This is a genomic window from Streptomyces sp. NPDC047081 (assembly GCF_040643775.1).
In the GTDB taxonomy this organism is placed as follows: Bacteria; Actinomycetota; Actinomycetes; order Streptomycetales; family Streptomycetaceae; genus Streptomyces.
On record NZ_JBEYUY010000026.1, the window covers coordinates 1 to 55,991 of the forward strand.

The window sequence follows — 55,991 nt, forward strand, 5'->3', positions numbered from 1 at the left end:
GGCGTAGACGGCCACGCTCGCGATGCCGGCGTCCCGACAGGCGCGGGCCACGCGGACAGCGATTTCGCCACGGTTGGCGATGAGCACCTTGCGCACGATTGAGGCTCCCTCCTTGAAACAAGCCGAGTTTAGGGACTGCCGACGAGGCACTTCGACCCATCCCCAATGGTGAGCTTGCCCACACGGAGCGTGATTCGAGGCTTGCTCGACCCGTGAAATCCCTTGTCGCACCTAGGTATGCAGGACTCCTTGCGGCAACCCTAGCCCTCTCATGTGGTCAAGGTCTCTGTGAGAGCGTGCTGCGGGCCACTCCGTTTCTTTGTGGAGTCCCTACGAATGGCCCAATGATTCTTTGCGGTCGGCACAACCCTTGTCCCGGGGTTTACCCGTTAGTAGCGTTCGCGAGGTACCGAAACGTACTTGAGGTAACAACAGCTCGGCTCGAGAGTGGGTGGGGACCGGTGATACGCAGGCCGGTGGCGTGGGTGGTGGCGGTCATCCTGTTCCTGGAGGCGTTCGGCGTCGCCGCGCTGAACTGGTTCCTCGGGATCGTGGTCGACCGTCAGGACATGTCCCTGGCCGGGCTCGACCCGGACATGATGTCGATGTCCTCGAAGATCGGCGGACTCCTCTTCGGCGCCTACTTCGCGCTGTGCGGCGTGGCCGCGCTCTTCGTGGCCCTGCGCAACCGGCCGCCGGCCGGCCTCGGCCGCATCCTGCTGATCAGCGCGGCCGTCGTGCACGGCCTCCTCGGCGCCTTCGCGTGGGGCCTGGTGGGCTGGTCCGCGTTCCTCTTCATGGTGATCGTGCTCGGGCTCATCGTGCTCCTGCTGATGACGTACGACCGCCCGCCGGCGCCGGCCGCGGAGGACCCCGAGGACACCAAGGGCGACGACGGCTCGCCGGTCAGCCCTCCGCCGGCGCCCACAACTCCGTGATGCCGACGCCCAGTCGGGCGAGCAGCTTGCGGACCAGGGGCAGGCTGATGCCGATCACATTGCCGTGGTCGCCGTCGATGCCCTCGATGAACGGCGCGCTGCGGCCGTCCAGCGTGAACGCGCCCGCCACGTAGAGGGGTTCGCCGGAGGCCACGTACGCGGCGATCTCCTCGTCGGTGGGCTCGCCGAAGCGGACGACCGTGGAGGCCGTGGCGGAGGTGTAGCGGCCCGTGCTGGTGTCGTACACGCAGTGGCCGGTCTGGAGCGTGCCCGCGCGGCCGCGCATCGCCTTCCAGCGCGCGGTGGCCTCCTCGGCGTCCGCGGGCTTGCCGAGGGGTTCGCCGTCGAGGTCGAGGACGGAGTCGCAGCCGATGACGATCGCTCCGCGGGCGTCCGGGCGTGCCGCGACGACGGAGGCCTTCGCCTCGGCCAGGGCGAGGGCCAGGTCGGCGGGGGTGGGGGCCGTCACGGCGTCCTCGTCGACGCCGCTGACGATGACCTCCGGTGTTAGACCGGCCTGGCGCAGCAGGTTCAGCCGGGCGGGGGACTGGGAGGCGAGGATGAGGCGGCGGCGGGGGTGGTCGGTCATGTGGTTCAGCGTAGTCCGATGACAATCATCGCCAGGACCATCGCCAGTGCCATGAGAATGCCGAGTCTGCGCAGCATGTCCTGCATGTTGCGGAGTTCCTCGGGGGGTTCGTTCTCAGGGTCTGACCACAGCATGGCACTAGCGTGCGGCTTGGCCGGCGAGGGCGCCTGAGTAGCCGTACTCAAATCGGCGCCCTCGGTTGTACTACTGTGCGCGGTTCCCCGCGCCCCTGTGATGCCTCAGCTGGGCCAGTAGGTGCGGGTCCATGACGTGGGCCCTGGCTGGGGGAGGCGGTGGGTTGCGATCCTTGCCGGGTCGGACCAGGCGTCCTTGGCTCGCGCGGCTTCCGGCGTTGTCGCTGTTGCCGCTGCCGCGCGGGCCCTGACCACCGCCAGGGCGGCGGCCAGCTCCTCCGGGGTGGGGTTGCCCCGTACGACCTTGATGTTCACCGCGGCTCCTTAGAGGGGGATGTTGCCGTGCTTCTTGGGCGGCAGGGACTCGCGCTTGGTGCGGAGCTGGCGCAGGCCTCGTACGACGTGGCGGCGGGTTTCGGACGGCATGATCACCGAGTCGACGTAGCCGCGCTCGGCCGCGATGTAGGGGTTGAGGAGGGTGTCCTCGTACTCCTGGATCAGGCGGGCGCGGACGACTTCGAGGTCCTCGCCGTTCGCCTCGGCCTCGGCGATGGTGCGGCGGTGCAGGATGTTGACCGCGCCCTGGGCGCCCATGACGGCGATCTGGGCGGTGGGCCAGGCCAGGTTGATGTCGGCGCCGAGGTGCTTGGAGCCCATGACGTCGTAGGCGCCGCCGAAGGCCTTGCGGGTGATGACGGTGATGAGGGGGACGGTGGCCTCGGCGTAGGCGTAGATCAGTTTGGCGCCGCGGCGGATGATGCCGTCGTGCTCCTGGTCGACGCCGGGCAGGAAGCCGGGGACGTCGACGAAGGTGAGCACCGGGATGTTGAAGGCGTCGCAGGTGCGCACGAAGCGGGCGGCCTTCTCGCTGGCCTTGATGTCGAGGCAACCGGCGTACTGCATGGGCTGGTTGGCGACGACGCCGACGGGGTGGCCCTCGACGCGGCCGTAGCCGGTGAGGATGTTCGGCGCGTACAGCGGCTGGGTCTCGAAGAACTCGGCGTCGTCCAGGATGTGCTCGATCACCGTGTGCATGTCGTACGGCTGGTTCGCGCTGTCCGGTACGAGGGTGTCCAGCTCCAGGTCCTCGCCGGTGACGGTGAGGTCCGCCTCCTCCGGGTAGACCGGGGCCTCGGAGAGGTTGTTGGAGGGCAGGTAGCTCAGCAGCTGCTTGATGTACTCGATCGCGTCCTTCTCGTCGCCGGCCATGTGGTGGGCGACGCCGGAGGTCGAGTTGTGGGTACGGGCACCGCCGAGCTCCTCGAAGCCGACGTCCTCGCCGGTGACGGTCTTGATGACGTCCGGGCCGGTGATGAACATGTGGGACGTCTGGTCGACCATGACGGTGAAGTCGGTGATGGCCGGGGAGTACACGGCGCCGCCGGCGCAGGGGCCGACGACCAGGCTGATCTGCGGGATGACGCCGGAGGCGTGGGTGTTGCGGCGGAAGATCTCGCCGTAGGCACCGAGGGAGGCGACACCCTCCTGGATCCGCGCGCCACCCGAATCATTGATGCCGATGACCGGACAGCCGGTCTTCAGCGCGAAGTCCATCACCTTGACGATCTTCTGGCCGTAGACCTCGCCGAGGGCGCCGCCGAAGACGGTGAAGTCCTGCGAGAAGACGGCGACGGGCCGCCCGTCGACCGTGCCGTACCCGGTGACGACGCCGTCGCCGTACGGCCGGTTCTTCTCCAGCCCGAAGTTGGTGGACCGGTGCCGGGCGAACTCGTCCAGCTCGACGAAGGAACCCTCGTCCAGGAGGAGCTCGATCCGCTCACGGGCCGTCAACTTGCCCTTGGCGTGCTGCTTTTCGACGGCGCGTGCCGAGCCGGCGTGCGTCGCCTCGTCGATGCGACGCTGGAGATCCGCGAGCTTGCCCGCGGTGGTGTGAATGTCGATCGCTTCCGGCTCGGACATCGGTCTCGCGGCTCCCTGCCTGCTCAAAAGGGGGGACGGTTACTCATCCGTAGAGTAGTGGGGCGCCCACGGATCAGCAGGGTTCTGAGACCAACGCCACCGGAGGTCTGAGAGGAAGACCACCCCTGACGTCGGGGTCCGCGCCGGTGTGCCACCTCGAAGGCTACGTGGGTGTCCGTCGGGACAGAAAGCGGGTGGCGATCTTTCGGAGGCGGGTGCGGTGGACGGACGGTTGTCGCGGAGCGGTCTGGTGGAGGCTCTCGCGGAGAACCTCGCGTCGTTGAGACCGGATCATGTGATCCGGATCGGGCTCGACGGCTTTCACCGGTGGTGACCGCCGGTATCGCACCGCCGTATTCGACTACCGGACCGATGCGGCCGTTCAGGAGCCGGCTCGGGTCGCGCCAGACGGAGCGGTGCTGCTGTTCGACGGGGTGTTCCTGCTCCGGCCGGAGCTACGGGCATGTTGGGACGTGAGTATCTTCGTCGACGTCGGCGAGGAGGAGACGCTGCGGCGGGCGCTGGTGCGTGACGTGGATGTGCTCGGTGGGGCCGACGTCGTCCGTGAACGCTATGAGCGGCGCTACCTGCCCGGGCAACGGCTCTATCGCACGACGGCCGAACCTGAAATGGCCGCCGACGTGGTGATCGACAACAACGACCCTGCCCGGCCTCGGGTAAGGAATTGGCTGCTCTGATCTGCGGCAGGGCCGGGGAATGCGAACAACCGTCCTGGTGATCGCCGGAATTGATGATCACGTGGGAAGTGTCGGTCGCGCGTACGGCTGTCGTACTACGGTCCGGCGGCATGAAGGTCGTGGTCCAGGTGAAGCTGCTGCCGACGCTTGAGCAGGCGTCGGCGCTGGAGGCGACGCTGCGTGTCTGCAACCGGGCCGCCGCCTATGCCTCGCAGGTGGCCTTCGACAAGGGGCTGAAGGATCGCAACGGTCTGCAGAAGGAGGTGTACGGGGACCTGAAGGCGACGTTCGGGCTGTCGGCGCAGCCAGCGGTGCGGGTGGTGAAGAAGGCCGTCGATGCCTACACGGCGCTGAAGGCCGGCCTGCGGGCCGGGAAGCTGGGTGTGCCGACGTCCAGGCGATATCGCAAGGCGGTCGGCTCGGCGATCGTGTTCAGGCCGGAGGCGGCGCAGCCGTTCGACGACCGCTGCCTGTCCTGGCAGTACGACGCGCGCACGGTGTCGATCTGGACAGTGGACGGGCGGATGAAGGGCGTCCGATTCGCCTGCTCGCCCGAGCAGTTCAAGACGCTGGTGGAGTGCCGCAAGGGCGAGAGCGACCTCGTCCGACGCGGTGGCAAGTGGTACCTCGTTGCCACCTGCGATGTCTCGGAGCCCGATGTGTACGAACCCGTCGACTGGATCGGGGTCGACCGCGGCATCGTCAACCTGGCCACGACCAGCGACGGCAGCAACTATCAGGGACGGCGCCTCGGGCGATACCGACGCTGGCAAGCCCGTAAGCGTGCCGAACTCCAGGCCAAGCAGACTCGATCGGCCACCCGCCGCCTGGCCCGTCGCGCGAAGAAGGAGAAGCGTCATGCCGCGCAGGTGAACCACAAGATCAGCAGAGAGATCGTGTCCGTTGCGCAACGCACCGGTCGGGGAATCGCTGTCGAGGATCTCGGTGGCATCCGCGAGCGGGTACGGCTTCGCCGCGACCAGCGGGGCACGTTCTCCTCCTGGCCCTTCCATCAACTGGGCGAGCACCTCGCCTACAAGGCCAAGCGCGCCGGGGTGCCGTTCTTGGAGGTGGACGCGCGCCATACCTCGCAGCGTTGTCCGCGCTGCGGGCACACCGAGCGGGCCAACCGGTCCGACCGGGACCATTTCCGTTGTCGTCGGTGTGGGCTCGCCGGCCCGGCTGACGTCGTCGCCGGGGTCAACGTGCGCGACCGTGCACGCTCGGCGTGGGCATTCGTCACCATGCCCGTCCCGCCACCCGTATAGCCGGGGCCGGGAGATGCGACCCGTGACCGTCCTGCCGTAGGGGACAGTCGGGAGCGCGACGAGGTGTGACCGGCCGAGTGCGGGAGCGCGGTCGGTCACGGCCGAGAAGGTGACACACCTAGGGTGGCTTGCATGACGTCGCGAGATGGTTCTGATGACAGCCGTTGGTCCGATCTGGACCGGCCTCCGCTCAATGTTGTCGCGCTGCGGCGTGGGCTGGTGCGGGAGGGTGGGTTGTGGCGGGACGTGGAGGTGGTGCAGAGCACCGGGTCCACGAACTCCGATCTGGTCGCGCTGGCCGGGGCCGGGAAGGCCCAGGAGGGGGCCGTCCTGGTCGCCGAGGAGCAGACGGCCGGGCGGGGGCGGCTGGATCGGCAGTGGACCGCGCCTGCTCGGTCGGGGCTTTTCTTTTCCGTGTTGCTGAAGCCTGTCGAGGTTCCCGTGGCTCGGTGGGGGTGGCTGCCGTTGCTCACGGGGGTGGCCGTGGCTACCGGGCTGTCGCGGGCCGCGGGTGTGGACACGGCACTCAAGTGGCCCAACGACGTGCTCGTCTCCATCGGTGGGGAAGAGCGCAAGGTCGGCGGGATTCTCGCCGAGCGGGCCGGGGACGACGGGGTGGTGATCGGCGCGGGGATCAACGTCACCCTCAGGGAGGACGAGCTGCCGGTGCCCACCGCGGGGTCGCTGGGGCTCGCGGGCGCGGTGAGCACGGACCGGGATCCGCTGCTGCGGGCCGTGCTGCGGTCGCTGGAGGAGTGGTACGGGCGGTGGCGGGAGGCCGGGGGGGATCCGGGCGTGAGCGGGCTGCAGGAGACGTATGCGGCGGGGTGCGCGACGTTGGGGAGGGAAGTGCGGGCCGAGTTGCCGGGGGATCGGGTGGTTGTGGGGGAGGCGGTCGCGGTTGATGGGGATGGGCGGCTTGTGATTGCTACGGGGGAAGGGGTGCAGGAGCCGGTGGGGGCGGGGGATGTCGTGCACTTGCGGCCGGCGTGAGTCGCGGGGGGACGGGAGGGGGGAGCGGGGAGGGAGGAGGAAGGACGGGGCTGGGGCGGCAGCCCCGGGGCCTCGGCGGCAGTATCCGGTGAGTTACCGTCGGCTCCACGGGAGTGAGCTAGCGCACACCTGCCGTAGAGTTAAGGCCGGTCGATACCTGACCGCGGCAGATCGGAAGGGCAGCAGGCGTGACCGTCGACGACACGGGCTCCGGCGCGGACGCGGACGGCGAGGACCCGCTCGCCCTGCGCCTGGAGCATCTGATCCTCGGCGCCGAGCGGCGCTACACGCCCTTTCAGGCGGCTCGTAGCGCTGGCGTGTCCGTGGAGCTGGCGACGCGTTTCTGGCGGGCGATGGGGTTCGCCGACATCGGGCAGGCCAAGGCGCTGACGGAGGCGGACGTGCTGGCCCTGCGGCGGCTGTCCGGTCTTGTCGAGGCGGGGCTGCTGAGTGAGGCCATGGCCGTGCAGGTCGCCCGGTCGACCGGGCAGACCACTGCGCGGCTTGCCGAGTGGCAGATCGACTCCTTTCTGGAGGGGCTGACCGAGCCGCCCGAGCCGGGCATGACGCGTACCGAGGTGACGTATCCGATCGTCGAGCTGCTCCTGCCCGAGCTGGAGGAGTTCCTTGTCTATGTCTGGCGGCGGCAGCTTGCGGCGTCCGCGGGGCGGGTTGTGCAGGCCGCCGACGACGAGGAGATGGTGGACCGGCGGCTTGCTGTCGGGTTCGCGGATCTTGTGGGGTTCACTCGGCTGACCCGGCGGATGGAGGAGGAGGAGCTCGGGGAGCTCGTCGAGGCCTTCGAGACGACGGCGGCGGATCTTGTGGCGGCGCATGGTGGGCGGCTGATCAAGACGCTCGGGGACGAGGTGTTGTACGCGGCGGATGACGCGGGGGTGGCTGCGGAGATCGCGTTGCGGCTCATCGAGACGATGGCGAATGACGAGACGATGCCGGAGCTGCGGGTGGGGATCGCGTTCGGGACGGTGACGACTCGGATGGGGGACGTGTTCGGTACGACGGTGAATCTCGCGTCTCGGCTTACGTCGATAGCGCCTCGGGATGCTGTCTTGGTCGATACGGCGTTTGCGGAGGAGCTGATTCGTAGCGGGGAGGCGCCGGCGTCGGAGGCGGAGGCGGCTGAGGCGGCGGCTGCGGCGGAGAAGGAGGGGGAGGAGCCGCCGGTGTATCGGTTTGCGTTGCAGCCGATGTGGCAGCGGCCGGTGCGGGGGTTGGGTGTGGTGGAGCCGTGGTTGCTCACTCGGCGGGCGCAGGAGCAGTAGGGCGGCGAGCAGTGCAGTAGGGCGGCGTCTGCCGGGGCGCGCCGGGGGCGGGTGCGTGGGTCGGGGTCGGGGCGGTACGGCGAACCCGCCGCCTACGGTCTTGCCGTTTCTTTGAGAGGCGGGGCCGTCCGAATGCCATGTACGCGGCGGGTTGCGCCGCACCGCCCCGACCCGCTCCCGTGCGTGGGCGGCTGCGGGACGGTGGGGTCGGCCGCGACTCGTTTCGGTGTGTGGGCGGCTGCGGGCCGGTGGGCCCAGCCGTGACTTGTTTCGGTGCGTGGGCGGCTGCTGGGCGGTGGGCCCTGGCCCACCCCGCTGGCTCCGGTGCGTGGGTGGCTGAGGGGTGGTGGGTTCGGCCGCCACTTGTTTCGGTGCGAGGGCGCATGTGGGCTGAGGGGTCGGCTCCGACTTGCTTCGGTGTGTGGGCCGGTCCCGATTCGCTTCGGTGGGTGGGCGGCCGTGGGTGGGGGCCGGTGGTGGTCCGCTCCCGTTTGTGGGCGGCTCGGGGGGCGGGATTGCTCAGCGGGCCAGTGGGCCCACGCACAGGCCGACCAAGGGGACGCACAGGCCGGGGTTGGACGTCTGCGTCGGCTGGGGGGTGGGTGGGGGTGTGGTGCGGTCCACCGGGGGAGGGGAATGCGGGGCGGGGTTGGTCGTCGTGGGTGGGTGTGGGGTGGTTGTGGGGGCTGGAGTGTTCGGGGCCTCCGGGATCGTTGTCGCGTCGGGCTGGTTCAGGGGCGTCGGGGGCGTGGATGTGGTTGGTAGGGGTACGAGGGTCGACCCCGCCGTCGGTGTGCCGCTGATGCCGCCCATCGGTGACGTTGCCGACGGGCTCACGTGGGGGACCGTGCGCACGGTCGCCGCGGTGTTCGTCGAGCGCTCGGCTCCGGTTACGGGGTCCTGCCGGGGCTCCGCCTCCGCGGTGCCGTAACCGCCGTTGCCGGACTCGGGCGCCATCCGTACGAGGCTCAGCACACCCGCGGCCAGCGCGACCCCGCCGGCCGCCAGCATCAGCTTGCGCGGGCGAGGCCTGCGGTGACGGCCCCGGACGCGCGGGCCGAAGAGGCGGAGGCCGGGGGTGGGGGCGGGGTCGGGGGCGGGGGCGGTGGCTTCGGGAGCGCCGGGAGTCCCGGGAGTCCCGGGAGTCCCTCCAGTGCCCCGAGTCTCCCCAGCCCTCGGAGTCCTCCTAGCTCCTGTAATTCCCGGTGTCCCCGTAGTCCCCGTAGTCCCCGTAGTCCCCGGTGTCCCCGATGCGCCGGGAGCCTTCGGTGCGCTCGCAGCCCCGGGAGCCTTCGGTGTCCTCGTAGCTCCCGATACCCCCGCAGCCGCCGCAATCCCCGCAGCCTCCGGTGTCCTCAGAGCCCCCGGTGTTCCCGCACTCCCCGAAGCGGCCGTACTCCCCGAAGCGGCCGCACCCCCCGAAGCCCCCGCAACCCCCGCCGTCCGTGGCTTCGTCGCTGTGTTCGTTGTCATCTCGTCGTCCCTCCCCGATGCGCTCGCGCCCCCGATGCGCCGTGGCGGACGCACGTTATGCGCTCCTGTGGGCGGTCGGTTGGGAGTTGGGTGGGATGTCACTCGAACGGGGTGTCGGGCCGAGGAGTGGGAACCGGGCGGCGTCGGGCTTTTCCTGGCGCGGTGCTGCTGGGATGATCGGGGCGTCGGATGTTAACCCGCGTTAACCGGAGGGTGTCATGAGCGAGGAGCGGTTCGGGGAGTTCGTGCTGGTGCGGAGGCATGCGGACGGGCATGTCGCGGAGCTCGCCCTCGACCGGCCCAAGGCCATGAACGCCGTGTCGACGGACATGGCGCGGTCCATCGCGGGAGCGTGCGCCGCGCTGGGCGCCGACCGGGACGTGCGGGTCGTCGTGCTGACCTCCACGCATGAGCGGGCGTTCTGTGTGGGGGCGGATCTGAAGGAGCGGAACTCCTTCAGCGACGCGGATCTCGTGCGGCAGCGGCCCGTCGCGCGCGGCGCTTACACCGGGGTGCTGGAGCTGCCCGTGCCGACCATCGCCGCGGTGCACGGGTTCGCGCTGGGCGGGGGGTTTGAGCTCGCGTTGTCGTGCGATCTGATCGTGGCCGACGGTACGGCCGTGGTGGGGCTGCCTGAGGTGTCGGTCGGGGTCATTCCGGGGGGTGGGGGTACGCAGCTGCTGCCGCGGCGGGTGGGGGCCGCTCGGGCGGCCGAGCTGATCTTCACCGCCCGGAGGCTGGAGGCCGCCGAGGCTCGGGAACTGGGGCTTGTTGATGAGCTGGTGGGGGAGGGGCTCGATCGGGAGGCTGCATTGGCGCTGGCGGCGCGTATCGCGGCGAATTCGCCGGTGGGGTTGCGGGCCGCCAAGCGTGCGTTGCGGCTGGGGCAGGGGCTCGATCTGCGGGCTGGGCTGGAGGTCGAGGACGCGGCTTGGCGGGCGGTGGCGTTCTCGGGGGATCGGGCGGAGGGGGTGGCGGCTTTCAATGAGAAGCGCGCGCCCCAGTGGCCCGGTGAGTGAGCAGCGACCTGTCCGGCATTCGGGGCCGGTCACCCCAGCGCCGTATCAACATCCACGAATCCCCGCAAACCTCCCTAACCTGGAGTAATGGGTGAGGACAAGCGGCTCGCGGCTGTCGTTGCGTTGGCGCAGGGCATGGCGGCCGCTCACGGCTCCCGCGGGGCCTGGCGGGCGGCTGCTGTCGGGGCGTGCCGCGCGCTCGGGGGGAGTTTTGCCGCGCTGTCCGTGTGGGAGCGGGAGCTCGGGCGGCTCCGGGTGCTGGTCAATGTGGGGGAGCGGGCCGAGGGGGAGGACGAGTTTCCGGATGACGAGTCCTACCCGGTGCATCAGTTTCCGGAGATCACCGAGTTCCTGCATGAGCGGTGGGCCGGCGGGGGTGAGCCCAACGCCTGGGTGGAGACCGCTGAAGGGCCTGCGGCCGGGCGTCGGCCGGGGTATGTCCATCAACGTGTCGCCGCGTTGCGACGGCGGGGGCGCGGCTGCTGTGTCGTCGCGCCCATCGTGCTGAACGGGCGCGCCTGGGGTGAGCTGTACGTCGCCCGGCCCGCCGGGACGCCCGTCTTCGACCGGGCCGACGCCGACTTCGCCACCGTACTGGCCGCCGTCGTCGCCGCCGGGATCGCCCAGGCCGAGCGGCTGGAGGAGGCCCGGCGGCTCGCCTATACCGACGCTCTGACGGGGCTTGCCAATCGCCGGGCCGTGGACGTCAAGCTCGACGAGGCTATTGAGCGGCATCGGGCCGATGGGACGGTGGTCAGTCTTGTTGTCTGTGATCTGAATGGGCTGAAGAGGGTCAATGACACTCGGGGGCATGCCGTGGGGGATCGGCTGCTTGAGCGGTTCGGGTCGGTGTTGTCCTTGTGCGGCGCGATGTTGCCGGGGGCCCTTGCGGCGCGGCTCGGGGGTGATGAGTTCTGCCTGCTGGCGGTGGGACCGAGTGCTGATGAGGTTGTGAAGGCCGCCGATGAGCTGTGTCGGAGGGCTGCCGAGTTGGAGTTGGGGGAGGGGGTGGCCTGCGGGGTTGCCTCGACCGAGGATCCGATTGGGGTCGTACGGTCGGCTCGGCGGTTGTTTCGGCTTGCTGATGCCGCTCAGTACCGGGCCAAGGCCGAGCGTGCGGCCAAGCCCGTCGTGGCCGGGCGGGACGGGCCCGATGATCCCGTGGTGCGGCTGGCCGACGCGCCCTCCGGGGAGGCGGCCGTCGAACGGCGGCGTTTCCGGGGGCGGCGGGTGTAAGGGTCGTATCGGCCACCCGGTAGTGACATCTTCGTCTTCACTGCGTACGCTCCTGAATATGGATATGCACACTGTGGTGGTGGGGACGTCCGGGGTGACCGCGTCCGACGTTCTCGCCGTGGCGCGTGGCGGGGCCCGGGTCGAGCTCTCCGAGGGGGCGGTCGCGGCGCTGGCCGCGGCGCGGGAGATCGTGGACGCGCTGGCCGCCAAGCCCGAGCCCGTCTACGGCGTCAGCACCGGCTTCGGGGCCCTGGCGACCCGGCACATCAGCCAGGAGCTCCGGGCCCAGCTGCAGCGGAACATCGTGCGGTCGCACGCGGCGGGGCTGGGGCCGCGGGTGGAGCGGGAAGTCGTACGGGCTCTGATGTTCCTGCGGCTGAAGACCGTGTGTTCCGGGCATACGGGGGTTCGGCCCGAGGTCGCGCAGACCATGGCCGACGTGCTCAACGCCGGGATCACTCCCGTCGTGCACGAGTTCGGGTCGCTGGGGTGTTCCGGGGACCTCGCGCCGCTTTCCCACTGCGCTCTCACGCTGATGGGGGAGGGCGAGGTCGAGGGCCCGGACGGGGTCGTGCGGGGCGCCGGCGAGCTGCTGGCCGAGGCCGGGATCGAGCCCGTCGAGCTGCGGGAGAAGGAGGGGCTCGCCCTTCTCAACGGCACCGACGGCATGCTCGGGATGCTGGTGATGGCTCTGGCCGATCTGGACATGTTGTACAAGTCCGCTGACGTCACGGCCGCGTTGAGCCTTGAGGCGCTGCTGGGGACCGACAAGGTGCTCGCGCCCGAGCTGCACGCCATCCGGCCGCATCCGGGGCAGGGGGCCAGCGCCGCCAACATGCTTGCCGTACTGAAGGGTTCGGAGCTCACCGGGCATCATCAGGACGATGCGCCCCGGGTTCAGGACGCGTACTCGGTGCGGTGTGCTCCGCAGGTCGCCGGGGCCGGGCGGGACACCATCGCGCATGCGCGGGTGGTGGCCGAGCGGGAGCTCGCCTCCGCCGTCGACAATCCCGTCGTACTGCCCGATGGGCGGGTGGAGTCCAACGGGAACTTCCATGGGGCGCCTGTCGCCTATGTCCTGGACTTTCTCGCCATCGCCGTCGCTGATCTCGCCTCGATCGCCGAGCGGCGGACCGACCGGCTGCTCGACAAGAACCGGAGCCATGGGCTGCCGCCGTTCCTCGCCGACGACGCGGGGGTGGACAGCGGGCTGATGATCGCGCAGTACACGCAGGCCGCGCTGGTGAGCGAGATGAAGCGGCTCGCCGTGCCCGCCTCGGCCGATTCCATTCCCTCGTCCGCCATGCAGGAGGACCACGTCTCCATGGGGTGGTCGGCCGCGCGCAAGCTGCGTACCGCCGTCGACAACCTCTCGCGCGTGGTCGCCGTCGAGCTGTACGCCGCCACCCGGGCCATCCAGCTGCGCGAGGGGCTGACCCCGGCGCCGGCCTCGCAGGCGGTCATCGACGCCGTACGGGCCGCGGGTGTGCAGGGTCCGGGGCCCGACCGGTTCCTGGCGCCCGACCTCGCGGCGGCGGACGCGTTCGTGCGGGGCGGGAATGTCGTGGCCGCGGTGGAGACCGTCACCGGGCCGCTGCGGTAGGCGTCAACCGCCGTCAGAAGCCGAGGCGTTCGCGGCGTACCGAATAGACGATGAAACCGGCACCCAGCGTGAGGAAGAGGGTGCCGCCGACGACGTACGGAGTCGTGTCGATGCTTCCCGTGTCGGCGAGTTCGGTGCCGTCCACGGACGGTGCCGAGGACTCCTGCGTCGCCGGCCTGGCCTGCGTCGTCGCGGTCGCCGAGGGCTGGTCTCTCGCCGGGGTGTCCTGGGTCGCGTTGGCGGACGGGACGAACCACAGGGCGCCCAGCAGGGTGCCTGCGGCGGTGGCGGTCAGCAACGGACGGCGAGCGGATGACACGGAATATCGATCCCCTTGTGGCGCTGGCGAATTGGCCGTGTGGAGCGATGTTAGTGAAAGGCGCGGGTCACGGGAAAGTCACGGGAGGTTTGAGCCTTACGCTCGCGCCATGAGTAATGAAGAGACGTCCCAATTTGTCCGGCTTCGGGTGGAGCTTGTCGTTGAAGTCGAGGACGCGGACGCCGTCACCAAGGCGGCGCTGCGGCGGATCGCCGACGAGCCCGATATGCCGGCCGATGAGCGGGTACACGCCGAGAACGCTGTGACGGAAGACACCGCGGAGGCCCTCGCGCATCTCGTCGACCCGTTCGACCTGGTCAACGAGGTGCCGGGGGTGGAGCTCGCACAGGCCTCCTGGTCGAGCGAGCCGGTCGACTACGACCCCGATTCGCCGGACTGGGACCTGGACGAGGATGATGTCGAAGAAGATGACGAGGAGGACGGCGTCGGCTGAGCGGCTTGGGGAAATCGTGACCCCGGGTGGCAACCGCCGTCCGGGGTTTCGTCGTCTCAGGGGTGCGCACCGACCGACATCGACGTCATTCGCCCCGGCGAACGTGGTGTGCCCCACACATCCCAGGAATGTGGAACGGGCGGGACCGGTCGTAGCGTTGAAGTTCGTTGACGGCTGTAGTTGTGGCAACGATGGAGAAGCGTGTGATGACGAACAGTAAGCGGCGCAGGGGCCTCGCGGCCGCGTCCGCACTGCTCGGCGGGGTTCTGGTGCTCTCGGCCTGTTCCGGCGGCGGCGACGACAAGTCCTCCGGCAGCGGGAACGACACCTCGCAGGCCAAGGCCGACGAGGCGGCGGCCAAGAAGTCCTCCGAGGCCGACATCAAGATCACGCCCAAGGACGGCACGGACAACGCCTCCATCAACAACTCCGCCGCGGTCACCGTCAGCAAGGGCACGCTCACGAGCGTGAAGATGACGACGGCGAGCGGTACGGCGGTCGCGGGCGCGCTGTCCGCCGACAAGACCAGCTGGAAGCCGAGCGCCCAGCTGGAGCGCTCGACCACCTACAAGGTCACCGCCGAGGCCAAGGACTCCAGCGGTCTGGTCGCGCACGAGAACGCCTCGTTCACCACGGTCTCGCCCGCCAACAGCTTCATAGGCAACTTCACGCCCGAGGACGGCTCCACCGTCGGCGTGGGCATGCCGGTGTCGATCAACTTCGACAAGGCGATCACCAACAAGGCCGCGGTCCAGAAGGGCATCACGGTCTCCTCCAGCAGCGGCCAGGAGGTCGTCGGGCACTGGTTCAACGCCAACCGCCTCGACTTCCGCCCCGAGGACTACTGGAAGGAGAACTCCACCGTCACGCTGAAGCTCGCGCTCGACGGCGTCGAGGGTGCCTCCGGTGTCTACGGCGTGCAGCAGAAGACGGTCACCTTCCACATCGGCCGCAACCAGGTCTCCTACGTCGACGCGAAGACCAAGCAGATGAAGGTCACGCAGGACGGCCAGACCATCAAGACCATCCCGATCTCGGCCGGTTCGCCGGAGAACAAGACGTACAACGGCATCATGGTGATGTCCGAGAAGTTCAAGGAGACGCGCATGAACGGCGCGACCGTGGGCTTCACCGACGACGACGGCAAGGGCGAGTACGACATCAAGGACGTGCCGCACGCCATCCGGCTCACCAACTCCGGCACCTTCCTGCACGGCAACTACTGGGGCGCGAAGTCCATCTTCGGCTCGGTGAACACCAGCCACGGCTGTGTGGGCCTGTCGGACACCAAGGGCGCCAACGACACCGGGACGGCGGGCTACTGGATGTACAGCCACTCGATCATCGGTGACGTCGTGGTCGTCTCCAACACCGGCGACAAGACAGTCCAGCCGGACAACGGCCTCAACGGCTGGAACCTCAGCTGGGCCGACTGGAAGGCCGGTTCGGCCGTCTGAGCCACCGGTACCTCACAGCTTTCCGATGCCGCCCCCAGGGGCGGCATCGGTGTTTCTGGGGTCGGCCACAGCCTTCTCATGCATCTCTTATTTCGGCCTTATCCAGTCATCACGCGCCGTCCCTACCTTGCGGCCATGTTCTTCACCTACCTGAGGCGCGAACTGCGCCGCCGCAGAAAGGCGGCCCTCGTCGTCGCCTCCGGGCTCGCGCTGGGAATCGCGCTGGTCATCGTGGTCAGCTCCGTGTCGTCCGGCATGGGCAAGGCCCAGGACAAGGTCCTCCAGTCGCTCTACGGCCTGGGTACGGACATGACGGTCAGCAAGGCCGCGACGCCCACCGCGGGCAGCTCGCAGCAGCCGCGCTTCCAGTTCGACGCGCAGAACAACGACTCGTCGAAGACGCAGAGCAGCGACCGGGTCCGGGTGCAGGGCTTCACCACCCTCGCCTCCTCGACCGTCACCAAGGTCGCCGACCAGAAGGGCGTCGCCACCGCGGTCGGCGGGCTGAGCCTCAACGTGACGAAGATCAGCGGCCAGTTCACCCGCGGCCAGTTCCAGCAGAACCAGCAGAGCGGGAACGGCGGCGGCCAGAACGGTGGCGGGCAGAACGGCGGCGGCAACGGCGCGCCGCAGGGCGAGGTGCAGGGCGGTGGCGCCAACTTCGACGTCAACCAGTACAGCGTCTACGGCACCGACGTCACCAAGTCCGACATCGGCCCGCTGACCTCCTCGAAGATCACCAGCGGCCGCACCTTCAAGACGACCGAGACCAACTCCAAGGTGCTGGTGGCCGACTCGGCGTACGCCAAGGAGAAGAAGTACAAGGTCGGTTCGACCGTCACCATCAACAGCGTCAAGTACAAGATCATCGGCATCGCCACGGCCACCAGCGGTGACTCCGCGGCCAACCTGTACATGCCGCTGAAGCAGGCCCAGACGCTCGCCGACGAGAAGAACAAGGTCACCACGATCTACGTAAAGGCGACCGACTCCAAGCAGATCTCGGCCGTCAAGTCGACCATCCAGAAGAACGTCTCGGGTACGACGGTCACGACCTCCGCCGACCTCGCCGACACCGTCTCCGGCTCCCTCTCCACCGCGTCCTCGCTCGCGACGAACGTCGGCAAGTGGCTGTCCATCGCGGTGCTCGTGGCCGCGTTCCTGGTCGCCGGTCTGCTCACCTCCTCCGCGGTCTCCCGCCGGGTGCGCGAGTTCGGCACGCTGAAGGCGCTGGGCTGGAAGTCCGGCCGGGTGACCCGGCAGGTCGTCGGCGAGGCGATGGTGAACGGGCTGCTCGGCGGTGCGCTGGGCATCGCGCTCGGCCTGGGCGGCGCGTACGTCGTCACCAGCATCAGCCCCACGCTGCAGGCCCAGTTGGGCGGGGGCGGCGGCAACGGTGGTGGCGCCGGTGGCGCCGGTGGCCCCGGTGGGGGCGGCTTCGCCGGCCCGGGCCGGCAGGCGGCGAAGACCCTCGAGGTGGCCCTCACCGCCCCGGTGAACGTGACGACGATCGTCCTGGCGGTGGGCCTGGCGGTTGCGGGTGGCCTGATCGCGGGTGCGTTCGGCGGCTGGCGGGCGTCGCGACTGCGTCCGGCGGACGCGCTGCGGCGTGTCGAGTAGTCGACCCCAACTTCCTTACGCATCCCAGGAGTCACGCCATGTACGAACTCAGAAACGTCACCAAGCGCTACACCCGGGGCAAGGACACCGTCCACGCCCTCGACGGTGTCGACCTGTCCATCGCCGACGGCGACCGGCTCGTCATCCAGGGCCCGACCGGCGGCGGCAAGTCCACGCTGCTGCAGATGCTCGGCGGGCTCGACCGGCCCACCGAGGGCGAAGTCGTCCTGGACGGCACCGACTTGGCGAAGCTCTCCGAGGCCAAGCTGACGCGCGTCCGCAGCGAGAACATCGGCTTCGTGTTCCAGTCCTTCAACCTCATCCCGACGCTCACCGCCCAGGAGAACGTCGAGACCGCCCTCGTACCCCTCGGAGTGAAGACCAAGGAGCGACGCGAGCGGGCGGCCGAGGCACTGACGTCGGTCGGTCTCGGCGAGCGGCTGGGACACCTGCCCGGCGAGATGTCCGGCGGCCAGCAGCAGCGTGTCGCCATCGCGCGGGCCCTGGTGAAGCAGCCGAAGGTGCTGCTCGCCGACGAACCCACCGGAAACCTCGACGAGTCCATGCGCGACGAGATCATGGACGTACTGGAGCGGATGTGGAAGGAGCTGGGCCTGACCTTCATCATGGTCACCCACGACTCCGCAATCGCGAAGAAGGCCCCGCGCCTGGCCACGATCCGCAAGGGCAAGCTGACCGTCAAGGAGAACGCGGGGGCGTAACAACGCGGATCGGTAACGGCTTTCTGATGGGGCTGTCACAGTCCGGAAGGTGCTTCTCTTACCTTCTTCTCATCTCTTGAGGCGTCTGATCACCCCTCGGCATACTGCGTATTCCGGGGGGTGTACGCGTTTGCGTGCTAGACCGCCCCCGGCTTCATCTCCAGGGGGAGACTTGCGCAGACAAGTGAAAAGGGCATGCGCCGCGTCCGTCGCGACCGCGGCGGCCGTGGCCCTGGCGGCGGGCATGACCGGTCCGGCGTCGGCCAAGACGGAGCAGCCGGCGGCTGCTTCACACGCTCAGCTCTCGTCCAAGCACCGCATCACCCTGATCACCGGCGACCGTGTGCTGGTCGACGCGAAGGGCCGGGTCGTCGGCCTGGAGCGGGCGAAGGGGCGCGAGCACATACCCGTCCAGGTCCGCAAGGCCGACGGCCACACCCTCGTGGTGCCGGCCGACGCGGCCCGCCTGGTCGCCACCGGCAAACTCGACCAGCGCCTGTTCGACGTCACGGAGCTCAACAAGGCCGCGACCCGTAAGTCGCAGGCCAAGGGCCTGAAGGTGATTGTCGGTTACGCCGGCGCGGCGACGGGCACCAAGGCCGACGTCCGTGACGCGGGCACTCTGCGTCGCACCCTCAAGTCCCTGAACGCGGACGCCGTCCAGACCCCGGTCAAGGAGACGCCCGAGCTCTGGGACGCCGTCACCAACGGCGGCAGGACCGCCTCCGGCATCGCACACGTCTGGCTGGACGGCACCCGCAAGGCGAGCCTCGACAAGTCCGTCCCGCAGATCGGCGCGCCGAAGGCGTGGGCGGCCGGCTACGACGGCAAGGGCGTCAAGATCGCCGTACTGGACACGGGAGTCGACGCCACCCACCCCGACCTGAAGACCCAGGTCGTCGAGTCCAAGAACTTCTCCACCGCCGCCGACGCCACCGACCACTTCGGTCACGGCACGCACGTCGCGTCCATCGCGGCGGGCACCGGCGCCAAGTCCGGCGGCAAGTACAAGGGTGTCGCACCCGGCGCCAAGATCCTCAACGGCAAGGTCCTCGACGACACCGGCTCCGGTGACGACTCCGGCATCCTCGCCGGCATGGAGTGGGCGGCCGAACAGGGCGCCGACGTCGTCAACCTGAGCCTCGGCGGCCAGGACTCGCCCGGCATCGACCCCCTTGAGGCCGAGGTCAACAAGCTGTCCGAGGAGAAGGGCATCCTCTTCGCGATCGCGGCGGGCAACTCCGGCCCGGAGTCGGTCGGTTCGCCCGGCAGCGCCGAGGACGCGATCACCGTCGGCGCGGTCGACGACAAGGACGTGCTGGCCGACTTCTCCTCGACCGGCCCGACCGTCGACGGTGCCATCAAGCCGGACGTCACCGCCCCCGGCGTCGACATCACCGCGGCGGCCGCCCCGGGCAGCGTCATCGACCAGGAGGTCGGCGAGAACCCGCCCGGCTATCTGACCATTTCCGGTACGTCGATGGCGACGCCGCATGTGGCGGGCGCGGCGGCGATCCTGAAGCAGGAGCACCCGGACTGGAAGTTCAGCGAGCTGAAGGGTGCGCTGACGGGCTCGGCGAAGGGCGGCAAGTACACGCCGTTCGAGCAGGGTTCGGGCCGTATCGCGGTCGACAAGGCGATCAAGCAGACCGTGATCGCCGACCCGGTGTCGGTGAGCTTCGGTGTGCAGCAGTGGCCGCACACCGACGACACCCCGGTCACCAAGCAGCTGACGTACCGCAACCTCGGTACGAAGGACGTCACGCTGAGTCTGGCCGCCACCGCCACCGACCCGAAGGGGCAGGCGGCTCCGGCGGGCTTCTTCAAGCTCGGCGCGACCAAGGTGACGGTTCCGGCCGGCGGCAAGGCCTCGGTGGACGTGACCGTCAACACCAAGCTCGGCGGCACCCTCGACGGCGCGTACTCGGCGTACGTGACGGCGACGGGCGACGGCCAGACCGTGCGGACGGCCGCTGCCGTGCAGCGTGAGGTGGAGTCGTACGACGTCACCATCAAGCACATCGGCAAGGACGGGCAGCCGACCCCGGACTACAACACCATCCTGCTCGGCTACTCGGGTCTCGCCGAGAACCGCGGCTACCAGGTGCCGGTCGCGGCCTCGGGCACGACGACCCTGCGCGTGCCCAAGGGCAAGTACCTGCTGGACGCCTGGATCGCCAAGGACCTCGTCAACTTCCAGGGCGGCATCGACTGGCTGGTCCAGCCGAGCCTGAACGTCACCAAGAACACCACGGTGACCATCGACGCCCGCAAGACCAAGGCGGCCGACATCACGGTGCCGGACGCGGCGGCCGAGCAGCAGCTGGGCATGATCGGCTACGTCTACGACCCGGCGTTCATCGGCATCTCCTTCGGCGCGCAGTCCTTCGCCGACATCCGGATGGCGCCGCTCGGCGGCGAGGTCTCCGGCCTGCACCAGACCTGGAACGGGCAGTGGACCAAGGGCGACAAGGCCGAGTACGACGTGGCCACCACCGGCGACGTCAAGAAGGTGCAGGGCGACAAGGTCCGGCACTTCAAGGCGAGCGAGCTCGCCACGGTGAAGAACAACATCGGGTCCGGCGCCGCGGGCAAGACCGGCGCGCTGCTGCCGGTGGGCGAGTTCCCCGAGGACGTCGTCTTCGGCACCGGCGTCGAGCAGAAGCTGCCGGGCAGCCGCACCCTGTACCTCTCGACCTCCGACAAGATCAAGTGGAGCTGGGACTTCCAGCAGTACAAGGGCCATGACGCGCAGGGCTTCCCGGTCGCGGACGCGTTCTACACGCTGGGCGACTCGCAGCTGTTCAAGGCGGGTCAGAGCTACAAGAAGACCTTCAACACCGCGGTCTTCGGCCCGCACCTGAGCACGTACTACGGGCTCTTCCGGGACGGCAACAGCATCTACGGCTATCTGCCGCTGTTCTCCGACGGGGCCGGGCACGCCGGTTCCTCGGACTTCGGCAAGGTCGTCACCACGCTCTACCGCAACGGCACCAAGGTCGGCTCCAACGACGACCCGCTGTTCGGCGCCAAGGAGTTCGTGGTGCCGTCCGCCGATGCCGCGTACAAGCTGACCACCTCGGTCAAGCGGAGCGCGAACATCGCCGGGGCCTCCACGCAGATCAACGCGAGCTGGGAGTTCCGTTCCAAGAAGCCCGGCACCGGCACCGTGACCACGCTGCCCGCGTCCATCGTCCGCTTCAAGCCCGCCATGGGCCTGGACAACAAGGTCGAGGCCGGCAAGACGGTCAGCATCCCGGTCGTCGTCGAGGGCGCCGCCAAGGGCAGCAACCTCAAGTCGCTTACGGTGACGGTCTCCTACGACTCCGGCAAGACCTGGAAGAAGGTCTCCGTGGTCGGCGGCAAGATCAAGGTGAAGAACCCGGCGAAGGGGAAGTCCATCTCCTTCCACGCCCAGATCACCGACAAGAAGAACAACAAGTCGGCGCTCTCCATCTACAACGCGTACTACGGCAAGTAGCAAGGCTGTCAAGGGAAGTGGGGGATCCGAGTGCGACAGGTCTGTAACGGCTTTCCAGTGGCCGCGTAACAGACGTGAAGTCCGTCTCTCATCCTTCTCTCATCTCTTGAGGCGCGTGATCACCCCCCGGCATACTGCGTATTCCGGGGGGTGCACACGTTCATGTGTGCGAGACCTCCCTCGGCCGGGTGAACGGGGATATTTCACCCGGAACTTCAGCTAGGGGGAGTTTTGCGCAGACAAGTGAAAAGAGCGTGCGCGGGCACGATCGCCGCTGCGGCGGCCGTGGCTCTCGCGGCGGGCATGACCAGCCCGGCGCAGGCGACGGCCGAGAAGACGAGCGTCGCCGTCTCCAAGGCCGCGTCCTCGAAGCTCACCGTCAAGCACCGCATCACGCTGATCACGGGTGACCGCGTCGCGGTCGACGCCAAGGGCCGCGTCGTCGGCATCGAGCCCGCCAAGGGCCGCGAGAACATACCCGTCCAGATCCGCAGGGCCGACGGCCACACCCTGGTCGTACCCTCCGACGTCGCCCGCATGATCGCGACCGGCAAGGTCGACCAGCGGCTGTTCGACGTCACCGAACTGAGCAAGGCGGCGACCCTCAAGTCCCAGGCCAAGGGCCTGAAGGTCATCGTCGGCTACAAGGGCGCCGCCGCGGCCGCGAAGTCCGAGGTCCGCGACGCCGGCACGCTCCGCGAGAACCTGAAGGCGCTCAACGCGGACGCGGTGCAGACGCCGAAGCAGGACGCGCCCGAGCTGTGGGACGCCGTCACCAACGGGGACAAGACCGCCTCCGGCATCGCGCACGTCTGGCTCGACGGCGTCCGCAAGGCGAGCCTCGACAAGTCCGTGCCGCAGATCGGCGCGCCGACCGCGTGGGCCGCCGGCTACACCGGCAAGGGCGTCAAGATCGCCGTCCTGGACACCGGCATCGACGCCACCCACCCGGACCTCCAGGGCCAGGTGATCGGCGAGAAGAACTTCTCCACGGCCGCCGACGCCACCGACCACTTCGGCCACGGCACCCATGTCGCGTCCATCGCGGCCGGTACGGGCGCCAAGTCCGGCGGCAAGTACAAGGGTGTGGCCCCGGACGCCAAGCTGCTCAACGGCAAGGTCCTCGACGACAGCGGCTACGGTGACGACTCCGGCATCCTCGCGGGCATGGAGTGGGCGGCCGAGCAGGGCGCCGACGTCGTCAACCTGAGCCTGGGCGGCGGCGACACCCCGGAGATCGACCCGCTCGAGGCCGAGGTCAACAAGCTGTCGGAGGAGAAGGGCATCCTCTTCGCCATCGCCGCCGGCAACGAGGGCGACTTCGGCGACCAGACCATCGGCTCCCCCGGCAGCGCCGCCGACGCGCTGACCGTCGGCGCGGTCGACGACAACGACAAGCTGGCCTCCTTCTCCAGCCGCGGCCCCGGCCTCGACGGCCAGATCAAGCCCGATGTCACCGCCCCCGGCGTCGACATCACCGCGGCGGCAGCCCCGGGCAGCGTCATCGACCAGGAGGTCGGCGAGAACCCGCCCGGCTACCTGACCATCTCCGGTACGTCGATGGCGACCCCGCACGTCGCGGGCGCCGCGGCGCTGCTCAAGCAGCAGCACCCGGACTGGAAGTTCTCCGAGCTGAAGGGTGCGCTGACCGGTTCCGCGAAGGGCGGCAAGTACACGCCGTTCGAGCAGGGTTCGGGCCGGATCGCGGTCGACAAGGCGATCAAGCAGACGGTCATCGCCGACCCGGTGTCGGTGAGCTTCGGTGTGCAGCAGTGGCCGCACACCGACGACACCCCGGTCACCAAGCAGCTGACGTACCGCAACCTCGGTACGAAGGACGTCACGCTGAAGCTGACGTCGACCGCCACCAACCCGAAGGGCCAGGCGGCACCGTCCGGCTTCTTCAAGCTGGCGGCCACCACGGTCACCGTCCCGGCGGGCGGCAAGGCCTCCGTGGACTTCACCGTCAACACCAAGCTCGGCGGCACGGTCGACGGCGCGTACTCCGCGTACGTGACGGCGACGGGCGACGGCCAGACCGTGCGGACGGCCGCGGCCGTGCAGCGCGAGGTGGAGTCGTACGACGTCACGCTGAAGGCCATCGGCCGGGACGGGAAGCCGACCAAGAACTACAGCGCCCTGCTGGTCGGCGTCTCCGGCCTCGGCAAGGACAAGTTCTACGCCCCGTACGACGAGTCCGGCACCGTCAAGGTGCGCCTGCCCAAGGGCCGTTACGTCCTCGACAGCAGCGTCTTCGTGGACCCGGAGGACGCCACCAAGGGCATCGACTGGCTGGCCCAGCCGAAGCTCGACGTCACCAAGAAGACGACGGTCACGCTGGACGCGCGCACCGCCAAGCCGGTCGACATCACCGTGCCGGACGCGGCCGCCAAGTCCGAGTTCGCGGCGCCGGGTTACGACGTCGAGGTCGGCGACTCCGGCTTCGGCTTCGGCTGGTTCCTGAACACGTACGAGGGCTTCCGCTCGAAGGGCCTCGGCCCGCAGATCACCGACGGTTCGCTGACCCAGTCGTGGGACGGCCACTGGTCCAAGGGCGCGAGCGAGGAGTACGACGCCACCACCGGCGGCGTCGTCAAGCAGCTCGCCACCGGCTACACCAAGCACTGGAAGGCCGCGGACCTGGCCACGGTGAACGTCGGCCTCGGTGCCTCGGCGAGCGGCAAGAAGGGCTCCGTCACCGCGATGGGCTGGCTGCCCGGCGTCAACAGCGCCTCCGGGATCTCCATCCCGCAGACCCTGCCCGGCGTCCGCAAGCTGCACCTGTCCGCCGCCGGCGGGGTGAAGTGGAACCTGGACTTCGAGCAGGACGGCGGCGTCGACGCGGACGGCTTCCCGATCGCCGAGGCGTACTACACGATCGGCGCGCCGCAGACGTTCAAGGGCGGCAAGTCCTACTCGAAGACGTTCAACACGGCCGTCTTCGGCCCGCACCTGAACTCCGAGTTCGGCCTCTACCGCGACGGCAACGACATCTACGGTGTCGTCCCGCTGTTCGCCGACGGCAAGACCCACTCGGGCTCCTCGCTCTTCTCGTCGGTCGTCACGACGCTCTACCGCAACGGCACCAAGGTCGGCTCCAACGACGACCCGCTGTTCGGTGAGAAGGCGTTCAAGGTGCCGTCCGCGGACGCCGCCTACAAGCTGACCACCTCGGTCAAGCGCAGCGTCAAGGTCGCCGCGGCCTCCACCCGCATCGACGCCACCTGGGAGTTCCGCTCCAAGAAGGCCGACCTCGCCAAGCTCCCCGCGTCCACGGCCCGCTTCGACGCGAACACGGACCTGGGCAGCAAGGTCACGGCCGGCCAGACCAAGAGCATCCCGGTCGTCGTCGAGGGTGCCGCCAAGGGCAGCAACCTCAAGTCCCTCGCGGTGTACGTGTCGTACGACAACAAGACCTGGACGAAGGTCTCCGTGGTCGGCGGCAAGATCAAGGTGAAGAACCCGGCGAAGGGGAAGTCCATCTCCTTCCGCGCCAAGATCACCGACAAGAAGAACAACAAGTCCTCGGTCACGATCTACAACGCCTACTACGGCAAGTAGCCCGCGGGCGCGTTGAGCGCTGAGCGAACGGCCCACCGGAGGTGCAGCCTCCGGTGGGCCGTCCGTGTTTGTGTGGGCCCATGACCACCGAGACCGTCGAATACATCCGGTACCGCGTCCCGCAGGACCGCTCGGCGGAGTTCCTGGCCGCCTACACCCGCGCCGCCGCCCAGCTGGCGGCGGCACCGCAGTGCGTCGACTACGAACTGGCGCGCTGCGAGGAGGACTTCGAGCACTTCGTCCTGCGCATCGTCTGGACGTCGACCGAGGACCACGTCGAGGGCTTCCGCAAGTCGGAGCTGTTCCCCGCGTTCTTCGCGGAGATCCGGCCCTACGTCGAGAACATCGAGGAGATGCGGCACTACAAGCCGACGGTGGTGCGGGGGACCGGCTCGTCGGTGCCGTCGCTGTACACCTGGGCGGGCGGCGCGGACGCCTTCTCCCGCCTGACCTCGGCGTTCTACGACAAGGTGCTCAAGGACGACCTGCTGGCCCCGCTCTTCGCGGACCTGGCCCCCGACCACGCCGAGCATGTCGCGCTCTGGCTCGCCGAGGTCTTCGGCGGCCCGCCCGCCTACTCCCTCACCCAGGGCGGCCACGGCCACATGGTCGCCAAGCACTTCGGCAAGCACATCACGGAGCCCCAGCGCCGCCGCTGGGTCAACCTCATCCAGGACGCGGCGGACGAGGCGGGCCTGCCGACGGACGCAGAGTTCCGCTCGGCGTTCCTGGCGTACATCGAGTGGGGCACGAGGCTGGCCGTCCACTTCTCCGCCCCGGACGCCAAGCCGCCGGCCGAGCAGGCGGTGCCGAAGTGGAACTGGGGGGCTATGCCGCCGTATCGGGGCTGACGGAGGTCTTCCCCGAGCGCGTCGCGTCCGCGCCCCAACTGGCCAGCAGGCGCAGGGCGTCCGCCGAGGCGGAGCCCGGTTCGGCGTGGTAGATGACCAGGCCCTGGTCGCAGTTGTCCGGTGGGCGGAAGGACTCGAAGTTGAGGGTCAGCTCGCCGACCAGGGGATGGCGCAGGCGCTTGACGCCGTGGCCCTTCTCCTTGACGTCGTGCGTGGCCCACAGCCGCCGGAACTCCTCGCTCTTCACGGAGAGTTCGCCGACCAGGGCGGACAGCCGGGGGTCGTCGGGGTGGACGCCCGCCGCCATCCGCAGGTAGCTGACCATGTCGCTGGCCTTCTGGTCCCACTCCACGAACAGTTCGCGGTACTCCGGGTTCAGGAACACCAGCCGCGCCCAGTTCCGCTCCTGCACCGGCATCCGCGCCCAGTCGCCGAACACGGCCGCGGCCATGCTGTTCCAGGCGAGGATGTCGCAGTAGCGCCCCGAGATGTACGCCGGCACCCCGTCCAGCGTGTCCAGCAGCTGCCGCAGCGACACCCGCACCTGCTCCGGCCGACTCGGCGCCTTCTTCTTGTTCTGCTTGGGCTTCGCCAGATGGGTGAGATGGTCGTGCTCGGTGTCCGTCAGCCGCAGCGCCCGCGCGATCGCGTCCAGCACCTCCGCCGACACGTTCCGCCCGTTGCCCTGTTCCAGACGCGTGTAGTACGCCACCGAGACGCCCGCCAGCTGCGCCAGCTCCTCGCGCCGCAGGCCCGGCACCCGCCGGTGCCGCCCGAAGTCGGGCAGCCCCACGTCCTCCGGCTTCAGCCGCGCCCGCCGGGTGCGCAGGAACTCGCTCAGCTCGGCACGCCGGTCCAGGGCCCCGCCGGTCCCCTCGACGGCGTCCTGTACGAGGTCGGGCTGTTCGTCCATGTGTCCAGTATTCACGGTCGTACGAACACGAGCCTGCCCCCGCCAGTAGTAGGAACACCGGACGTACGCAGAAGCGTGGGCTGGGTGACCCCTTCGCGGACCGGCAAGCTGGACGTCGTGCCCGGTCGGAAGGCAGCCGGGCGCGCACCTTCCACGAGGAGAACTCCGGCATGACCACCGTCGCCGCTTACGCCGCCCCCGCCGCCAAGGCTCCGCTGGAGCGCACCACCATCGAGCGCCGCCCGGTCGGCGAGTTCGACGTCCTGATCGACATCAAGTTCGCCGGCATCTGCCACTCCGACATCCACCAGGCCCGCGAGGGCTGGGGCGAGGCGATCTTCCCCATGGTCCCGGGCCACGAGATCGCGGGCGTCGTCTCCGAGGTCGGCCCCGGCGTCACCAAGCACGCCGTCGGCGACCGGGTGGGCGTCGGCTGCCTCGTCGACTCCTGCCGCGAGTGCGAGCACTGCAAGGCCGGTCTGGAGCAGTTCTGCTCCGGGGGCGCCGTCGGCACGTACAACGCGGTCGGCAAGGACGGGCAGCCCACCTACGGCGGGTACTCCGAGAAGATCGTCGTCGACGAGAACTTCGTCGTCCGTATCCCCGACGGCCTCTCCCTCGACGTGGCCGCCCCGCTGCTGTGCGCCGGCATCACCACGTACTCCCCGCTCAACCACTGGAACGCCGGCCCCGGCAAGAAGGTCGCCGTCGTCGGGCTCGGCGGCCTCGGTCACATGGCCGTCAAGATCGCGCACGCCATGGGCGCCGAGGTGACCGTCCTCTCCCAGTCGCTGCGCAAGAAGGAGGACGGCCTCAAGCTGGGCGCCGACCACTACCACGCCACCAGTGACCCGAACACCTTCAAGGAGCTGGCCGGCACCTTCGACCTGATCGTGTCGACCGTCTCCGCCCCGATGGACTTCGGCGCACTGCTGTCCCTGGTCAAGGTCGACGGCGCCCTGGTGAACGTCGGCGCCCCCGAGGAGCCGATCTCCCTCAACCTCTTCTCGGTGATCGGCGGCCGCAAGACCCTCGCCGGCTCCCCGATCGGCGGCATCGCCGAGACCCAGGAGATGCTGGACTTCTGCGCCGAGCACGGCATCGGCGCCGAGATCGAGCTGATCCGCGCGGACGAGGTCAACGAGGCGTACGAGCGGGTCGTCGCCAGCGACGTCCGCTACCGCTTCGTCATCGACAACGCGACCATCTGACCGAGTTCCCCCCGCCCTGAGGGCCCTGGAGGCGCACTCCTCCGGGGCCCTCAGCGTGCCGCCGTCCGCCGCCCCAGCAGCCACAGCAGATACGGCCCACCGACGAGCGAGGTGAGCGCGCCGACGGGGATCTCCAGCGGCGGCAGCAGCGTACGGGCGGCCAGATCGGCCCCGACCAGCACGACCGCGCCGGTCAACGCGCTGCAGAACAGCGGCAGTTGAGCGGTACGGGTGATCCGCCGGGCCAGCTGCGGCGAGGTCAGCGCCACGAACCCGATCGGCCCGCCGGCCCCGGTCGCGACGGCGGCGAGCACGACGCCGAGCCCCGTGAGCCCGAGCCGCACACGATCCACCCGCACACCGAGCCCGGCGGCGGTGTCGGCATCGAGCCCGAGCGTCCGCAGCGCCCAACTGGCCCACACCAGCGCGGGCACGGAGGCGAGCAGCACGACGGCCAACGGCTCCGCCTGCTCGTACCCCCGCCCGTTGAGACTCCCGGTGAGCCACAGCTTGACCTGCTCGGCTGCTTCCAGCTCACTGTCGGCGAGATACAGCTGCACGACGGCACCCAGCGCGACCCCGATCCCAACACCGGTGAGCACGAACCGACTTGCCTGCATCCCCTGCCGCCAGGCGAGCACGTACACGAGCATGGCGGCCGCGAGCCCACCGGCGACCGACACGACGGGCATGGCCCCGGGACTGCTCACGACCCCGGTGGCAAGCGCCACCACAGTCGCGGCAGCGGCCCCATGCCCGACCCCGATCACATCAGGACTGGCAAGCGGATTCCGGGTGACGCTCTGCACGAGGGCCCCGGAGAGCCCGAGGGCAGCTCCGACGAGAGCGCCGACGAGGATACGGGGGACGCGGAGTTCGTTGACGACGAGTTCGTGGGGCCCGGTCCCGGTACGGAGGGTGTGCCAGACCTGGCCGGGGGAGACGTAGATCTGGCCCAGAGAGGCGGAGACGACCATGAGGAGGACGAGGAGAGCGAGGAGAAGGGTCCCGGTCAGGGCGGACCGACGGTGAAGGAGCAGGGAGGCACGGGCCGAGGGCCGAAAAACAAGGTGCGACTTCACAGCCGACGGCCGCTGCCACCCCCCAGGGGCGCGGGGCTGTGTTGGATTTGCGGCTACCGCCGCGCGGGCGCGACCAGCCCCAACGAACCCGCACACGCCCGACAACCTTTCCTGGCACCCCCGACGCGTCACGCCCCCGCACCCCTCCGCCGCACCAGCACAACCAACACAGGCACCCCCACCAGCGCCGTCATAACCCCCGCCGGCACCTCCGCAGGAGCCCGCACAACCCGCCCCACCACATCCGCCCCCACCAACAACCCAGCCCCCAGCACGGCAGACAACGGCAGCACCCCCCGATACCCTCCACGCCCACTCCCGACCCGCCGAGCCAGATGCGGCACAGCAAGCCCCACAAACGCGATCGGCCCCGCCGCAGCCACAGCGGCAGCGACCAGCAGCGTCGCCCCCAGCGCAGCCACACCCCGCACCACCGGCACCCGATGCCCAAGCCCCCGAGCCGTCTCATCGCCGAGGGCCAACGCATCCAGCCCGCGAGCACACGCGAACACCAGCCCCGCCCCCACCACCAAAAACGGCAGCATCGATACGACGACCCCCGCGTCCCGCCCGCTCAACGACCCCACCTGCCAGAACCGGAACTGATCCAAGGTCGCCGAACTCGACGTCAGAACAACCGTCGTCCCACCCGCGGTCATCGCCGACAACGCCGTCCCCGCAAGCGCCAGCTTCACCGGCGACGCCCCACCCCGCCCCCGCGAAGCAACCCCGTACACCAGACACGCGGCGACGACGGCCCCGCCGAACCCGTACCAGACGTACCCGCCGAACCCGTCCGCGATCCCGAGCCCGATGGCCAGTACGACCCCCGCCGCAGCGCCCTGGCTCAGCCCCAGGATCCCGGGATCGGCCAGCGGATTCCGGGTCACCGCCTGCAGCGCCGCGCCCGCGACCCCCAGCGCGGCCCCTGCCGTGAGCCCCACCTCGGTCCGCGGCAACCGCAGCGACCGTACGACCAGCGCGTCCGGCGACGCCCCGCCGTGCAGCAGGGCGTCGAGCACGGCGGACGGCGGGACGGGACGCGTACCGACGGCAAGGCTGAGCAGCACCGCGACCCCCACCGCGGCGACGGCCGCCGGCCAGACCAGGCGTCGGCTCACTTGCCGAGGTGCTCGGCGAGCTGTCGTACGACCAGACGTGCGGCGGTGGGACCGGCGTTGAGGTACCAGGGGTCGTCGTCGACCTTGACGGCGTGGCCGGCCTCGACCGCCTTCATGGACTTCCACAGCGGCCCGGCGACCACTCCCCCAGAGGGGGTGCCCCCAGCCGCGTCCGTCTTGTCGGCGTCGCCCTGCACGGAGTAGAAGATCCAGTCCCCGTCGGCCTTGTCGATGCTCTCCGCGCCGATGTCCTCCGAAATGGCCGAGAACCGCTGGGACTTGGGCCGCTCCAGCCCCATGTCCACGGCGATCGACCCGGTGAAGGACGAGACGCCGAACATCCGCGTGCGGTCGGGCGTGAAGCGGAGCATCGAGACGGTCGGGTCGCCCTCGACCGCCGCGCCCTTCTCCTTCGCGTCGGCAACGATGTCATCGAGCAGTTCCCGGGCCGCCTGCCCCTTGCCGACCGCGTCGCCGACGAGCAGCAGGTCCCGCTTCCAGTTGATGCCGTTGCCCGCGGTGATCACGGTCGGCGCGATCTTCGAGAGCTTGGGGTAGAGGTCGCCGAGCGAGTCGTTGGCGAGGATGAGATCGGGCTTGGCGGCGGCGAGGGACTCCAGGTTGGGCGCCTGCCGGGTGCCCGCGTCGGTCATCGCGGCGAGCTTCGACTTGTAGGCGGGGAAGGCGTCCGCGAGGTAGTCGGGGACCAGACCGGCGTTGTCGGCGCGGGTGCCGGCCGTCGGCACGATCCCGAGGGAGAGCAGGTCGTCGAGCTGGCCGGTGCTGAGCACGGCGATCTTCTCGGGCGCGGCCTTGACGGTGGTGCTGCCCTCGAAGTGCTTGACGGTCCGGGGAAAGCTCCCGTCGGTCTCCTCGTCGGAACCCATCCCGTCGGCGAGGGCGCTGGGCGCGGCGGACGGCCCTTCGCTGGCGCCGATGACCTGGTTGCGGGCCCCGTCCGCCTTCGTCTCCCCACCATCCCCGCTGCCGGACGACGAGCAGCCGGTGAGCAGCCCTCCCACGACGGTCGCGGCCAGCACGGCCTTCATTCCCACTGCACGCACAGCACTGCTCCGATCGTTAGCTAAGGCAAGCCTTACCTTAGCCGGTCGTCGGAGTATGTTGGTCATGAGGAGGCCCACACGATGACCGTGCAGCTGAACCACACCATCGTCGCCGCATACGACAAGAACACGTCGGCCCGGTTCCTCGCCGACATCCTGGGCTTGGAAGTGAGCCCGCAGTTCGGCCCCTTCATCCCCGTCGAGATCCCCAACGGCGTGACGCTCGACTACATGGACACGACCGGAGACATCACACCGCAGCACTACGCGTTCCTCGTCTCCGAGGACGACTTCGACACCATCTTCGCCCGCATCCAGCAGGCCGGCCTGACGTACTGGGCCGACCCGTACCACCACCGCACCGGCGAGATCAACCACAACGACGGCGGCCGCGGCACGTACTTCGACGACCCCAACGGCCACAACCTGGAAATCCTGACGAGGCCTTACGGCAGCGGAGACTGACGGGACCGGTCACACACCTCTCCGCCCACCATGACGACATCCATCCTGGTCAGGGGCGGTACGGGCACACGGATTCGTGTACGACGCCCCCGTCCCGCTGTCCTCCCTTCCCTTCCCGGCGAGTTCGCGCAGCGCCCGCGCGGACGGGGAGCCGGGGTCCGCGGTGATCAGGACGACCTCCTGGTCGTCCTCGGGGACGAGGAGGACGTCGCAGTTCAGGCGGAGGGGGCCCACGGCGGGGTGGTCGACGGTCTTGGTGCGGTGGCCGGGTGCGTGCACCGGCCGGCTCTCCCACAGGTGCCCGAACTCCGGGCTGCCGGTGTGCAGTTCGGCCAGTTGGGCGGCGAGCGCGGGGTCGTGCGGATAGCGGTCGGCGGCGCGCCGCAGCCGGGCGACGACGATCCGCCCGAATTCCTCCGTGCTCGAACTGCCGTACATCCGCCCCTCGTTGAGGAAGCGGCGCCGGGCGAGATTGGTGGTGCCGAGTCCGAGGTCGCCGCCGAACAGGCTCTGCGCGAGGGGGTTCCAGGCGACGAGGCCGTATGCCGCGTCGGTGACGATCGCGGCGGTCTCCGGCAGCCGCTCCAGCATCCGCACCACATGCGGCCGCACCTGCCGTACCGGCCCGGCGCCGGGCGGAGTGGCGGACCCGGCGAGGCGGAAGAGGTGATCGCGCTCGGCGGGGCTGAGCCGCAGCGCCCGGGCGAGGCCGTCCAGGATCCGGGCGGACGGTCTCGGTCCGCGGGCCTGTTCCAGCCGTACGTAGTAGTCGACCGACATGTGGGCCAGCTCGGCGAGTTCCTCGCGCCGCAGCCCGGGCGTGCGGCGCCGCGGATCACGGTCCGGCAGGCCGAAATCGTCCGGCCGCAGCCCGGCCCTGCGCTCCCGCAGAAACCGCGCCAACTCCTGCCTGGCCATGCCCTGCCTCCTCACTGCACTGCCTGGTACAGGCCGTCCCTGGCAGCGGGAGGCGCCCAGGACGACCGTGGCTCTCATGAACGAACGAACAGCACTCGTCACCGGTGCCAACAAGGGAATCGGCCTGCATATTGCGAGGCGCCTTGCGGCCGAGGGCTTCACGGTCCTGGTGGGCTCGCGGGACGCGGAGCGCGGGAAGCGGGCGGTGGCGGAGATCGGCGACGCGGCCCGGCCGCTGCTCCTGGACGTGAGGGACGCGGAGAGCATCGCGGTGGCCGCGGCGCAGGTGGACAGCCTGGACGTCCTGGTCAACAACGCCGGCATCAACCCGTCCCTGGCCCCGCCGACGGAGTCGGACGCGGCCGAGTTCCGCCGGGCGTACGAGACGAACGTGGTGGCCGTCCTGGAAGTGACCAACGCCTTCCTCCCGGCCCTGCGCCGCTCCCCGCACCCCCGGATCGTCAACATCTCCAGCGGTACGGCATCCCTGACCTGGAGCACGCACCCCAACCCCCAGTTCACACCGGGCCTCCCGGGCTCCGCCGCCTACCGAGCCTCCAAGACGGCCCTCAACACCCTCACCCTCCTCTACGCCCAGACCCTCGCCGAGGAGGGCTTCAAGATCAATGCCCTGGCCCCGGGCCGCCGCGCCACGGACCTGGTCCCCGGCGCGAAAACCTCCGGCGGCGATCCGGCGGAGGCGGCGGACGGCGCCGTACACCTGGCCCTCCTCCCGGACGACGGCCCGACGGGGCAGTTCTTCTCGTGGGACGGGACAGGGGTGCCGTGGTGAGGGGCGGAGAGGCGTGTCGTCAAAGACCGCACGGATGCGAGGAGAGCCAGCCCCGGTGACGCTCCCGCAGCCGGTCGCGCTCCTCGGGCGTCGTCAGGACGACGTCCGCGCCACCGTCGTACGGGTGGTACAGGCGCCGCAGCCCGGTGTCGGCGAGGAAGACCTCCGCCAAGGTGTCGTCGGCGACGGCCCGCAGCAGGTCGTCGACGAGGCCGGGTGCCCAGGGGCGGAGCTCGGCGTACAGGTGCCGGTAGCCGTGGAAGGCGGGGTCGGGGGCGTCGCAGTCCGGTTCCGTCCACCAGCGCACGGCGGCCGGGTGCAGGGAACGCCGCTCGTGCCAGGGCGGGATCCCGGACGCGTCCGACCAGTCCATGGACACGACGAACACGTCCTGGCCGGCGAAGAGTTCGTCGAGGACGGTGTTGTGGCGGTCCAGCACCGTCGCGTACTCCTCCTCGGACTCCGGATAGCGCTTCGAGCGCGGGAGGCTGTGGAAGCGGACCCAGCGGTCGTGGAGCGCGTCGCGGAAGAGGTGGGCGAGGGGTGGGGTGGACGGGTGGCGGTCGCGCCAGAGTGCCGCCAGTTCGTCGGGTACGACGGCCGGGCCCGCCCCTCGCCGCTCAGCCATCACGCCCGCAGCTCCGTGAGGCCGTCGTACGCGGACATGACGATGTTCAGGCCGCGCTGGTCCTGCGCGGGTTCGCGCATCTGGTTGGTGACGTACGCGACGACCATGCGGGACTCGGGTTCGATCATGACGAGGGAGCCGCCCCAGCCGCCCCAGCCGTACGTGCTGCCGAACAGCCCGTAGCCGAGGCCCCAGCGGATCGGCATGCCCAGGACCAGGTCCTCGCCGTCGAACTGCTCCTCCCAGGCACGGTCGCAGCCTGCCTGGGAGAGGACCCGTGTGCCGCGTACCGTTCCGCCGCAGGCCATCACCGACTGCACCTGGGCCACCGAGCGGGCGTTGCCGTACCCGCTCGCGGCGGGGATCTGGGCGCGGCGCCAGGGCAGGCCGTTGCCGTGCCGGACCCGGAAACCCGTGGCGGCGGAGTGCCGCGCCTCGCCACCGGGCGCGCTCGCCAGGTACTCCTCGTCCTGGCCGGGCGGCGGCACGGTGAGCGCCACGCGGTGGTCGTGCTCGGCGCCCAGCCCGATGTGGAAGTCCGCGCCCAGCGGCCCCGCGACCTCCTCGGCGAAGAACTCGCCCACGCTCCGCCCGCTGATCCGCCGCACCACCTCACCGACCAGGAACCCCTGCGTCATCGAGTGGTACCCGGCCGCACTCCCCGGCTCCCACTTCGGCGCCGCGGCGGCCAGCCGGCCCGTGGCGGTCGCCCAGTCGTACAGCTCCTCCACCGGCCACTCCCAGTCCGGCAGCCCGGCGGTGTGCGACAGCAGATGCCGTACGAGCACCTTCTCCTTGCCCGCCGCGCCGAACTCCGGCCAGTAGCGCACGACTTGAGCGTCCGGATCGAGCTCCCCCCGGTCGGCCAGCACCAGCGCGCACAGCGCGGTCATCGTCTTGGTCACGGAGTACACCCCGACGATCGTGTCCCGCTCCCACGGCACGGTCCGCTCCGCGTCGGCGTAACCGCCCCACACGTCGACGACCGGCTCCCCGTCCACGAACACCGCGACCGACCCGCCGACGTCCCCACCGTCGAGCAACTCCGCGAGCGCGCTGGGCACGGCGGTGAACAGTTCGTCGTACGAGCCCTGAATGTCAGCCATGCCCCACATCTAGCCCGCACGGGAAGATCGACGGCAACTGATTTCCGGCGGCTGATTTCCGGCCCGGTGCCGGGCGTGATGTAACGCTCGGCCATGCTGCGGCCAAGTACGGGTGCAAGGATGACCGACCCCTTTGGAGGAACGGGTGCGCACACCCGACGGCGGTGGCCGACGACAACCGGCGCCACCCAGCGGCGATCCGGCCGGATTCTCGGCGTTCTACCAGGAGAACTTCGAGGCCGTGCTCACGTTCGTGACGCGCCGCACCAGCGACCCCCACGTGGCGGCCGACCTCACGGCCGACGTCTTCGTCGCCGCGCTGGAGGCCGCCGACCACTACGACGCCGGGCGCGGAACACCGATCGCCTGGCTGTACGGCATCGCACGCAATGTCGTGGCCTCGCACGGCCGCGGCACGGTCCGCGAACTCGGGGCGGTGGCCCGGCTGAAGGGACGCCGGCTGCTCGACACGGAGGACATCGCGGCCCTGGAGGAACGGATCGACGCCGAACGGGCGGTCCGTGAACTCGCGGAGCGGCACAGCGCGCTCAGCGAACCGTTGCGCGCGGTGCTCGACCTGGTGGCGGTGGACGGGCTGACGCCCAGGGAAGCCGCCCAGGTCCTCGGCATCAGCCAGGCGACGGTACGGGTTCGCTTGCATCGGGCTCGGCGGGTGCTGCGGGGTGGGGGCGGGGCGGGCGCCGGGTCCGGCGGCGGTGCTGTCGGTCGGGGGGTGCTGCGGGCTGAGTCCGGGTCCGGCGGTGCTCCTGGCCGAGGGGCGCTCGGGTCCGAGGCCGGGGTACGTGGTGCAGCCGACCCGGAGGGGCGTGGTGGCTCCGGTGCCGATGGGATGCACGGCGCTGCCCGCGGGACGCCTGGCAGCCCTGCCGCTCATGGGGTGCCCGGCGCCCTTCAGCAAGACGCACCCGGTGCTCTCCAGCAAGACGCCGACCGTCCGCAACTCCCCGACACCGCCCTGGAGAACGCGTCATGACCACGCCCCCCGCCTCGCCCACCGGCTTCCGGCAGCGCCTCGGCGATCAGCTCTCCGCCCTCGCGGCCGAGAACGCAACGGCGAGCGCAACTGCTACCGCCACTGCTTCCGCGCCCGGCACTGCTCCCAGCACCGTCCCCGTCCCCCTCCCCGTCACCAACGTCCCGCCCCGCCCGGCCCCCCGGCGCCTCCCCTGGGCCGTACGCCACCGGCTGCCCCTGGCCGTCGCCGGCGTGGCCGCGGTCGGTGTCGCACTCGCCACCCTGCCCGCGCACCGTTCCGCCACCCCCGCCCCCGGCCGGGCCACCGGACCCGCCGTCACCTCGCAGCCGCAGAGGATCACGACGGCCGCGTACACCCTGCAACGGGAAGACGACGGCCGGGTCAGGCTGGCGATCACCGATGCCGCGGGCAAGCTGCTCGACACGGCCCGGCTCCAGCGCGACCTCAACAGCCTCGGCGTCCCGGCCCTCGTCTACACCGGCGACCCCAAGTGCACGAAGCCCCCGACCGGCACCGGAGACGACTCACCCCGCGAGACCTGGAGCATCGAACTGGCCAAGGGCGGCAAGCCGGTTCTGTCCGTCCGGCCCGACAGGATCCCCGCCGGACAGCACCTGCTGGTCGCCTTCCCCCTCGCCCGCACCGACCCCGACCACGCCGGTTACGTCATCCAGGCGGGCCGCATCGAGGGCACCCCGCCGACCTGCGTACCGGCCCTGCCGAAGAGCTCCGCCGGGTGACGTGAAGGCGGGCCGGCGGACGCGGCCCCGCCGGCCCGCAGAACCGACATTCAGGGCGACTTTCGACGGCCGGGCAACCTGAGCCGCCCTCTCACCCTGTTCACAGATGGCACACAAGTTCAACTTCCCGTGCCACCAAGACGTGCAGGACTCGTCCCGACCAGACGCGGAAAGAGCACTCATGACCAGACACCACCCCACCGCCTTACGGCGTTCCGCGGTCATCGCCGCAGCCGCCCTCGCCGTAGGCACCGCCGCAACCCTCGCCGCGCCCGGCGCGGGAGCGGCAACCCCGGCGGGCACGCCGAAGCTCCAACTCATCGCCGCCACACCCGCGGTGACGGTCGACCGGTACGAAGGCGAGCCCGGGGTCTACCTGGACCTCGGCACCTACGTGACGGTCGACGGGGGACCGCTGGAGCTGAAGGTGACACGGAAGTCGTACAACGACCCCGTCGTCGCGTCGCAGGTGATCCGCTCCGGTGGCCGGACCGTCACCAAGGCCCTGCCGAAGGGCCTGGTGAAGGACTTCTCGGGTCTGCCGGACTTCCTGAACGTCAGCATCAGCGACGCGTCGGGCACGAAGGTGGCCGACACCACGCAGTCCTTCTGCCCGAACAACCGGGCCGGCCGGATCCGGCCGGACGCCCCGGCCACCTCGAAGTATCCCGAGAGCTGTTCCGATAACCCGTTCGCGCTCGGCGGGATCTGGGGTGTCGAGAAGGGCTGGGCGGCGGCCACCTCCCAGGGCTTCCGCGGGGACAACGCCCTTGACCTGAAGGCCGGCGACTACACCGCGAAGGTGTCGGTGGCGAAGAAGTACCGCGACCTGTTCGGAATGCCGGACAAGACGCGGACCATCAAGGTGACGGTCCGCCAGGACTCGGGCGGGGGACAGGGCCTGACCGGCGCGAAGAGCGGGCGTGAGAACGCGTCGAAGACCCTGAAGCCGGCCTCCGCGCGTCCCGTCGGCAGGGCGGGAGTCCCCGCCGACGTGCCCAAGCCCGACCTGCGCGCCCTCCCCGCGTACGGCATCGCCGTCACCAACGGGGACGAGGGCGGAGTGGGCGCCGCCGCGGGCAAGGACTACCTCGCCTTCAGCGCCACCGTCTGGAACGGCGGCCCCTCGCCGCTGGTCGTGGACGGATTCCGCAAGCCCGGCGCGGAGAAGATGGACGCGTACCAGTACTTCTACGACGCCAAGGGCAAGCAGGTCGGGTACACGCCGACCGGCACCATGGAGTGGGACCCGCGGGACGGCCACCAGCACTGGCACTTCAGCGACTTCGCGAGCTACCGCCTGCTCGGCGCGGACAAGCGGGAGATCGTCCGCAGCGGCAAGGAGGCGTTCTGCCTGGCCAACACCGACGCCATCGACTACACGGTGAAGAACGCCAACTGGCACCCGTACAACACCGATCTCGCCACCGCCTGCGGTGAGGAGACCGCCGTGTCGGTGCGCGAGGTTCTGGACGTCGGCAACGGTGACACGTACAGCCAGTACCGCCCCGGCCAGTCCTTCGACGTCTCGGACCTGCCGAACGGCACGTACTACATCGAGGTCATCGCCAACCCCGACAAGCGGCTCAAGGAACAGAGCACGGCCAACAACATCACGTACCGCAAGGTCGTCCTCGGCGGTACGCCGGGGGCGCGCACGGTGACGGTGCCGAAGTACGGCCTCATCGACGCTCCCTGATCCCTTCCGGTGATCCCTTCCGGTGATCCCTTCTGGCGACCCCTTCTGGTGGGCGGAGGCACGGCCTTCGCCCATCACGGTCGTAAGTGGTGGATGCGCAACTGTTCGGGACCGGCGGGAGTCTAGGGACCGAAGGCAAGTTCTCCTGGAGAACACCTTCCGTTTGCCCGCGCTCCAGCAGAGGGTCTCCCCATGCCGATGCCCCCGCACAACCGTCGCGCCTCCCGTGCCGCAGTTGCCGTCCTCGGCGCCGCCGGCCTGATCGCGCTGGCTGCGGCTCCCGCCGCCTTCGCCGATGAGCCCGCACCCGAACTCGTCGTCGGAGGCATCGAGCCGATCGACGGGCTGAAACCGGGGAACACCTTCGATCTGCCGGTCACCGTGGCGAACAAGGGCACCGGAGCAGCCAAGAAGGTGTGGGTCGACTACGCCGTCACCCGCGGACTGGACTTCACGGAGGTCCCCTCCAACTGCTGGACACAGCACATCCGGCCCTACGACGAGATGCCGGAGAGGTGGACCGTGGTGTGCGAGTTCGAGCAGGCGGTGGAGCCGGGGGTCGTCTACACCCCCGACACGCCTCTCCGCGTCAAGGCACTGGACCGCGCGCTCAATGACGAACTGCGCCTGCGTGTCGGGACCGACGATCCGGTGGCGGACGACAACGGATCTCCGCCTGTGGCGGGTACCGCACCGGCGGTGAAACTGGTCGAGAGCCAGGCGGGGGAGGAGGGGTCCGCGCGAGTCGTCGACGTACCGGTCACCTCCGTCAACACGGCCGACTTCCAGGTGACGGGTGCCGCGCTGAAGGGGAGCGTCGGCGAAACGGTGCCGATGAAGGTGGAGTTCACCAACGCCGGGCCCGCCTGGGTCATGCCCAAGCCGGGGGACCGGCCCGTGAGCGTCGTGATCACGCCCCCCGCCGGCACGTCGGTCGTCAAGACCGCCGCTTTCTGCCAGGCCAAGGGTGCGGCGTACCGCTGCGGCATGAGACAGCCGGCTCTCAACGAGGGCGGCCGAGAGACCTACACCTTCCAGCTGAAGATCGACAAGCGGCTGGCGCAGGCGAAGGGCTCGGTGGCCCTGAGTACGGAGGCCCGACCGTTCGACCCCGACAAGACCAACGACAAGGCGGACATCACGCTGGAGGTCACGGGCGGGGGGCCGACGAGCTCACCGGGCAGCACGCCCAGCGGCTCAGGCGGCTCAGGCGGCTCAGGCGGCTCAAGCGGCTCGGGCAACTCGACCGGCTCGGCCGACGGTTCGTCGTCGACCGGCGCCAGCCTGGCAGAGACCGGCTCCTCGGCGCCGGCCGTCACGGGAGTTGCGGCCGCGGCGGTGGTCACGGGCGCGGGCATGCTCGCCATCGCGCGCCGCCGCCGGGCCGAGAGCTGAGCCGCTGCCGGCGGGGGAGAGATGGACGACGACAGAACTATCGCCGGACGCGTCTCACCCGGCGAAGCCATGGCACAACTCGCCGGCCACAGACAGGTTTTCCACTCCGAAGCCGATCTCCAGCACAGCTTCGCGCGAGCCCTGTGGGAACTGTCCCCGGATGTGCACTCCAGACTTGAGGTGCCGCAGCGTGCAGGAAGCAAGGCCGAGCATCTGGACCTCCTGTGCATCGGCCCCTCGACCCGTACCGCGATCGAGTTCAAGTACTTCACCCGGAGCTGGACGGGCAGGGCGGGCACTCCCGCCGAGGACTATGCCTTGAAGGGGCATGCGGCCACGGACCTCGCTCGTCTGCACTTCGTGCGGGACATAGCCAGGCTGGAGCACTTCTGCCGCCGGCCCGACCAGAACGGCCTTGCCATCATGCTGACCAACGACGCCTCCCTGTGGACTCCGCCCGGCGCCGGCCGCGGGCAGACCCGGGACCGAGAGTTCAGGATCCACCAGGGCCGTGAGCTTGCCGGCACGCTGCAGTGGGCCGAGGGCGCCTACAAGCGGAACACGTGCCCGCTGCGGGGCGCGTACCCGCTCAACTGGGAGCCTTACTCCGAACTGGGTGGAGCAGGGGGAGAGTTCCGGTATCTCGCCGTACCCGTCAGCCCGCTGCCGGCCGGCCCGTCAGCCGCATAGGTGGGCGAGGAGGTCGTCTCCGACGGGGTAGGGGCGCTCCTGGGGCAGCAGTCCAGCGGCGGAGTTCAGGTCCCCGGCCCTGACGAGGCCGTGGATCTCGTGGGCAAGCGGGGTCACGTCGCGGATGGCGATCGTCCACTCATCCGCGTAACGCCGTGCCGCCTCACCGGCGAGGCCGAGCTGCAGGGCCCGGTACGGCATGGGTTGCAGGTGCAGGTCACGCTCCGGGTCCCACTGCACACGAGTCGGCGCGCGCTTCAACTGGCGCTGCCAGGTGGCGTGGTCGGGGTGGATCCCGCGAACGTAACTCGACAGGCAGGCGTTCCGCAGAGCCCACTCGAAGCCGTCACGCGTGATCTCGACGGCGAGAACGGTCTCCTGCCCCTCCTTGGCACCCCAGCCGCAGCGGTACATCATCCACAGGAACGACGGCTTGATCCACGTCATCCTGTCCCGCTTCCAGGCGGCGGGAAAACGCCCGTCGCGGACGGCCGGCAGGCCGATCTCCGGGGAGTAGGCCTGGTAGACGGTGATCGTGGATTCCGAGTGGGCCGCACGGATCCTGTGTTGCGGTTCTTCCATGGCGTACAGCGTGGAGTCGGCCGTCTCAGGCGGCCACTGATTTTCGACTCATGTCGGCTGCGACGCTCGTTCCGCTGCGATCTCGTAGCGGGCCATGATGTCGAGGAGCAGTTCGACGCGGGTCCGAGTGCGGCTGGGCACGGTCCCCTCGACGCTCACCGATATCTCGCTGCCACCCACGGATCGGGCGATGCGAAGGTCAACGCGGTCCCGTCCGACGAAGGGGTACGCGTACCAGGCCGAGCGCGGCTGTTCGTCGTCGGTGTCGGGGAGTGCCGTGTGAATGGCCAGCCAGTCGCTGTCGTCGAAGTCGTAGGCCATCTCTGCGGCGAGGGACTCGCAGAACGGGCGGAGATTGGTCTCCCGGATCCAGCCTTCCGCGACGGTCTGGCTGCGACGCCCTTCGACCGGGGGATCAAGGGAGTCGAGATCCTCGTGCAGCGCGTCCAACCTCCGGTGCGTCAGCTCGTCGGCGGGTGTTGTCTCCATGAGCGTCCAGCCGGGCAGTTGGCGCCGGAGGTCGGCGGGGAGGTCGTCGCTGTCCGGGTCCGCCAGTCGGTACAGGATGCCGAAGGCCGTTTCCCGGGCGACGGCGCGAGGGGGGTCGGTCGCGGTGGTGTCCCAGGCCTGGATGTCCTGCGACAGCGCCCGCAGGAGCCGGTACCGAGCCAGCTGAGGAAGGTCCTCCTCCACTTCCGACTCCGCCCATCCCCGCGGATCGTCGGCGCCGAGCGCGGCGAACAGGCGGGCGAGGTTCTCCGTGTCCGTGTCCGTCACGTCGGATCAGCCGTCCGCCTTGGCAACGCCGATCGGACAGGAGACGCCCGTCCCGCCTATGCCGCAGTAACCCGCCGGGTTCTTGTCCAGGTACTGCTGGTGCCTCAGTTCCAGTGAGCATTGCAAGGTCGACACGTCCTAGCGCCAGCCACTAAGTGCACGCTCTGCGTTGTCAACCAATTCCTTGTAGGTGACGGCCTCCACCCTGCTCATGTGCGTGTTGAGCGTGCGCAGGGCTTCATTGATGTCTTCCTCAGCCACGTCCGGCTGTACCGATGGGTGTCCGATCAGAACGAGAGCGCTCGCCCTTCGAGTCTCGATGCCTAGTTCGTCTCGTATCCGGAGTCGATGCTCGTCCAAACCGACCAAGTAGTTCACCGCTTGGCTCATCGCATCGTGCACTTCCGCCGTCGGCACCCAACAACCTCTGTGTCTCTTGACCAGGGAGCCGTGGAGGCTCATTGAGCGCTTCAACTCCACGATGTGTAGTGCGCCGTCCCCCCGAATCAGCGGGATGTCGACCTCGTCTCCCGGAACCAACCTGCGCTGGATTGCCTGGCTTGCAAATTGGCCGCCGAAGATCCAGTACTGACCGTCCAGTGCACGTTGCAGATCTCTCTCGTTCGCTTCGGGATCTTCTACTGCCATGCGCAGCGCTTTGAGGCCCCGCCGGCGGCGCTGAACCTCCGCGGCCCGCAACAGCAGTTGTCCCTCCCTGTCCGCTGCCAAAACGGCGAGGGACTCGGGGGACATCACGATGCGGCGGGCAGTGCCTTCCGGATCTTCCACGTCCACCCGCTCATGGAAGACCTGCTCAAGCCACGCCGCTACCTCGGCGCTGCCGCGAAGGATCCGATAGCGGCCGGGCCGCTCCTGCGACTGCTGCATGTAACGAGCGTCCCGCGCAATGGCTTCCACATGGGTGATCAGCTCGCTCGGACTTGCGTCAGGATGTTGCTGGAGGTACTGGTCGCCGAGTTGCATGAAGTAGGCCAGACTCGCAGAGAGCGTTCGTGCCAGATAGTCCTGATGCGAGCTCAACGGTTCTGTCGACCGTTGAAAGAGCCGGTATCGCTCTTCGAAGTCCGGTCGGAGGATTCGTCCTTCCGCGTAGTCCAAGGAATCTTGTATCAGTCGCACGACTTGCCATTCATCCACTGCTGCCGCGGTTGAGCGCACGTCCTTCAGCAGTGTGACGAGTGCCTGGCCTCCCCTGTAGGAGCTTCTGCCGCTGGTCATGTGCTTGACGACCGCTGCAAGCGCGTCCTTGACCGCAGAATCTACGGTATGTGCGGCGACATGCTTCAGTTGCAGCTTCAGCGCAAAGTCAGATCTCACATCCACAGGCACGATTCTGGCGCCTGGCACTGACAACTGCCTTAAGGTTTCAAACCAACAGGTCGACGACTATGCGGGGTCAGTTGCACCGGCCCGATACCTGTGACTGCACTCCAGGACGCGCAAGGCATCTGAGCGATGCTGACATGTTGGGTGGCAGGGCCTCAGTCATCCGCCTGGGCCACGGCAATCGGGCAGGACACCCCGGTCCCGCTCAACCCGCAGTAGTCGGCTGGGTTGTTGCTGCCCGAAAGCTAAGGAAGGTGTCAGTCCTCGACGGCGAAGGACGCACCGCCTGCGTACGTGAGTAGGTTCGCGAAGCGCAGCCACTGGAGCAGGTATACGTTCAAAGGCGAGTAGCCCGGCCGGGTCAGGCTGCGGATGCCGTGGACGGTGTCGGTCAGTTCCGCGGCCGTTCGGCGGTCGGGGCGACCGAGGGCCTTGAGGTAGGAGGCGGCGCAGTCTTCCAGCCGGGCGTGCAGGGTGACGAGTTGGCGTACCTCGGTGTCGGGGGAGAGCGTCTCGTCGGGGTAGGACATGCGCTGGAACGCCGAGTGCCGGTTGGCGACGGCGGCGATCAGCCCCAGGCGGGAAGGGGGTGCCGAACCCGGCCAGCGCGGAAAGCGCAGAGCGGTCGTGTCGCAAGCCCGTGGAGTTCGGCGGCCGACCGCCTTCTCCACCCGGCGGCGGCCGGCGAAGGCGTCCATCTCGGCGAGGTGCGCGGCCCGGCTCTCCTCCAGGGTGCCCAGCGCGCGCAACAACGCCGCCGAATCCCTGCGCAGATCGGGGGCGGGGCACGCCGTCGCGCTCAGATACGCCCAGGTCGCGTTGAAGCCGAGCGGGCCGTAGTCGCCGACGGCACACCTCAGCGCCGCGTGCCGTCTGACGAGCGGCAAACGTTCGTCACGCACTCTGCGGGCGTACGTTCCGAAGGCCACCCTTGACGTCAGCCTTCGGCCTTGGCCACACCGACCGGGCAGGAGACACCCGTCCCGCCCAACCCGCAGTACCCATCCGGGTTTTTGCTGCCCGAGAGGTACTGCTGGTGGTAGCCCTCCGCCGGGTAGAAGGTCCTGCCCTCGGCCGGGAGGATTTCCGTCGTGATCGTGCCGTGGCCCGAGCCTGTCAGGAGCTTCTGGTAGGTCGCGCGGGAGGAGTCCGCGGTGGCCGCCTGGGCGGGGGTGTGGGTGTAGATCGCCGAGCGGTACTGCGTGCCTACGTCGTTGCCCTGGCGGAAGCCCTGGGTGGGGTCGTGGGACTCCCAGAAGGTCTTCAGGAGGCGGTCGTACGAGATCAGCCTCGGGTCGTACACCACGCGGACCACCTCCGTGTGACCCGTCAGGCCCGAGCAGACCTCCTCGTACGTGGGGTGCTCCGTGTAGCCGCCCTGGTAACCCACCAGGGTTGTCCACACACCTGCCGGGAGCTGCCAGAACTTGCGTTCCGCGCCCCAGAAGCAGCCCAGCGCGAAGTCCGCGACCTCCAGGCCCTCGGGGTAGGGGCCCAGGAGAGCGTTCCCGAGGACCGTGTGGCGCTCGGGGACCGAGAACACCGGCTCCGCGCGACCCTGCAGAGCCTGCTCGGGCGTCGGCAACTGAGGCGAACGGCTGTACAGGAACATGCGCTCTCCAGGAGGGAAGGGGACGGGCGGGGCGGGGGCTGCCTCGTCAACTCACGGACGTCGTCTGGAATTCCGGGCCCCCGGCCCCCCGCGATCCGCCTCGGCTACTGCGGCAACGTCGCCGGACTCCCCCCGTTCGCCTCGTACCCCGCCACCGCCAGCGCGCGATAGACCGCGAACGCCCCCGCCGGGTCCGCGTTCAGAGTCCACGGCAGGGCGCCGACATGGCCGTCGATGTGTATGAGCTGGTTCATCGCCTCCGACCAGCGCTCGGCGCGTACCAGGAAGAAGACCAGGAGGTGGCGGACGTGCGCCAGCATCGGGTCCTCCGGGCGGGCCGAGTGGACCGCGTGGAGGGCGCCGTGGATCGCCTTGGTCACCACTTCGCTCTGGTAGAAGCTGCTGACCAGGTTCACCTCGGGGAGGTGCTCGAAGACCGCGAAGAGGGGCATCGCCGCGAGGAGCGAGCCCTGGGGGGCACGGGCGGCCGCCGCCTCCGCGAAGGAGTACGCCAGTTCGCGCGAGCCGTGCCACTTCTCGCACCAGTAGTGCAGGGCCGCCAGGTGCGCCCCCATGTGGGACGGGGCGCGGTCCAGGATCTTCAGCCACAGCTGCTCGAACTCTGGCTGGGAGTAGGTGAGGCCACGGGCCACCGAGAGCTCGACGATGTACGGGACCGGGTCGCCCGGGGCGAGCAGCGCCGCCTCGCCGCAGGCCGACCTCGCCTCCTCCATGATGATCCGGAACTCGTCCGTGCCCGGCGTCGACGTCCGCCACGCCTGCTGGACCAGGAACTCCGCGTGCACCGCCGCACCGCCCGCGTCCTTGGGCTGCTCGGCCCGCCACACCCGCAGCCACTGCCCGCCCGGCGACTCGCTGACCCCGCCCGGCCGCTGCTGCAGCTCCAGCGACGCGGCGCCCGCGAAGGCCTGCACGCGCTGCCAGCGCAGCTCGCCCTCCGCCTCGGTGCCGGCCAGCAGCTGGGAGGCCGCACGGTAGTCCTGCGTGCGCTGCACCAGGTCCAGTACGTCGAGGAGATCCTGGTCGGGGCCGGGCATCCGGACGTCCAGCTCCTCCTCGCGCACGGAGCCGTAGTTCGCGGGGTCGGCGGCGTCGGGGTGGCCGGGCGGGACCTGCTCGATCATGCCCCGTCGCCGCCGCAGGAACGGGAGCAGCACGAAGCCGAGCATGACCGCCGCGACCAGGACCCAGAGGATTTCCATGCCTCAAGCGTTCCAGACGCCTCCGACAATTGGCGAACCCGGTCCCGGACCTGTGGAAAACCGACCGGCACACCTGTGGAAAACCCCGTGAAGCACCTCCGCGACCCGCGGGGCACCCCGCCGGGACCCGCCCGGACCGAGGGAAAACCCGGCAGTGCGGCCGCCCGAGCCCCGCCGTCCGACGCCCGCCCCGCGAGCGCACTACCCTCGGTGCCCATGAGCGACAGGCACATCAGTCAGCACTTCGAGACCCTCGCGATCCACGCGGGCAACACCGCCGATCCCCTGACCGGCGCGGTCGTCCCGCCGATCTACCAGGTCTCGACCTACAAGCAGGACGGCGTGGGCGGCCTGCGCGGGGGCTACGAGTACAGCCGTAGCGCCAACCCCACCAGGACCGCCCTGGAAGAGAACCTCGCAGCGCTCGAGGGCGGCCGCCGCGGGCTCGCGTTCGCGTCCGGACTGGCGGCCGAGGACTGCCTGTTGCGTACGCTGCTCAGCCCCGGCGACCACGTGGTCATCCCCAACGACGCGTACGGCGGCACCTTCCGGCTGTTCGCGAAGGTCGTCTCCCGGTGGGGCGTGGAGTGGTCGGTCGCCGACACCAGCGATCCGTCCGCCGTACGGGCCGCCCTCACCCCGAAGACCAAGGCCGTGTGGGTGGAGACCCCCTCCAACCCGCTGCTCGGCATCACCGACATCGCCGTCGTCGCGCAGATCGCCCGGGACGCTGGCGCGAAGCTCGTCGTCGACAACACCTTCGCCACGCCCTACCTCCAGCAGCCGCTGGCGCTCGGCGCGGACGTCGTAGTGCACTCCCTGACCAAGTACATGGGCGGCCACTCCGACGTCGTCGGCGGCGCCCTGGTCGTCTCCGACGAGGCGCTCGGCGAGGAACTGGCGTACCACCAGAACGCGATGGGCGCGGTCGCCGGGCCCTTCGACTCCTGGCTGGTGCTGCGCGGCACCAAGACGCTGTCGGTGCGCATGGACCGGCACAGCGAGAACGCCACCAAGGTCGCCGAGATGCTCACCCGGCACGCGCGCGTGACGAACGTCCTGTACCCGGGCCTGGAGGACCACCCGGGTCACGAGGTCGCCGCCAAGCAGATGCGGGCCTTCGGCGGCATGGTGTCGTTCCAGGTCGAGGGCGGCGAGGAGGCGGCCGTCGAGGTGTGCAACCGTGCCAAGGTGTTCACGCTCGGCGAGTCCCTTGGCGGCGTCGAGTCGCTGATCGAGCACCCCGGCCGGATGACGCACGCGTCCGCCGCAGGCTCGGCCCTGGAGGTGCCGGCCGACCTGGTGCGCCTCTCCGTGGGCATCGAGAACGTCGAGGATCTCCTGGAGGACCTGCAGCAGGCGCTCGGCTAGCCGACCGCGAGCGGTCGCGAGCTCACCAGCCCGTGTACGGGGGAGTCGTCTGCGAGGGCGGCTCCACCCACGGGCGGGCCATCAGGGCCCACACCACGAACGTCACGGCAGCGGCGCACAGCAGCAGCCACATCAGGCGCCGGGCGAGCACCCGCCGCCGCAGCATCCGGGCACCACGCCGCATCACCTCGGCGTACAGTTCGGGCGGCACGGGCGGCGGCACCCGCTCCATGATCCGCCGCGCCGAGGCCTCACGCTCAGGCCGATTCACCGCCACCACCTCCCCTCACGCACACACGCGTGGCCGCTTCCCTGTGCCCGTACGCACATGGCCGCCATCCCCCTTGTCCGCGCGCGCGTGGCCCGATCGGCTCGTCCACGCGTGTGTGGCCGCCATCCCCTTGTCCACGCGTTCGTGGCCGCGACCGGCTCGGCCACGCGTGTGCGGCCCCCATCCGCTTGACCGCGTGTGTGGCCGCCATCCGCATGCCCAATGCCTACGCGCGCGTGGCCACCGTCCGCATGTCTACGCGCGCGTGCCCACCGTCCGTTTGTCCTCGCCGCATGCCGACCGTCGCCCGCCCCCTCGGACGACGTGCCGACGGCTCTCGCCCCGCCCGTCACGGGTGCGCCACCTTCGCCCCGAGCGCCCTCCGTGGCCGCTCCGGCCGCGGATGCAGCAGGTTCGTCGTCGCGCGGTCGCAGATCGCACGGACGCGGTCCGGCGGCAGGCCGAGCAGCGCCGCGGTCTGCTCCTCGGCGACCCCCTCGTACAGCCGCAGGACCAGGATCAGGCGCTCCTGCGGGCCCAGGCCGGCCAGGGCGGCGCCGGGGTGCGGGCGGCCGCGGCCGAAAGCGCCGTACTGGTGCCAGGCCGTCCGCGCGAAACGGGTGGCCAGGTACTGGCGGGTGCGGTTGTACGGGTCCTCGCCGCGCAGCCGGTCCCAGCACGCGTACGTGTGCCCGAGCGCGAGCGTCAGCAGGCGTCGCGCGCGCGGGTTGTCGTCCGGCGCCTCCGCTGTGAGCAGCGTGGCGGCATGCAGCAGCCGTCCTGCCGCGCCCGCGACGAACGCCTCGAACTCACGGGCCCGGCGGACGCCCTGTGACGCCTGCCGTGATCGCACCGAGCCTCCCGCCTGACGCGGCCCCGAGGATGCGGGACCCGGCCGCGTACGGCATCCGGAACCGCGTACGACGGGGGCCCGATCTCATATGAGGGCAGGGGTGGCCTTTCGGTCAAGAGCCGCGCGGCAGACGGCCACACGCGCGTGCGGGACCCGATACGTACACGCGCGTGCATTGCGCCTACGACGGCGACGACGCCTCCGGTCCGGGGACGCCCTGGGCGGCCATGCGCGTGGACAGCGCGGTGTTGAAGCGCGTGAGGAGCGTGCAGAACGCCTCGCGCTCCTCCGGCGCCCAGTCGTGTGTCAGCTCGGCCATCAACTGACGCCTGGACGAGCGCACTTCCTCAAGGCGCGACATCCCGCGCGGGGACAGCTGAAGCACCACCGCACGCCCGTCCTCGGGGTGCGAGGTGCGCTTGACGAGCCCGGTGTCGACGAGCGGGGCCACCTGCCGTGTCACCGTCGAGGAGTCGATGCCCATGCTGGCCGCGAGCGCCTTGACGCCCATGGGGCCTTCCTTGTCGAGGCGGTTGAGCAGCAGATACGCGGCGCGGTCCATGGAGTTGCGCACCTGCCCGACCCCGCCGAGCCGGGTCTGTTCGGCACGACGGGCGAAGACCGCCACCTCGTGCTGCAGCGTGTCGAGGAGACCGGTGTCACCGACGGTCGTCATGTCCATCGACATTTCAGGTGTTGTGGGCATGGCCGGAGGCTCGCTTCATGAGGGTGGTCTGGAATGGGGGACAGAGTACGCGGCCGGAAGGCGGGCCGTACCGGCGCTGCGCAAACCAGTCTCGGAGGTTGGTCACACCGCTCGTGTGCCCCTGTGAACTGCGATGCTTGAGTCATGAGCTACAGCACGGCTGACTCCTTGCGGCCCGTGACCCTCGACGACGTACGGGGCGCCCAGAAGATGCTCTCGGGCGTGGCACGGGTGACGGCGATGGAGGGCAGCAGGCACCTGTCCCAGCTGGTCGGCGCGCCGGTGCACTTCAAGTGCGAGAACCTCCAGCGCACGGGCTCCTTCAAACTGCGCGGCGCGTACGTCCGTATCGCCGGACTGCTGCCCGAGGAGCGGGCCGCCGGGGTCGTCGCCGCGAGCGCCGGCAACCACGCGCAGGGCGTCGCCCTCGCGTCCTCCCTGCTCGGCGTGCGGGCGACGGTGTTCATGCCGAGGGGCGCCCCGCTGCCGAAGATCAGCGCCACCCGCGAGTACGGCGCCGAGGTGCGCCTGCACGGCCAGGTCGTCGACGAGACGCTGGCCGCCGCGCAGGCGTACGCGGCCGAGACGGGCGCGGTGTTCATCCACCCCTTCGACCACCCCGACATCATCGCGGGCCAGGGCACGGTCGGCCTGGAGATCCTGGAGCAGTGCCCCGAGGTGCGCACGATCGTCGTCGGCATCGGCGGCGGAGGCGTCGCGGCCGGTATCGCCGTCGCGGTGAAGGCCCTGCGGCCGGACGTGCGGATCGTGGGCGTGCAGGCGGAGGGCGCGGCCGCGTACCCGCCCTCGCTCCGGGCCGGCCGCCCGGTGTCGATCGAGAACCCGGCGACGATGGCGGACGGCATCAAGGTCGGGCGGCCCGGCGACGTGCCGTTCGGGATCGTCAGCGAGCTGGTGGACGAGGTCCGCACGGTCACCGAGGACCAGCTCTCCACCGCCCTGCTGCTGTGCCTGGAGCGGGCCAAGCTGGTCGTGGAGCCGGCCGGCGCGAGCCCGGTGGCGGCGCTGATGGGCGATCCGGGCAGCTTCGAGGGCCCGGTCGTCGCGGTGCTGTCCGGCGGCAACGTCGACCCGCTGCTGATGCAGCGCGTCCTGCGCCACGGCATGGCCGCGCAGGGCCGCTACCTGGCCGTACGGCTGCGGCTGACGGACCGGCCGGGGGCTCTCGCCTCGCTGCTGGGGGCGTTGTCAGTGGTCGACGCTAACGTGCTCGACGTGAGTCACGTACGGACCGATCCCCGGCTCGGGCTCACGGAGGCGGAGGTTGAGCTGCACCTGGAGACGAAGGGGCCGGAGCACTGCGCCGAGGTCGGCCGGGCCCTGCGCGAAGCGGGCTACACGGTCATCGACTGAGGCGTCCGACTGAGGCGCCGGACGGCCGGGCAGAAAGCGGAATCCCCAGTTCAGGGGGCCTGTGTCACTCGTTCGGGGAAATCCGTTGAGAGACGCGATACATCGCGTTATGGTGTGTCCAGTGCCCCCGCCATCGTCATCCATCCGGCGGAACAAAACGCACAAATCTAGGCTTTCCGAAGAATCCCCGACGACGTGGAGACTCACATGCCAGGCGCCATCTATGCCGAAGGTCTCGTGAAGACCTTCGGTGACGTAAAGGCTCTGGACGGCGTCGACCTCGATGTCCCCGAGGGCACCGTGCTGGGCCTGCTCGGGCCGAACGGCGCGGGCAAGACGACCACTGTCCGCTGTCTGACCACCCTGCTGCAACCGGATAGCGGCAAGGCGGTCGTGGCCGGCCTCGACGTGCTCAAGCATCCGAACGAGGTGCGCCGCTCGATCGGTCTGTCCGGCCAGTTCGCCGCGGTCGACGAATACCTGACCGGCCGCGAGAACCTCCAGATGGTCGGGCAGCTCTACCAGATGAAGGCCAAGGCCGCGAAGGCCAGGGCCGCCGAGCTGCTCGACCAGTTCGACCTCGCGGACGCCGCCGACCGTACCGCGAAGACCTACTCCGGAGGCATGCGTCGCCGGCTCGACCTCGCGGCCGCCCTGGTCGTCTCGCCGCCCGTGATGTTCATGGACGAGCCGACGACCGGCCTCGACCCGCGCAACCGCCAGCTGCTGTGGGAGGTCATCAAACAGCTCGTCTCCGGCGGTACGACACTGCTGCTGACCACGCAGTATCTGGAGGAGGCCGACCACCTCGCGCACGACATCGCGGTCGTCGACCACGGCAAGGTCATCGCCCGCGGCACCTCCGACCAGCTCAAGGCCCGCACCGGCGGCGAGCGCGTCGAGGTCGTGGTGCACGAGCGCGAGCACATCCCCACCGCCCGCGAGGTCCTCGCCGGCTTCGGCAAGGGCGAGCTCACCGTCGAGGAGCACACCCGCAAGCTCACCGTGCCCGTCACCGGCGGCGCCAAGCTGCTCGCCGAGGTCATCCGGGAGCTGGACGCCCGTGGCATCGAGATAGACGACATCGGCCTGCGCCGCCCCACCCTCGACGACGTGTTCCTCTCCCTGACCGGACACGTGGCCGAGGTGAAGCCGGAGGAGAACGGCGAGACGGCGGACGCCCCCGCCAAGGACCGCAAGTACAAGAAGGAGACCGCCCAGTGAGCGCCGTCACCGACGCGGTGCGGGTAGCGCCGACCGGAAACCCCGTCAGCCAGTCCTTCCGGGACTCGATGGTCGTCGCGAAACGCAACCTGATCCGCATGAGCCGGATCCCCGAGATGATCATCTACGGGCTGATCCAGCCCATCATGTTCGTGGTGCTGTTCACCTACGTCTTCGGCGGTTCCATGCAGATCGGCGGCAGCACCAGCGCCACCGACTACAAGAACTTCCTGATGGCCGGCATCTTCGCGCAGACCGTCACGTTCGCCACCGCGAGCTCGGGTGCGGGCATCGCCGACGACATGCACAAGGGCCTCATCGACCGGTTCCGCTCCCTGCCCATGGCGCGCGGCGCCGTGCTGACCGGGCGGACCCTCGCGGACCTGGTGCAGACGGCGCTGACCCTGGTCGTCCTCGCCGTGGTCGCGCTGCTGGTCGGCTGGCGGGTCGGGACGGACGGCGACACCAACGCCGGGAAGGTTATCGGCGCCTTCGCCCTGCTGCTCCTGCTCGGCTATGCCTTCACCTGGATCGGCGCCCTGATCGGCATGTCCGTACGGACCCCCGAGGCGGCCACGTCCAGCGGGCTGATCTGGCTCTTCCCCGTGACGTTCATCTCGAACGCCTTCGTGGACACCAGCCACATGACCCCGTGGCTGCGCCACATCGCCGAGTGGAACCCCTTCAGCGCCACCGTCCAGGCGGCCCGGGTGCTGTTCGGGAACCCGGGCCAGTCACCGTCCGACGCCTGGCCGATGGTGCATCCGGTCTGGGCCTCGCTGATCTACTCGGCCCTGATCATCGTCATATTCAGGACGCTGGCGGTGCGCAAGTACCGCTCGGCGACGGCGTGAGGCGCTCGCGGCGCTGACGGGCCGGGCATGACGACGCCCCCGGCGTCACCAGGACACCGGGGGCTCGTCAAGGGCGCTTCGGCCGAGGCGGCCGGACCGGGTGGGCTCAGCCGTTGTAGGGCTCGGCCTTGAGGATCTTCACGGAGGCCTTCCTGCCGTTCGGCAGCTCGTACTCCGCGTCCTCGCCGACCTTGTGGCCGATCACGCCGGAGCCCAGCGGGGACTGCGGCGAGTAGGTCTCGATGTCGGCGCTGGCGTACTCGCGCGAGGCGAGCAGGAAGGTCGTCGTGTCGTCCTCGTCGCCGTCGAAGGCGATCGTCACGACCATGCCGGGTGCCACCGCGCCGTCCGCGGACGCCGGGGCCTCGCCGACCTTGGCCTTCTCCAGGAGCTGGGTCAGCTGGCGGATGCGGAGCTCCTGCTTGCCCTGCTCCTCCTTGGCCGCGTGGTACCCGCCGTTCTCGCGCAGGTCGCCCTCCTCGCGCGCGGCCGCGATCTTCGCGGTCACTTCCTCGCGCGCGGGACCAGACAGGTACGCCAGCTCTTCCTTGAGCTTGGTGTACGCCTCCTGCGTAAGCCAGGTGACGTCTTCGCTGGTCTGGGTCACAGGTGCTCCTCGTAGGTACTGGGAATACAAAGCATCGCCCTACCCAGAAGAATGTTCCTTCACGGAAGGGCGAAACCACGAGCCTAACAATTCAGCGGCCCAAGGGGGAGGACATAAGCCATCAGAATTACGTCAACGCAGGTCAGCCCGGCAGGATCGGGGTGAAGTCAGTCCGCGTGGCAGCCGAGGAGCTCGGCCGTGGTGCCGGGGGCCGTCGTGCGGAGCGTGACGACCTTGTCGATCCGGGTCGCCTTCCCGTCGAAGCGGAAGTCCGCCCGGCCCACCTCGGACTGGTCCGCCGCCTGGGAGCGCACGGTGCAGTAGCCGGAGGTGCCGGAGTCCTTGCGGACCTCGAGGTGGATCGAGACCGAGTTCTTGTGCGGCTCGAACGTGATCACCTCGCCGCTGATCTTGTTCTGGCCGACGTAGTGGTAGGCGAAGTAGCCGATCAGGGCGAGAAGCAGGGCCCCGAGCACGGCTCCGGCGACCTTGAGCCTGTGGTCGGCGCGCTCGTCCGAGGAGCGGCCGTAGCGGCCCTCGGGCAGCTTCGTGCTCGCCGTACTCATGATCGTCCTCTCGGCAAAAGGCTTCCGGAGCCGGACCCCGGAATTATTCGCCCCCCGATTCGGTCACTATAGAAGCCGCCGATCGCCCCCTAAGTCACCGGGGCGCCGACTTACCAAGGATTGAGTCTTGACTGACCAGCTGCGACTGATGGCCGTGCACGCCCACCCCGACGACGAGTCGAGCAAGGGCGCGGCCACCATGGCGAAGTACGTGTCCGAGGGGGTGGACGTGCTGGTCGTGACCTGCACGGGCGGGGAGCGCGGCTCCATCCTCAATCCGAAGCTCCAGGGCGACAAGTACATCGAGGAGCACATCCACGAGGTACGCAAGAAGGAGATGGACGAGGCCCGGGAGATCCTGGGCATCAAGCAGGAGTGGCTCGGCTTCGTCGACTCCGGGCTCCCGGAGGGCGACCCGCTGCCCCCGCTCCCCGAGGGCTGCTTCGCGCTGGAGGACGTCGACAAGGCGGCCGGCGAGCTGGTCAAGCAGATCCGCGCCTTCCGCCCGCAGGTGATCACCACCTACGACGAGAACGGCGGGTACCCGCACCCCGACCACATCATGACCCACAAGATCTCGATGGTGGCGTTCGAGGGCGCGGCGGACACCGAGAAGTTCCCGGAGTCCGAGTACGGCCCCGCGTACCAGCCGCAGAAGCTGTACTACAACCAGGGCTTCAACCGCCCGCGCACCGAGGCGCTGCACAACGCTCTGCTCGAGCGCGGTCTGGAGTCGCCGTACGGGGACTGGCTGAAGCGCTGGAGCGAGTTCGAGCGCACCGAGCGCACGCTGACCACGCATGTCCCGTGCGCCGACTTCTTCGAGATCCGCGACAAGGCCCTGATCGCCCACGCCACCCAGATCGACCCCGACGGCGGCTGGTTCAAGGTCCCGATGGAGATCCAGAAGGAGGTCTGGCCGACGGAGGAGTACGAGCTCGCGAAGTCGCTCGTGGACACCTCCCTCCCCGAGGACGACCTCTTCGCGGGCATCCGCGACAATGCCTGACATGAGCGCAAGCGTGAGCCTGGCACTGACGAACCTCGTCCCCCTCGCCAAGGAGGTGGACGAGAACAAGGTCACCCCCGGCGTCCTCGGCTTCATCGTCTTCGCGGCGATGGCGCTGGCGGTGTGGTGGCTGATGAAGTCGATGAGCCGACACATGAACAAGGTCGAGTTCACCGAGGTCCCGGACCCGAGGGCGGAGTCCACCACCGAGGAGCCCACCGACGCCAAGCCGTCCACGGACACCAAGTCGTCCACGGACACCAAGACGTCCACGGACACCAAGGCGTCCACGGGCTCCAAGGACTGAGCGCCGGGCACAGGTTCACCGGCATGACCCCGTGACACCCGTCGGGTGCCATGGGGTCATGCCGTGGGTCACGCCTGCACCGTCAGCGTGACTCCCATCACCTCCCGCGCATGCCGGTTCGGCACCATGCCCAGCCGCCAGGCCTGCCAGCCCGCCTCCAGGTTCACGCCCCGCTCCAGCAGCAGCTGGTACGCCTCCACGTACTCGTCCAGCTTCTCGTCCCGCAGTGGGTGGCCCGTGCGGGAGAGCTGGAGGAGTTCCTCCTGGGCGACCGCCGTGCCGACGTCCACGCCGCCCGGGGCCGCGTACGGGAGCAGGGTGGAGCGCAGGAAGCGGGACCAGTCCTCGCCGCGGCGGTCGCCGTACGAGGCGAACAGGGTCGTCGCGTCGTCGCACAGGGCCAGTGCCTGCTGGACGCGGGCGTTGCCGGCGTCCACGACCGCGAGTTCCAGGCAGGTCCAGGCCTCGCCGTGGGCGACGCCGATGCGCTGGAAGTCGGCGCGGGCGTCGACCAGGAGCTGGCGGGCGAATCCCGAGTTCCTCAGGGAGCCCGTCTGGGCCGCTCGCTGGTCGCGGGTGACTCTGGCCGAGTGGTGGCGGGCGCAGGCCAGGCCGTAGACGTCGCGCATGCGGGAGAACATCGTGCGGGAACGTTCCAGTTCGCGGACCGCGTGGTCGAGGTTGCCCGTCTCCTCCAGGGCCTGGCCCAGGTAGTAGACGGTCCAGGCCTCGCCGCGCGCGTCCTCGTTCTCCCGGTGCCGGGCCGCCGCCTGGCGCAGGCCGTCCACCGCCGGGGACGGGTCGCCGGCCACCAGGCGGGCGCGGGCCAGCTGGGTCAGTGCCCAGGCCTCGCCACGGGCGTCACGC

54 protein-coding genes and 2 pseudogenes (1 of these 56 running past the window's edge) are annotated in these 55,991 nt (G+C 69.8%); 29 read left to right on the plus strand and 27 right to left on the minus strand.

The window, feature by feature from the left end; genetic code table 11:
• The coding region (locus tag ABZ848_RS36555) for a biotin carboxylase N-terminal domain-containing protein (protein WP_279617129.1) at positions 1 to 96 on the minus strand (96 nt) is incomplete at its 3' end.
• Positions 97 to 461: 365 nt separating this feature from the next.
• On the opposite strand from ABZ848_RS36555, the gene ABZ848_RS36560 reads away from it, so the two are divergent.
• Positions 462 to 938, plus strand: coding sequence for a hypothetical protein (locus ABZ848_RS36560; RefSeq protein ID WP_360838946.1), 477 nt, complete (start codon positions 462 to 464; stop codon positions 936 to 938).
• Here the strand turns inward: ABZ848_RS36560 and ABZ848_RS36565 are convergent.
• From ABZ848_RS36565 to ABZ848_RS36580, 4 genes are all read right to left on the minus strand, one after another.
• Complete coding sequence (locus ABZ848_RS36565; protein WP_360838948.1) at positions 907 to 1,527, minus strand: nucleoside triphosphate pyrophosphatase; 621 nt, start codon at positions 1,525 to 1,527, stop codon at positions 907 to 909. The two genes, ABZ848_RS36560 and ABZ848_RS36565, sit on opposite strands and share 32 nt — an antisense overlap.
• A gap of 5 nt (positions 1,528 to 1,532) precedes the next feature.
• Positions 1,533 to 1,661 (minus strand): hypothetical protein, encoded by a 129-nt coding sequence (locus ABZ848_RS36570; protein ID WP_360838949.1) that lies wholly within the window; start codon positions 1,659 to 1,661, stop codon positions 1,533 to 1,535.
• Between the two features lie 105 nt (positions 1,662 to 1,766).
• Positions 1,767 to 1,976, minus strand: a complete 210-nt coding sequence (locus tag ABZ848_RS36575; RefSeq protein ID WP_360838950.1) for an acyl-CoA carboxylase epsilon subunit — start codon at positions 1,974 to 1,976, stop codon at positions 1,767 to 1,769.
• 9 nt (positions 1,977 to 1,985) lie between these two features.
• Positions 1,986 to 3,581: an acyl-CoA carboxylase subunit beta gene (locus tag ABZ848_RS36580; RefSeq protein ID WP_360838952.1), complete on the minus strand. Its 1,596-nt coding sequence runs from the start codon at positions 3,579 to 3,581 to the stop codon at positions 1,986 to 1,988.
• Positions 3,582 to 3,997: 416 nt separating this feature from the next.
• Here ABZ848_RS36580 and ABZ848_RS36585 point away from each other — a divergent pair, with 416 nt between their 5' ends.
• The 4 genes from ABZ848_RS36585 (at position 3,998) to ABZ848_RS36600 (ending at position 7,823) form a co-directional block, all read left to right on the plus strand.
• Complete coding sequence (locus ABZ848_RS36585; RefSeq protein WP_360838953.1) at positions 3,998 to 4,279, plus strand: hypothetical protein; 282 nt, start codon at positions 3,998 to 4,000, stop codon at positions 4,277 to 4,279.
• Positions 4,280 to 4,389: 110 nt separating this feature from the next.
• The gene (locus ABZ848_RS36590; RefSeq protein ID WP_360838955.1) at positions 4,390 to 5,547 is read left to right on the plus strand and encodes a transposase; all 1,158 of its coding nucleotides are present in this window, start codon (positions 4,390 to 4,392) and stop codon (positions 5,545 to 5,547) included.
• 132 nt (positions 5,548 to 5,679) lie between these two features.
• Entirely contained in the window at positions 5,680 to 6,540 is an 861-nt protein-coding gene (locus tag ABZ848_RS36595) for a biotin--[acetyl-CoA-carboxylase] ligase (protein WP_360838956.1), read from the plus strand.
• A 188-nt stretch (positions 6,541 to 6,728) separates the two neighbouring features.
• A complete protein-coding gene (locus ABZ848_RS36600) occupies positions 6,729 to 7,823 on the plus strand; it encodes an adenylate/guanylate cyclase domain-containing protein (RefSeq protein ID WP_360838958.1) in 1,095 nt (364 codons plus the stop codon).
• A gap of 519 nt (positions 7,824 to 8,342) precedes the next feature.
• Here the strand turns inward: ABZ848_RS36600 and ABZ848_RS36605 are convergent.
• Complete coding sequence (locus ABZ848_RS36605; RefSeq protein ID WP_360838960.1) at positions 8,343 to 8,834, minus strand: hypothetical protein; 492 nt, start codon at positions 8,832 to 8,834, stop codon at positions 8,343 to 8,345.
• Positions 8,835 to 9,514: 680 nt separating this feature from the next.
• Here ABZ848_RS36605 and ABZ848_RS36610 point away from each other — a divergent pair.
• The 3 genes from ABZ848_RS36610 to hutH all read left to right on the plus strand — a co-directional run bounded on the left by ABZ848_RS36610 (position 9,515) and on the right by hutH (position 13,154).
• Positions 9,515 to 10,315 (plus strand): enoyl-CoA hydratase-related protein, encoded by an 801-nt coding sequence (locus tag ABZ848_RS36610; RefSeq protein ID WP_360838962.1) that lies wholly within the window; start codon positions 9,515 to 9,517, stop codon positions 10,313 to 10,315.
• Positions 10,316 to 10,402: 87 nt separating this feature from the next.
• Positions 10,403 to 11,551: a GGDEF domain-containing protein gene (locus ABZ848_RS36615; RefSeq protein ID WP_360838964.1), complete on the plus strand. Its 1,149-nt coding sequence runs from the start codon at positions 10,403 to 10,405 to the stop codon at positions 11,549 to 11,551.
• Between the two features lie 64 nt (positions 11,552 to 11,615).
• Positions 11,616 to 13,154 (plus strand): histidine ammonia-lyase, encoded by a 1,539-nt coding sequence (hutH, locus tag ABZ848_RS36620; protein ID WP_360839174.1) that lies wholly within the window; start codon positions 11,616 to 11,618, stop codon positions 13,152 to 13,154.
• A gap of 13 nt (positions 13,155 to 13,167) precedes the next feature.
• On the opposite strand, the gene ABZ848_RS36625 is transcribed toward hutH, so the two are convergent.
• Entirely contained in the window at positions 13,168 to 13,473 is a 306-nt protein-coding gene (locus ABZ848_RS36625; RefSeq protein ID WP_360838966.1) for an LPXTG cell wall anchor domain-containing protein, read from the minus strand.
• Positions 13,474 to 13,582: 109 nt separating this feature from the next.
• On the opposite strand from ABZ848_RS36625, the gene ABZ848_RS36630 reads away from it, so the two are divergent.
• The 7 genes from ABZ848_RS36630 (at position 13,583) to ABZ848_RS36660 (ending at position 25,619) form a co-directional block, all read left to right on the plus strand.
• Complete coding sequence (locus ABZ848_RS36630) at positions 13,583 to 13,927, plus strand: hypothetical protein (RefSeq protein ID WP_360838967.1); 345 nt, start codon at positions 13,583 to 13,585, stop codon at positions 13,925 to 13,927.
• Between the two features lie 191 nt (positions 13,928 to 14,118).
• Positions 14,119 to 15,384 (plus strand): Ig-like domain-containing protein, encoded by a 1,266-nt coding sequence (locus ABZ848_RS36635; protein ID WP_360838968.1) that lies wholly within the window; start codon positions 14,119 to 14,121, stop codon positions 15,382 to 15,384.
• 135 nt (positions 15,385 to 15,519) lie between these two features.
• The gene (locus tag ABZ848_RS36640) at positions 15,520 to 17,004 is read left to right on the plus strand and encodes an FtsX-like permease family protein (protein WP_360838970.1); all 1,485 of its coding nucleotides are present in this window, start codon (positions 15,520 to 15,522) and stop codon (positions 17,002 to 17,004) included.
• Between the two features lie 38 nt (positions 17,005 to 17,042).
• Entirely contained in the window at positions 17,043 to 17,726 is a 684-nt protein-coding gene (locus tag ABZ848_RS36645; RefSeq protein ID WP_360838971.1) for an ABC transporter ATP-binding protein, read from the plus strand.
• A gap of 184 nt (positions 17,727 to 17,910) precedes the next feature.
• Positions 17,911 to 21,207 (plus strand): S8 family peptidase, encoded by a 3,297-nt coding sequence (locus ABZ848_RS36650; protein WP_360838973.1) that lies wholly within the window; start codon positions 17,911 to 17,913, stop codon positions 21,205 to 21,207.
• A gap of 243 nt (positions 21,208 to 21,450) precedes the next feature.
• Positions 21,451 to 24,768, plus strand: a complete 3,318-nt coding sequence (locus ABZ848_RS36655) for a S8 family peptidase (RefSeq protein ID WP_360838975.1) — start codon at positions 21,451 to 21,453, stop codon at positions 24,766 to 24,768.
• A gap of 80 nt (positions 24,769 to 24,848) precedes the next feature.
• Complete coding sequence (locus ABZ848_RS36660) at positions 24,849 to 25,619, plus strand: antibiotic biosynthesis monooxygenase (protein WP_360838976.1); 771 nt, start codon at positions 24,849 to 24,851, stop codon at positions 25,617 to 25,619.
• On the opposite strand, the gene ABZ848_RS36665 is transcribed toward ABZ848_RS36660, so the two are convergent.
• A complete protein-coding gene (locus tag ABZ848_RS36665) occupies positions 25,597 to 26,532 on the minus strand; it encodes a helix-turn-helix transcriptional regulator (protein ID WP_360838978.1) in 936 nt (311 codons plus the stop codon). The genes ABZ848_RS36660 and ABZ848_RS36665 overlap by 23 nt on opposite strands.
• Before the next feature lie 170 nt (positions 26,533 to 26,702).
• Here ABZ848_RS36665 and ABZ848_RS36670 point away from each other — a divergent pair, with 170 nt between their 5' ends.
• A complete protein-coding gene (locus tag ABZ848_RS36670; RefSeq protein WP_360838979.1) occupies positions 26,703 to 27,743 on the plus strand; it encodes an NAD(P)-dependent alcohol dehydrogenase in 1,041 nt (346 codons plus the stop codon).
• Between the two features lie 50 nt (positions 27,744 to 27,793).
• Here ABZ848_RS36670 and ABZ848_RS36675 read toward each other — a convergent pair whose 3' ends face one another.
• Genes ABZ848_RS36675 through ABZ848_RS36685 form a run of 3 tightly spaced genes read right to left on the minus strand, consistent with a single transcriptional unit; the run spans position 27,794 to position 30,995 of the window.
• Positions 27,794 to 28,921, minus strand: a complete 1,128-nt coding sequence (locus tag ABZ848_RS36675) for an iron ABC transporter permease (protein ID WP_360838981.1) — start codon at positions 28,919 to 28,921, stop codon at positions 27,794 to 27,796.
• A 32-nt stretch (positions 28,922 to 28,953) separates the two neighbouring features.
• Positions 28,954 to 29,946 (minus strand): iron ABC transporter permease, encoded by a 993-nt coding sequence (locus tag ABZ848_RS36680; RefSeq protein WP_360838983.1) that lies wholly within the window; start codon positions 29,944 to 29,946, stop codon positions 28,954 to 28,956.
• Complete coding sequence (locus tag ABZ848_RS36685) at positions 29,943 to 30,995, minus strand: iron-siderophore ABC transporter substrate-binding protein (RefSeq protein ID WP_360839176.1); 1,053 nt, start codon at positions 30,993 to 30,995, stop codon at positions 29,943 to 29,945. The genes ABZ848_RS36680 and ABZ848_RS36685 overlap by 4 nt, the downstream gene beginning before the upstream one ends.
• Positions 30,996 to 31,091: 96 nt before the next feature.
• Between ABZ848_RS36685 and ABZ848_RS36690 the strand changes: the two genes are divergently transcribed.
• Positions 31,092 to 31,475 carry a VOC family protein gene (locus ABZ848_RS36690; RefSeq protein ID WP_360838985.1) on the plus strand — a complete coding sequence of 128 codons (384 nt, stop codon included), beginning with the start codon at positions 31,092 to 31,094 and terminating at the stop codon, positions 31,473 to 31,475.
• Between the two features lie 9 nt (positions 31,476 to 31,484).
• On the opposite strand, the gene ABZ848_RS36695 is transcribed toward ABZ848_RS36690, so the two are convergent.
• A complete protein-coding gene (locus ABZ848_RS36695; RefSeq protein WP_360838987.1) occupies positions 31,485 to 32,393 on the minus strand; it encodes a helix-turn-helix transcriptional regulator in 909 nt (302 codons plus the stop codon).
• Positions 32,394 to 32,469: 76 nt separating this feature from the next.
• On the opposite strand from ABZ848_RS36695, the gene ABZ848_RS36700 reads away from it, so the two are divergent.
• Positions 32,470 to 33,186, plus strand: a complete 717-nt coding sequence (locus ABZ848_RS36700) for an SDR family oxidoreductase (RefSeq protein WP_360838989.1) — start codon at positions 32,470 to 32,472, stop codon at positions 33,184 to 33,186.
• A gap of 19 nt (positions 33,187 to 33,205) precedes the next feature.
• Here ABZ848_RS36700 and ABZ848_RS36705 read toward each other — a convergent pair whose 3' ends face one another.
• Both ABZ848_RS36705 and ABZ848_RS36710 read right to left on the minus strand, forming a co-directional pair.
• On the minus strand, positions 33,206 to 33,814 hold the full coding sequence (locus ABZ848_RS36705) for a hypothetical protein (protein WP_360838990.1): 609 nt from the start codon (positions 33,812 to 33,814) through the stop codon (positions 33,206 to 33,208).
• Positions 33,814 to 34,920 carry a serine hydrolase domain-containing protein gene (locus ABZ848_RS36710; protein ID WP_360838993.1) on the minus strand — a complete coding sequence of 369 codons (1,107 nt, stop codon included), beginning with the start codon at positions 34,918 to 34,920 and terminating at the stop codon, positions 33,814 to 33,816. Before ABZ848_RS36710 ends, ABZ848_RS36705 begins: the two co-directional genes overlap by 1 nt.
• Before the next feature lie 145 nt (positions 34,921 to 35,065).
• Between ABZ848_RS36710 and ABZ848_RS36715 the strand changes: the two genes are divergently transcribed.
• From ABZ848_RS36715 to ABZ848_RS36735, 5 genes are all read left to right on the plus strand, one after another.
• Positions 35,066 to 35,914, plus strand: a complete 849-nt coding sequence (locus tag ABZ848_RS36715; RefSeq protein ID WP_360838995.1) for a sigma-70 family RNA polymerase sigma factor — start codon at positions 35,066 to 35,068, stop codon at positions 35,912 to 35,914.
• Entirely contained in the window at positions 35,911 to 36,657 is a 747-nt protein-coding gene (locus ABZ848_RS36720; protein ID WP_360838997.1) for a hypothetical protein, read from the plus strand. The genes ABZ848_RS36715 and ABZ848_RS36720 overlap by 4 nt, the downstream gene beginning before the upstream one ends.
• Positions 36,658 to 36,838: 181 nt before the next feature.
• The gene (locus ABZ848_RS36725) at positions 36,839 to 38,356 is read left to right on the plus strand and encodes a lysyl oxidase family protein (protein ID WP_360838998.1); all 1,518 of its coding nucleotides are present in this window, start codon (positions 36,839 to 36,841) and stop codon (positions 38,354 to 38,356) included.
• Between the two features lie 192 nt (positions 38,357 to 38,548).
• A complete protein-coding gene (locus ABZ848_RS36730; RefSeq protein ID WP_360839000.1) occupies positions 38,549 to 39,751 on the plus strand; it encodes a hypothetical protein in 1,203 nt (400 codons plus the stop codon).
• Positions 39,752 to 39,772: 21 nt separating this feature from the next.
• Complete coding sequence (locus tag ABZ848_RS36735; RefSeq protein ID WP_360839001.1) at positions 39,773 to 40,441, plus strand: hypothetical protein; 669 nt, start codon at positions 39,773 to 39,775, stop codon at positions 40,439 to 40,441.
• On the opposite strand, the gene ABZ848_RS36740 is transcribed toward ABZ848_RS36735, so the two are convergent.
• The 7 genes and pseudogenes from ABZ848_RS36740 to ABZ848_RS36770 all read right to left on the minus strand — a co-directional run bounded on the left by ABZ848_RS36740 (position 40,430) and on the right by ABZ848_RS36770 (position 45,982).
• Positions 40,430 to 41,023 carry a DUF4291 domain-containing protein gene (locus tag ABZ848_RS36740; RefSeq protein WP_360839003.1) on the minus strand — a complete coding sequence of 198 codons (594 nt, stop codon included), beginning with the start codon at positions 41,021 to 41,023 and terminating at the stop codon, positions 40,430 to 40,432. The two genes, ABZ848_RS36735 and ABZ848_RS36740, sit on opposite strands and share 12 nt — an antisense overlap.
• Positions 41,024 to 41,434: 411 nt before the next feature.
• Positions 41,435 to 41,800: pseudogene (locus ABZ848_RS36745) on the minus strand (hypothetical protein); the annotation flags it as partial.
• Between the two features lie 6 nt (positions 41,801 to 41,806).
• Positions 41,807 to 41,902, minus strand: a pseudogene (locus tag ABZ848_RS36750) (peptide-methionine (S)-S-oxide reductase); the annotation flags it as partial.
• A gap of 36 nt (positions 41,903 to 41,938) precedes the next feature.
• Positions 41,939 to 43,144 carry a Shedu anti-phage system protein SduA domain-containing protein gene (locus ABZ848_RS36755; RefSeq protein WP_360839005.1) on the minus strand — a complete coding sequence of 402 codons (1,206 nt, stop codon included), beginning with the start codon at positions 43,142 to 43,144 and terminating at the stop codon, positions 41,939 to 41,941.
• Positions 43,145 to 43,404: 260 nt separating this feature from the next.
• A complete protein-coding gene (locus ABZ848_RS36760; RefSeq protein ID WP_360839007.1) occupies positions 43,405 to 44,049 on the minus strand; it encodes a hypothetical protein in 645 nt (214 codons plus the stop codon).
• 35 nt (positions 44,050 to 44,084) lie between these two features.
• Positions 44,085 to 44,759: a peptide-methionine (S)-S-oxide reductase MsrA gene (gene msrA / locus ABZ848_RS36765; RefSeq protein WP_360839008.1), complete on the minus strand. Its 675-nt coding sequence runs from the start codon at positions 44,757 to 44,759 to the stop codon at positions 44,085 to 44,087.
• 104 nt (positions 44,760 to 44,863) lie between these two features.
• Positions 44,864 to 45,982, minus strand: a complete 1,119-nt coding sequence (locus tag ABZ848_RS36770; protein ID WP_360839009.1) for a hypothetical protein — start codon at positions 45,980 to 45,982, stop codon at positions 44,864 to 44,866.
• A gap of 216 nt (positions 45,983 to 46,198) precedes the next feature.
• Here ABZ848_RS36770 and ABZ848_RS36775 point away from each other — a divergent pair, with 216 nt between their 5' ends.
• Positions 46,199 to 47,353 carry a cystathionine gamma-synthase gene (locus tag ABZ848_RS36775; RefSeq protein WP_360839010.1) on the plus strand — a complete coding sequence of 385 codons (1,155 nt, stop codon included), beginning with the start codon at positions 46,199 to 46,201 and terminating at the stop codon, positions 47,351 to 47,353.
• A 22-nt stretch (positions 47,354 to 47,375) separates the two neighbouring features.
• Here ABZ848_RS36775 and ABZ848_RS36780 read toward each other — a convergent pair whose 3' ends face one another.
• From ABZ848_RS36780 to ABZ848_RS36790, 3 genes are all read right to left on the minus strand, one after another.
• A complete protein-coding gene (locus ABZ848_RS36780; RefSeq protein ID WP_360839012.1) occupies positions 47,376 to 47,624 on the minus strand; it encodes a hypothetical protein in 249 nt (82 codons plus the stop codon).
• 349 nt (positions 47,625 to 47,973) lie between these two features.
• Positions 47,974 to 48,477, minus strand: a complete 504-nt coding sequence (locus tag ABZ848_RS36785) for a sigma factor-like helix-turn-helix DNA-binding protein (RefSeq protein WP_360839013.1) — start codon at positions 48,475 to 48,477, stop codon at positions 47,974 to 47,976.
• A 181-nt stretch (positions 48,478 to 48,658) separates the two neighbouring features.
• A complete protein-coding gene (locus tag ABZ848_RS36790) occupies positions 48,659 to 49,165 on the minus strand; it encodes a MarR family transcriptional regulator (RefSeq protein WP_242766518.1) in 507 nt (168 codons plus the stop codon).
• Positions 49,166 to 49,327: 162 nt separating this feature from the next.
• Here ABZ848_RS36790 and ilvA point away from each other — a divergent pair, with 162 nt between their 5' ends.
• From ilvA to ABZ848_RS36805, 3 genes are all read left to right on the plus strand, one after another.
• Positions 49,328 to 50,557 carry a threonine ammonia-lyase gene (ilvA, locus tag ABZ848_RS36795; protein ID WP_360839014.1) on the plus strand — a complete coding sequence of 410 codons (1,230 nt, stop codon included), beginning with the start codon at positions 49,328 to 49,330 and terminating at the stop codon, positions 50,555 to 50,557.
• A gap of 207 nt (positions 50,558 to 50,764) precedes the next feature.
• A complete protein-coding gene (locus ABZ848_RS36800; RefSeq protein WP_360839016.1) occupies positions 50,765 to 51,781 on the plus strand; it encodes an ATP-binding cassette domain-containing protein in 1,017 nt (338 codons plus the stop codon).
• Positions 51,778 to 52,635 (plus strand): ABC transporter permease, encoded by an 858-nt coding sequence (locus tag ABZ848_RS36805; protein ID WP_360839017.1) that lies wholly within the window; start codon positions 51,778 to 51,780, stop codon positions 52,633 to 52,635. The genes ABZ848_RS36800 and ABZ848_RS36805 overlap by 4 nt, the downstream gene beginning before the upstream one ends.
• 106 nt (positions 52,636 to 52,741) lie before the next feature.
• Here the strand turns inward: ABZ848_RS36805 and greA are convergent, their stop codons facing one another.
• A complete protein-coding gene (greA, locus tag ABZ848_RS36810) occupies positions 52,742 to 53,242 on the minus strand; it encodes a transcription elongation factor GreA (protein ID WP_242765947.1) in 501 nt (166 codons plus the stop codon).
• Positions 53,243 to 53,409: 167 nt separating this feature from the next.
• Entirely contained in the window at positions 53,410 to 53,808 is a 399-nt protein-coding gene (locus ABZ848_RS36815) for a DUF4307 domain-containing protein (protein WP_242765948.1), read from the minus strand.
• Between the two features lie 148 nt (positions 53,809 to 53,956).
• On the opposite strand from ABZ848_RS36815, the gene mca reads away from it, so the two are divergent.
• Positions 53,957 to 54,817: a mycothiol conjugate amidase Mca gene (gene mca, locus ABZ848_RS36820; protein WP_360839178.1), complete on the plus strand. Its 861-nt coding sequence runs from the start codon at positions 53,957 to 53,959 to the stop codon at positions 54,815 to 54,817.
• Positions 54,810 to 55,124 (plus strand): hypothetical protein, encoded by a 315-nt coding sequence (locus ABZ848_RS36825; protein WP_360839019.1) that lies wholly within the window; start codon positions 54,810 to 54,812, stop codon positions 55,122 to 55,124. The genes mca and ABZ848_RS36825 overlap by 8 nt, the downstream gene beginning before the upstream one ends.
• A gap of 68 nt (positions 55,125 to 55,192) precedes the next feature.
• Here ABZ848_RS36825 and ABZ848_RS36830 read toward each other — a convergent pair whose 3' ends face one another.
• Positions 55,193 to 55,991 carry the final stretch of a tetratricopeptide repeat protein gene (locus ABZ848_RS36830; RefSeq protein ID WP_360839020.1) on the minus strand. The gene runs 2,408 nt beyond the window's last position, so 799 of the gene's 3,207 nt are visible here — the last part of the coding sequence; the start codon falls outside the window, past its right edge; the stop codon is at positions 55,193 to 55,195.

Bases quoted from the DNA above. Each gene is read 5' to 3' on its own strand.
- ABZ848_RS36735 (WP_360839001.1), top strand. From the start codon at position 39,773: ATGGACGACGACAGAACTATCGCCGGACGCGTCTCACCCGGCGAAGCC.
- ABZ848_RS36725 (WP_360838998.1), top strand. From the start codon at position 36,839: ATGACCAGACACCACCCCACCGCCTTACGGCGTTCCGCGGTCATCGCC.
- ABZ848_RS36815 (WP_242765948.1), bottom strand. From the start codon at position 53,808: ATGAGTACGGCGAGCACGAAGCTGCCCGAGGGCCGCTACGGCCGCTCC.
- ABZ848_RS36670 (WP_360838979.1), top strand. From the start codon at position 26,703: ATGACCACCGTCGCCGCTTACGCCGCCCCCGCCGCCAAGGCTCCGCTG.
- ABZ848_RS36775 (WP_360839010.1), top strand. From the start codon at position 46,199: ATGAGCGACAGGCACATCAGTCAGCACTTCGAGACCCTCGCGATCCAC.
- ABZ848_RS36685 (WP_360839176.1), bottom strand. From the start codon at position 30,995: ATGAAGGCCGTGCTGGCCGCGACCGTCGTGGGAGGGCTGCTCACCGGC.
- ABZ848_RS36790 (WP_242766518.1), bottom strand. From the start codon at position 49,165: ATGTCGATGGACATGACGACCGTCGGTGACACCGGTCTCCTCGACACG.
- ABZ848_RS36595 (WP_360838956.1), top strand. From the start codon at position 5,680: ATGACGTCGCGAGATGGTTCTGATGACAGCCGTTGGTCCGATCTGGAC.
- ABZ848_RS36580 (WP_360838952.1), bottom strand. From the start codon at position 3,581: ATGTCCGAGCCGGAAGCGATCGACATTCACACCACCGCGGGCAAGCTC.
- ABZ848_RS36570 (WP_360838949.1), bottom strand. From the start codon at position 1,661: ATGCTGTGGTCAGACCCTGAGAACGAACCCCCCGAGGAACTCCGCAAC.
- ABZ848_RS36770 (WP_360839009.1), bottom strand. From the start codon at position 45,982: ATGGAAATCCTCTGGGTCCTGGTCGCGGCGGTCATGCTCGGCTTCGTG.
- ABZ848_RS36640 (WP_360838970.1), top strand. From the start codon at position 15,520: ATGTTCTTCACCTACCTGAGGCGCGAACTGCGCCGCCGCAGAAAGGCG.
- ABZ848_RS36825 (WP_360839019.1), top strand. From the start codon at position 54,810: ATGCCTGACATGAGCGCAAGCGTGAGCCTGGCACTGACGAACCTCGTC.
- ABZ848_RS36645 (WP_360838971.1), top strand. From the start codon at position 17,043: ATGTACGAACTCAGAAACGTCACCAAGCGCTACACCCGGGGCAAGGAC.
- ABZ848_RS36695 (WP_360838987.1), bottom strand. From the start codon at position 32,393: ATGGCCAGGCAGGAGTTGGCGCGGTTTCTGCGGGAGCGCAGGGCCGGG.
- ABZ848_RS36730 (WP_360839000.1), top strand. From the start codon at position 38,549: ATGCCGATGCCCCCGCACAACCGTCGCGCCTCCCGTGCCGCAGTTGCC.
- ABZ848_RS36720 (WP_360838997.1), top strand. From the start codon at position 35,911: ATGACCACGCCCCCCGCCTCGCCCACCGGCTTCCGGCAGCGCCTCGGC.
- ABZ848_RS36800 (WP_360839016.1), top strand. From the start codon at position 50,765: ATGCCAGGCGCCATCTATGCCGAAGGTCTCGTGAAGACCTTCGGTGAC.
- ABZ848_RS36705 (WP_360838990.1), bottom strand. From the start codon at position 33,814: ATGGCTGAGCGGCGAGGGGCGGGCCCGGCCGTCGTACCCGACGAACTG.
- mca (WP_360839178.1), top strand. From the start codon at position 53,957: ATGGCCGTGCACGCCCACCCCGACGACGAGTCGAGCAAGGGCGCGGCC.
- ABZ848_RS36740 (WP_360839003.1), bottom strand. From the start codon at position 41,023: ATGGAAGAACCGCAACACAGGATCCGTGCGGCCCACTCGGAATCCACG.
- ABZ848_RS36610 (WP_360838962.1), top strand. From the start codon at position 9,515: ATGAGCGAGGAGCGGTTCGGGGAGTTCGTGCTGGTGCGGAGGCATGCG.
- ABZ848_RS36660 (WP_360838976.1), top strand. From the start codon at position 24,849: ATGACCACCGAGACCGTCGAATACATCCGGTACCGCGTCCCGCAGGAC.
- ABZ848_RS36565 (WP_360838948.1), bottom strand. From the start codon at position 1,527: ATGACCGACCACCCCCGCCGCCGCCTCATCCTCGCCTCCCAGTCCCCC.
- hutH (WP_360839174.1), top strand. From the start codon at position 11,616: ATGCACACTGTGGTGGTGGGGACGTCCGGGGTGACCGCGTCCGACGTT.
- msrA (WP_360839008.1), bottom strand. From the start codon at position 44,759: ATGTTCCTGTACAGCCGTTCGCCTCAGTTGCCGACGCCCGAGCAGGCT.
- ABZ848_RS36605 (WP_360838960.1), bottom strand. From the start codon at position 8,834: ATGCTGGCGGCCGGCGGGGTCGCGCTGGCCGCGGGTGTGCTGAGCCTC.
- ABZ848_RS36630 (WP_360838967.1), top strand. From the start codon at position 13,583: ATGAGTAATGAAGAGACGTCCCAATTTGTCCGGCTTCGGGTGGAGCTT.
- ABZ848_RS36700 (WP_360838989.1), top strand. From the start codon at position 32,470: ATGAACGAACGAACAGCACTCGTCACCGGTGCCAACAAGGGAATCGGC.
- ABZ848_RS36590 (WP_360838955.1), top strand. From the start codon at position 4,390: ATGAAGGTCGTGGTCCAGGTGAAGCTGCTGCCGACGCTTGAGCAGGCG.
- ABZ848_RS36665 (WP_360838978.1), bottom strand. From the start codon at position 26,532: ATGGACGAACAGCCCGACCTCGTACAGGACGCCGTCGAGGGGACCGGC.
- ABZ848_RS36615 (WP_360838964.1), top strand. From the start codon at position 10,403: ATGGGTGAGGACAAGCGGCTCGCGGCTGTCGTTGCGTTGGCGCAGGGC.
- ABZ848_RS36690 (WP_360838985.1), top strand. From the start codon at position 31,092: ATGACCGTGCAGCTGAACCACACCATCGTCGCCGCATACGACAAGAAC.
- ABZ848_RS36635 (WP_360838968.1), top strand. From the start codon at position 14,119: ATGGAGAAGCGTGTGATGACGAACAGTAAGCGGCGCAGGGGCCTCGCG.
- ilvA (WP_360839014.1), top strand. From the start codon at position 49,328: ATGAGCTACAGCACGGCTGACTCCTTGCGGCCCGTGACCCTCGACGAC.
- ABZ848_RS36710 (WP_360838993.1), bottom strand. From the start codon at position 34,920: ATGGCTGACATTCAGGGCTCGTACGACGAACTGTTCACCGCCGTGCCC.